This window comes from Roseomonas haemaphysalidis (genome assembly GCF_017355405.1).
GTDB lineage: Bacteria > Pseudomonadota > Alphaproteobacteria > Acetobacterales > Acetobacteraceae > Pseudoroseomonas > Pseudoroseomonas haemaphysalidis.
The window spans coordinates 168,820-226,490 of sequence record NZ_CP061178.1 but is presented as its reverse complement, the minus strand read 5'-3'; the positions used below and the strand labels follow the sequence as shown (position 1 = coordinate 226,490).

The 57,671-nt window shown below is 65.9% G+C and carries 45 protein-coding genes (2 of these 45 only partly in view); 15 read left to right on the top strand and 30 right to left on the bottom strand.

The window, feature by feature from the left end:
* Nucleotides 1-68, top strand: the 3' portion of a protein-coding gene (locus IAI59_RS18660) for a LysR family transcriptional regulator (RefSeq protein WP_207443874.1). It extends 865 nt beyond the left edge of the window; only the last 68 of its 933 coding nucleotides appear in the window; the start codon falls outside the window, past its left edge; the stop codon is at nucleotides 66-68.
* A 547-nt stretch (nucleotides 69-615) separates the two neighbouring features.
* Here IAI59_RS18660 and IAI59_RS18655 read toward each other — a convergent pair.
* The 3 genes from IAI59_RS18655 to IAI59_RS18645 form a co-directional block, all read right to left on the bottom strand.
* Nucleotides 616-1,704 (bottom strand): serine hydrolase domain-containing protein, encoded by a 1,089-nt coding sequence (locus IAI59_RS18655; RefSeq protein ID WP_207415885.1) that lies wholly within the window; start codon nucleotides 1,702-1,704, stop codon nucleotides 616-618.
* Nucleotides 1,705-1,929: 225 nt separating this feature from the next.
* Entirely contained in the window at nucleotides 1,930-2,970 is a 1,041-nt protein-coding gene (locus IAI59_RS18650) for a serine hydrolase domain-containing protein (RefSeq protein ID WP_207415884.1), read from the bottom strand.
* Nucleotides 2,971-3,003: 33 nt separating this feature from the next.
* Nucleotides 3,004-4,572, bottom strand: coding sequence for an ABC transporter substrate-binding protein (locus IAI59_RS18645; protein WP_207415883.1), 1,569 nt, complete (start codon nucleotides 4,570-4,572; stop codon nucleotides 3,004-3,006).
* A gap of 92 nt (nucleotides 4,573-4,664) precedes the next feature.
* Here IAI59_RS18645 and IAI59_RS18640 point away from each other — a divergent pair, with 92 nt between their 5' ends.
* A complete protein-coding gene (locus tag IAI59_RS18640) occupies nucleotides 4,665-5,633 on the top strand; it encodes a LysR family transcriptional regulator (RefSeq protein ID WP_207415882.1) in 969 nt (322 codons plus the stop codon).
* A 428-nt stretch (nucleotides 5,634-6,061) separates the two neighbouring features.
* Here IAI59_RS18640 and IAI59_RS18635 read toward each other — a convergent pair whose 3' ends face one another.
* From IAI59_RS18635 to IAI59_RS18620, 4 genes are all read right to left on the bottom strand, one after another.
* Complete coding sequence (locus IAI59_RS18635) at nucleotides 6,062-6,841, bottom strand: SDR family NAD(P)-dependent oxidoreductase (protein WP_207415881.1); 780 nt, start codon at nucleotides 6,839-6,841, stop codon at nucleotides 6,062-6,064.
* 12 nt (nucleotides 6,842-6,853) lie between these two features.
* The gene (locus IAI59_RS18630; RefSeq protein ID WP_207415880.1) at nucleotides 6,854-7,861 is read right to left on the bottom strand and encodes a substrate-binding domain-containing protein; all 1,008 of its coding nucleotides are present in this window, start codon (nucleotides 7,859-7,861) and stop codon (nucleotides 6,854-6,856) included.
* Nucleotides 7,858-9,417 carry an ABC transporter substrate-binding protein gene (locus IAI59_RS18625; RefSeq protein WP_207415879.1) on the bottom strand — a complete coding sequence of 520 codons (1,560 nt, stop codon included), beginning with the start codon at nucleotides 9,415-9,417 and terminating at the stop codon, nucleotides 7,858-7,860. Before IAI59_RS18625 ends, IAI59_RS18630 begins: the two co-directional genes overlap by 4 nt.
* Before the next feature lie 100 nt (nucleotides 9,418-9,517).
* Nucleotides 9,518-10,666 carry a 2-aminoethylphosphonate--pyruvate transaminase gene (locus IAI59_RS18620; RefSeq protein ID WP_207415878.1) on the bottom strand — a complete coding sequence of 383 codons (1,149 nt, stop codon included), beginning with the start codon at nucleotides 10,664-10,666 and terminating at the stop codon, nucleotides 9,518-9,520.
* A 307-nt stretch (nucleotides 10,667-10,973) separates the two neighbouring features.
* Here IAI59_RS18620 and IAI59_RS18615 point away from each other — a divergent pair, with 307 nt between their 5' ends.
* The 10 genes from IAI59_RS18615 to IAI59_RS18570 all read left to right on the top strand — a co-directional run bounded on the left by IAI59_RS18615 (nucleotide 10,974) and on the right by IAI59_RS18570 (nucleotide 21,300).
* Complete coding sequence (locus IAI59_RS18615) at nucleotides 10,974-12,521, top strand: ABC transporter substrate-binding protein (protein WP_237180490.1); 1,548 nt, start codon at nucleotides 10,974-10,976, stop codon at nucleotides 12,519-12,521.
* A gap of 10 nt (nucleotides 12,522-12,531) precedes the next feature.
* Nucleotides 12,532-13,470 carry an ABC transporter permease gene (locus IAI59_RS18610; protein WP_207415876.1) on the top strand — a complete coding sequence of 313 codons (939 nt, stop codon included), beginning with the start codon at nucleotides 12,532-12,534 and terminating at the stop codon, nucleotides 13,468-13,470.
* Nucleotides 13,467-14,339, top strand: a complete 873-nt coding sequence (locus tag IAI59_RS18605) for an ABC transporter permease (protein WP_207415875.1) — start codon at nucleotides 13,467-13,469, stop codon at nucleotides 14,337-14,339. Before IAI59_RS18610 ends, IAI59_RS18605 begins: the two co-directional genes overlap by 4 nt.
* A complete protein-coding gene (locus IAI59_RS18600) occupies nucleotides 14,318-15,319 on the top strand; it encodes an ABC transporter ATP-binding protein (RefSeq protein ID WP_207415874.1) in 1,002 nt (333 codons plus the stop codon). The genes IAI59_RS18605 and IAI59_RS18600 overlap by 22 nt, the downstream gene beginning before the upstream one ends.
* Nucleotides 15,316-16,293 (top strand): ABC transporter ATP-binding protein, encoded by a 978-nt coding sequence (locus IAI59_RS18595; RefSeq protein ID WP_207415873.1) that lies wholly within the window; start codon nucleotides 15,316-15,318, stop codon nucleotides 16,291-16,293. Before IAI59_RS18600 ends, IAI59_RS18595 begins: the two co-directional genes overlap by 4 nt.
* An 81-nt stretch (nucleotides 16,294-16,374) precedes the next feature.
* On the top strand, nucleotides 16,375-16,680 hold the full coding sequence (locus tag IAI59_RS18590; protein WP_207415872.1) for a hypothetical protein: 306 nt from the start codon (nucleotides 16,375-16,377) through the stop codon (nucleotides 16,678-16,680).
* 315 nt (nucleotides 16,681-16,995) lie between these two features.
* Nucleotides 16,996-18,333: an extracellular solute-binding protein gene (locus IAI59_RS18585; protein WP_207415871.1), complete on the top strand. Its 1,338-nt coding sequence runs from the start codon at nucleotides 16,996-16,998 to the stop codon at nucleotides 18,331-18,333.
* A 48-nt stretch (nucleotides 18,334-18,381) separates the two neighbouring features.
* Nucleotides 18,382-19,272: a carbohydrate ABC transporter permease gene (locus IAI59_RS18580; RefSeq protein WP_207415870.1), complete on the top strand. Its 891-nt coding sequence runs from the start codon at nucleotides 18,382-18,384 to the stop codon at nucleotides 19,270-19,272.
* 7 nt (nucleotides 19,273-19,279) lie between these two features.
* Nucleotides 19,280-20,194, top strand: a complete 915-nt coding sequence (locus IAI59_RS18575; RefSeq protein WP_207415869.1) for an ABC transporter permease subunit — start codon at nucleotides 19,280-19,282, stop codon at nucleotides 20,192-20,194.
* Between the two features lie 14 nt (nucleotides 20,195-20,208).
* Complete coding sequence (locus IAI59_RS18570; RefSeq protein WP_207415868.1) at nucleotides 20,209-21,300, top strand: ABC transporter ATP-binding protein; 1,092 nt, start codon at nucleotides 20,209-20,211, stop codon at nucleotides 21,298-21,300.
* Nucleotides 21,301-21,309: 9 nt separating this feature from the next.
* On the opposite strand, the gene IAI59_RS18565 is transcribed toward IAI59_RS18570, so the two are convergent.
* Both IAI59_RS18565 and IAI59_RS18560 read right to left on the bottom strand, forming a co-directional pair.
* A complete protein-coding gene (locus tag IAI59_RS18565; protein WP_237181240.1) occupies nucleotides 21,310-22,272 on the bottom strand; it encodes an endonuclease/exonuclease/phosphatase family protein in 963 nt (320 codons plus the stop codon).
* 102 nt (nucleotides 22,273-22,374) lie between these two features.
* Nucleotides 22,375-27,057: a DUF4214 domain-containing protein gene (locus IAI59_RS18560; protein WP_207415866.1), complete on the bottom strand. Its 4,683-nt coding sequence runs from the start codon at nucleotides 27,055-27,057 to the stop codon at nucleotides 22,375-22,377.
* A 102-nt stretch (nucleotides 27,058-27,159) separates the two neighbouring features.
* Here IAI59_RS18560 and IAI59_RS18555 point away from each other — a divergent pair, with 102 nt between their 5' ends.
* Together IAI59_RS18555 and IAI59_RS18550 are read left to right on the top strand one after the other, a co-directional pair.
* A complete protein-coding gene (locus IAI59_RS18555) occupies nucleotides 27,160-27,924 on the top strand; it encodes a UTRA domain-containing protein (RefSeq protein ID WP_207415865.1) in 765 nt (254 codons plus the stop codon).
* A gap of 348 nt (nucleotides 27,925-28,272) precedes the next feature.
* On the top strand, nucleotides 28,273-29,190 hold the full coding sequence (locus tag IAI59_RS18550; protein WP_207415864.1) for an IclR family transcriptional regulator: 918 nt from the start codon (nucleotides 28,273-28,275) through the stop codon (nucleotides 29,188-29,190).
* Nucleotides 29,191-29,422: 232 nt separating this feature from the next.
* On the opposite strand, the gene IAI59_RS18545 is transcribed toward IAI59_RS18550, so the two are convergent.
* From IAI59_RS18545 to IAI59_RS18490, 12 genes are all read right to left on the bottom strand, one after another.
* Nucleotides 29,423-30,580 carry a mandelate racemase/muconate lactonizing enzyme family protein gene (locus IAI59_RS18545; RefSeq protein WP_207415863.1) on the bottom strand — a complete coding sequence of 386 codons (1,158 nt, stop codon included), beginning with the start codon at nucleotides 30,578-30,580 and terminating at the stop codon, nucleotides 29,423-29,425.
* A 40-nt stretch (nucleotides 30,581-30,620) separates the two neighbouring features.
* Entirely contained in the window at nucleotides 30,621-31,448 is an 828-nt protein-coding gene (locus IAI59_RS18540; RefSeq protein WP_207415862.1) for a carbohydrate ABC transporter permease, read from the bottom strand.
* On the bottom strand, nucleotides 31,445-32,275 hold the full coding sequence (locus IAI59_RS18535; protein ID WP_207415861.1) for a carbohydrate ABC transporter permease: 831 nt from the start codon (nucleotides 32,273-32,275) through the stop codon (nucleotides 31,445-31,447). The genes IAI59_RS18540 and IAI59_RS18535 overlap by 4 nt, the downstream gene beginning before the upstream one ends.
* A gap of 56 nt (nucleotides 32,276-32,331) precedes the next feature.
* On the bottom strand, nucleotides 32,332-33,597 hold the full coding sequence (locus IAI59_RS18530) for an extracellular solute-binding protein (protein ID WP_207415860.1): 1,266 nt from the start codon (nucleotides 33,595-33,597) through the stop codon (nucleotides 32,332-32,334).
* Nucleotides 33,598-33,674: 77 nt separating this feature from the next.
* Complete coding sequence (locus tag IAI59_RS18525; protein WP_207415859.1) at nucleotides 33,675-34,400, bottom strand: RraA family protein; 726 nt, start codon at nucleotides 34,398-34,400, stop codon at nucleotides 33,675-33,677.
* 653 nt (nucleotides 34,401-35,053) lie between these two features.
* Nucleotides 35,054-36,649 carry an ABC transporter substrate-binding protein gene (locus IAI59_RS18520; protein ID WP_207415858.1) on the bottom strand — a complete coding sequence of 532 codons (1,596 nt, stop codon included), beginning with the start codon at nucleotides 36,647-36,649 and terminating at the stop codon, nucleotides 35,054-35,056.
* 51 nt (nucleotides 36,650-36,700) lie between these two features.
* Complete coding sequence (locus tag IAI59_RS18515; protein ID WP_207415857.1) at nucleotides 36,701-37,837, bottom strand: C45 family autoproteolytic acyltransferase/hydrolase; 1,137 nt, start codon at nucleotides 37,835-37,837, stop codon at nucleotides 36,701-36,703.
* 81 nt (nucleotides 37,838-37,918) lie between these two features.
* Nucleotides 37,919-38,839: a GntR family transcriptional regulator gene (locus IAI59_RS18510; RefSeq protein WP_207415856.1), complete on the bottom strand. Its 921-nt coding sequence runs from the start codon at nucleotides 38,837-38,839 to the stop codon at nucleotides 37,919-37,921.
* Between the two features lie 180 nt (nucleotides 38,840-39,019).
* Nucleotides 39,020-41,716, bottom strand: a complete 2,697-nt coding sequence (gene acnA, locus IAI59_RS18505; RefSeq protein WP_207415855.1) for an aconitate hydratase AcnA — start codon at nucleotides 41,714-41,716, stop codon at nucleotides 39,020-39,022.
* Nucleotides 41,709-42,473, bottom strand: coding sequence for an MBL fold metallo-hydrolase (locus tag IAI59_RS18500; RefSeq protein WP_207415854.1), 765 nt, complete (start codon nucleotides 42,471-42,473; stop codon nucleotides 41,709-41,711). The genes acnA and IAI59_RS18500 overlap by 8 nt, the downstream gene beginning before the upstream one ends.
* A gap of 67 nt (nucleotides 42,474-42,540) precedes the next feature.
* Entirely contained in the window at nucleotides 42,541-43,566 is a 1,026-nt protein-coding gene (locus tag IAI59_RS18495; protein ID WP_207415853.1) for an Ldh family oxidoreductase, read from the bottom strand.
* 37 nt (nucleotides 43,567-43,603) lie between these two features.
* Nucleotides 43,604-44,584, bottom strand: a complete 981-nt coding sequence (locus IAI59_RS18490; RefSeq protein WP_207415852.1) for a Bug family tripartite tricarboxylate transporter substrate binding protein — start codon at nucleotides 44,582-44,584, stop codon at nucleotides 43,604-43,606.
* Between the two features lie 147 nt (nucleotides 44,585-44,731).
* Here IAI59_RS18490 and IAI59_RS18485 point away from each other — a divergent pair, with 147 nt between their 5' ends.
* Nucleotides 44,732-45,661, top strand: coding sequence for a GntR family transcriptional regulator (locus IAI59_RS18485; RefSeq protein ID WP_207415851.1), 930 nt, complete (start codon nucleotides 44,732-44,734; stop codon nucleotides 45,659-45,661).
* Between the two features lie 311 nt (nucleotides 45,662-45,972).
* Here the strand turns inward: IAI59_RS18485 and IAI59_RS18480 are convergent, their stop codons facing one another.
* From IAI59_RS18480 to IAI59_RS18440, 9 genes are all read right to left on the bottom strand, one after another.
* Entirely contained in the window at nucleotides 45,973-46,959 is a 987-nt protein-coding gene (locus IAI59_RS18480; protein ID WP_207415850.1) for a Bug family tripartite tricarboxylate transporter substrate binding protein, read from the bottom strand.
* A 104-nt stretch (nucleotides 46,960-47,063) separates the two neighbouring features.
* Nucleotides 47,064-47,996 (bottom strand): dihydrodipicolinate synthase family protein, encoded by a 933-nt coding sequence (locus IAI59_RS18475; RefSeq protein WP_207415849.1) that lies wholly within the window; start codon nucleotides 47,994-47,996, stop codon nucleotides 47,064-47,066.
* Entirely contained in the window at nucleotides 47,993-49,195 is a 1,203-nt protein-coding gene (locus IAI59_RS18470) for a sialidase family protein (protein WP_207415848.1), read from the bottom strand. Before IAI59_RS18470 ends, IAI59_RS18475 begins: the two co-directional genes overlap by 4 nt.
* 14 nt (nucleotides 49,196-49,209) lie before the next feature.
* Nucleotides 49,210-50,340: an iron-containing alcohol dehydrogenase gene (locus IAI59_RS18465; protein WP_207415847.1), complete on the bottom strand. Its 1,131-nt coding sequence runs from the start codon at nucleotides 50,338-50,340 to the stop codon at nucleotides 49,210-49,212.
* 34 nt (nucleotides 50,341-50,374) lie between these two features.
* Entirely contained in the window at nucleotides 50,375-51,235 is an 861-nt protein-coding gene (locus tag IAI59_RS18460) for an IclR family transcriptional regulator (RefSeq protein WP_237180488.1), read from the bottom strand.
* A 123-nt stretch (nucleotides 51,236-51,358) separates the two neighbouring features.
* Entirely contained in the window at nucleotides 51,359-52,048 is a 690-nt protein-coding gene (locus IAI59_RS18455; protein ID WP_207415845.1) for an SDR family NAD(P)-dependent oxidoreductase, read from the bottom strand.
* A 422-nt stretch (nucleotides 52,049-52,470) separates the two neighbouring features.
* Nucleotides 52,471-53,076 (bottom strand): PEP-CTERM sorting domain-containing protein, encoded by a 606-nt coding sequence (locus IAI59_RS18450; RefSeq protein ID WP_207415844.1) that lies wholly within the window; start codon nucleotides 53,074-53,076, stop codon nucleotides 52,471-52,473.
* Nucleotides 53,077-53,502: 426 nt separating this feature from the next.
* Nucleotides 53,503-54,225 (bottom strand): sensor histidine kinase, encoded by a 723-nt coding sequence (locus IAI59_RS18445; protein ID WP_207415843.1) that lies wholly within the window; start codon nucleotides 54,223-54,225, stop codon nucleotides 53,503-53,505.
* A gap of 224 nt (nucleotides 54,226-54,449) precedes the next feature.
* Nucleotides 54,450-57,671, bottom strand: the 3' portion of a protein-coding gene (locus IAI59_RS18440) for a response regulator (protein WP_207415842.1). Its footprint extends 405 nt past the window's final position; only the last 3,222 of its 3,627 coding nucleotides appear in the window; its start codon lies off the right edge, out of view; its stop codon occupies nucleotides 54,450-54,452.

Genomic DNA, 57,671 nt, shown 5'->3' with positions numbered 1-57,671 from the left:
GCGCGTCATTACAGGAATTCTGCGACACCGCTACGGCGCGTGGTCTCGATTGCGAGATGCTGATTTGATCATTGCAGTAAATCGAGCAGATACTCATGGCAGGTTGGGAACATTGTATCAATTGAATATGCCCGGCGAGACATGGAGCTTTGGCAGGCAGAACCTTGGCTCTCATGACTGGCGTAGCAGGCATCGTTGCAACGATCCTTCACCACGTCAGTGATAGAGCGACAGATACCCTCCTTGAAATCCAAATCTGCCCTAGGTCGTAATGGCAGATCATCGGAGACGTTGACGTTCGGTTCGACGCGTTCTTCAGTGATTTCGCTAGTAATAGCGGTGTCCCCAGGCACAGCCTGTAATGCTGCGAACTTGCATCTGTCCCATAGTCGTCACTCGACGGTGGATTTAATGGTCAAGAGACGCCCTGGGGCTGGTGCAGGCGGGGTTCTTCATGATTACGCCGGCGCAGCTGTCGATGCGGGCGGTGCCGCATGCGGTGTTGATCCACCGCCGATTGATAAAGCCAGAGATGTTGCGCACCGTGGATGTGATCTTCCGCCGCGGCCACGTCAGTTTGACGCGACACAGCAGTTCCATGGTTAGCAAACCCGGTCACGGCGCCAACAGGGTATCCACCAGTTGCAGGAATTGCCGGGGCGATACAGCGCTTGGCGAGGTATTGTCCGTGCCCATGTTGCGGCCGACGGCGAAGGCGTCCGTCACGGCGCGGCGGTGCACGACCACAGTGTCGATGGCGGGCAGGCCGAGGATGAACTGGCCGTAGTTACCGTTGGCGAGAAAGGCGCCCTGCCAAGCCGGCTCTGCACGCTCCGGCACCCACCAGAGATAGCCATAGCCCAGGCCGCCATCCTTGAACGGGCCGCTCATCTCGGCGGAAGGGACGTGCAGCGAAGTGCTGTCACGCACCCATGCCGCGGGTATCAGCTGCCGCCCATTCCATTGACCACCACGTGTCATCAAGAGCCCGAGCCGCGCCATGTCCCTCCCCGATAGGAAAAAGTGGTAGGCGAGGTATGCCGACTGATCGGTGAAGCCGAGCATCCGCTGGCGCGTCGGGTCGTAGTCTTGCATCTGCAGCGGTTCGGCGAGGTCCTCCTCGAAGGCCTTGAACACGGTACGGCCAGCCAACCGCTCGTACACTGCGCCTGCGACGTTAAAGTCCCAGTTGTTGTAGAAGAAATAGGTGCCGGGTTGCTTCGAGCCCCGCGCGGGCGTGCTTGGGTCGCTGCCCGGGCTGCCGGCGGGGTGATAAACGCCCGACCGCGCGGTCAGCAAGTCCCGCACCCGTGCCGTGCGCTCCACCGGCAGCAGACCACCGACATCATTGATACCAATGTCGCCCACTGTGCGGTCCAGATCGATGGTACCGTCCATCACCGCACGACCATACAGCATGGACAGGATGCTTTTGCGCGCGGAGGCGAGGTAGCTAATCTCCGCCACCTCGCCCCACTGCCACACCACGCGGCCGCCCTGCACCACCATCATGGCGGTGCTGGGCAAGGCACTCAGTGCCTGTTCTACCTTCGCGAAGCCGGCAGCGGGCGGGACGGCGGGCCCGGTGGCCCAGGTGCCGCCGGGGAATGCCGTTTGGTCGGCAGCGGCTGAGCGTGCCGAAGCCAGTATGGATCCAGCGCAGCCAAGCAGCGCGCGGCGGGAAAGGGTGGCGTCAACCGTCATGGATCTTGATCTCGCGACGCAAAGCGGTCGCCGGATGCCGTCCGGCGGCGGAAGACAGACGCAGGCATAGCGGCTTGTGGCCTTTGCTTGGTGCGTCAGGCCAAGAGTTTGGACTTGACGGCCACCAGCGTCTACCGGGGGCACAGTCATAGCTACGCCCCATCGTTTTCCTTCACCTACTGGCACCTTGACACGGCACCGATCAGGCGGCGCAAGGTGGCTGTGTCAGCGCAAGGCCGCCACCACCATGCCGGCGATCTCCAGGAATTGCCCGGCGGAGACAGCGGGCTCCTCCGTCTTGTCGATCCCGGCATTGCGCGCCATTGCCTTGGCGTCGCTGACAGCGCGGCGATGGACGATCACCAGATCCACCGCTGGCAGGCAGAGCAGGAACTGGCCAAAATGTCCCGAGGCCTGGAACGCCCCGCGCCATTGCGGCGCCGGGTCGCGCGGCGTCCACCAGTAGTAACCGTAGCCATAGGGCCCGTCCCGGTACTTCCCCTGCATTTCCGTCGCATCGATCTGCGTCCGGGTACTTTCGTCGATCCATGCGGGCGGGATGAGCTGCCGCCCGCCCCAGTCGCCGCGCCGCAATGCCAGCAGGCCGATGCGTGCCATGTCCCGTGCCGATAGAAACATGTGATAGGCCAGAAAGCGTGACTTGTCCGGGTAGCCCAGCATGCGCTGCCGGCTCAGGTCAAAGTCCTGAAAGCCGAGTGGCACGGCAAGCTGGTCGCCCAGCGCATCATGCACGCTGGTGCCTGTCAGCTGTTCGAAGATCGCGCCTGCGACGTTGAAGTCCCAATTGTTGTAGTGGAAATACGCTCCGGGGCGCTGCGACCCACGCGCGGGCGTACCGGCGTCATCGCCGCCCGGGCTGCCGGCAGGATAGTACACGCCGGAGCTGCTTTTCAGCACGTCGCGGATGGTGGCCTGCCGCTCGGCCGATGTCAGGCCTTCGACATCATCGATGCCAAGCTGCTCCAGCGTCAACGACAGGTCGATGGTACCGTTCGCGACATGGGGGCCATACAGCATCGACAGGATGCTTTTGCGGGTGGATGCCAGGTAGCTTTGCTCCGACACGTCGCCATAGCTATGCACCACGCGCGCGCCCCTGCAGACCATCAGCGAGGTGGTGGGTAGCGCGTCCAGCCGCGCGTCGAGAGCCACAAGGCCCCCGGCGTCGAAGCCGGCCTCCATCGGGCTGGAGAAGCGGTCCCAGTCCGTCCCGGGAACCGGGGGGGCGGCGGCCGAAGCACTCATGGCAGTGATCCTGATAGGGGGGATAAGATGGCGCTAGCGGCCGGAGATCCGGACATCCTTGGCGAGCGTGCGCTCATCGACACGCGGCACATAGGACAAGCCCTTGCGCATCGCCCAGGTGTTGCTCTGGTGATAAAGCGGGATGATGGCGGCATCCGTCACCGCCAAGCGCGTTGCCTCCACCAGCAGCGCCTCACGCGCCGCATCGTCAAAGGTGGCAGTGGCCCGCGCCGTCAGGGCATCGAGTGCCGGATTGCTGTAGCCGCTGTCGTTCAGCGCGCCGGTGCCCTTGGCGGCGTCAACGGTGCCGAGTCCATTGACCAACATGGAGGTGGCATCGAACGTCGCGTTGCCGAGACCCAGCATGCCAACCGCGAAGTGTTCCCGCTGCGCGGAGTAGGCGCTCCACGGTAGCGACACGAGGCTGGTGCGCACGCCAATGCGCGTCCACATCTGCGCCACGGCCTGCCCCACCGCCGGCGCATTGGGGTAGCGGTCGGATGGCACGTGCAGCGTCAAACGGAAGCCATCCGGGTAGCCTGCCTGCCGGAGCAGCGCCCGCGCCTTGTCGGGCGCGGCCTCTGGCACCGGCATCGCCTTATCGTAGGAGAAGGTGCCGGCCGGCAGGAACTGCACGGTGGGTGTCGCGGTGCCCTCCATGATGCGCTCCGTCACAGCGGCGCGGTTGATAGCCAGCGACAGGGCCTGCCGTACCTCTCGCTTGGCCAAGGGATTTTCCCGCATCGGCGAGCCGTCAGCGGCCGTCACGAGGTTGTCGCCAGGTGCTGCCGCCGCATGAGCAGGTGCCAGATAGATCACCCGCAGCCCGGCGCCGCTGGCCACCGTTACGCCCGGGGCGGCCCGCAGGCGAGGCAGATCGGCCGCCGCGGGCATCTCGATCATGTCGACGTCACGTGACAGGATGGCGGCGGTCCGGCTCGCAGCGTTCGGCATCATGCGATAGGTGACCGTATCCCAAACGGGCCTGTCACCCCACCAGTTCGGGTTGCGCTCCAGCACCACGCGTTCCCCCGGGCTGAAGCGTCCGAGCCGGAAGGCGCCGGTGCCGATCGCGGCGGCGCCCGAATTGTAGTCGGCAGTGCCGGCAGCTTCCCCTGCGTGGCGCGATACAATGGCGACGTTGGCAAGGTCCCCCGGCAGGCCAGGCGACGGGGCGAGCGTCTCGATGCGCAGAATACCGGGGGCAATGGCGGTCACTTTGCCCACGTTGCGGAGAAACCCGCCGAAGCCGCCAGGGCTGTTGGGCACGTTGCGGGCGCGCTGCAAGCTGAAGGCAATATCGTCCGCCAGCAGCGGCGTGCCGTCGTGCCAGCGCACGCCGGAGCGCAGGTGGAATTCCCAGGCCGTTTCGCCAGCTGGAGCCCAGCTCTCGGCCAAGCCGGGCTGAAGCTGACCGGAAGCGCTACGCTCGACCAGCCGGTCGAAGATCTGCATGGCCAGGCTGTTGTTGGGCGAGGCGTTGTGGAAATGTGGGTCCACCGAGGTCACCGCCCCTGCCATGCCAATGGTCAGGCTTTCCGCCTGCAGCGCCGTGCTGAGCAGCAGGAAGCATGCGGCGGAAATGCTTGCGCGACAGATCATGGCAGGGTGCCTTCAGCGGGTCGGGTCTGGCGGAACAGTCAGTAGGTCATCCCGCCTGGACCTCCGTCAAATCGATGTTTAGCATTTGATTCATGCATGGCATGAATGACCCGCGGACAATCCGTCACCTCCTCCGGCTCGACCTCAATCTTCTGAAGGCGTTGGATGCCCTGTTCCAGGCCCGGCAGATCACCGAGGCGGGGCGCATAATCGGGTTGTCACAGCCAGCGATGAGCCATGCGTTGTCGCGCTTGCGGGTTGCCTTTGGCGACCCGCTGTTCGTGCGCGCCGCCGGAGGGCTGGTGCCCACGGCGCGCTGCGTTGCCTTGTCGGCCGCCGTGCAGCACGCCCTCAGCATCCTGCAGCAGGCTATCACCGCCGTAGAGCCATTCGATGCCACCTCGTCCCGGCGCCATTTCCGGATCGGCATGAATGACTTGGTTTCCACCACCATCCTTCCGCAGCTGGTCCGCCGGCTTCGCACCGCGGCGCCATATGTCAGCCTGGAAGCCATCCATCTGCCCCGGGCGACGGCGCCGGGACATATCGGACTGCCGGGATTGCTGGACGACGGCAAGATCGACCTGGCCCTTGGCCATATCGGCATCATGCCCCCGCGGTTGAGAGTGCAGCGGTTTGGGGAAGAAGCGCAGGTCTGCATCCTGGCTCAGGGCCATACGGCATTCCGGCGCGGCTTCGACCTGCAGACCTTCGCTGCGCTTGGCCACGTCAAGGTGTCGTCATTTGCCGATCGGAAAGGATGGATCGACGATGAATTGGAACTCCGGGGATTACGGCGCCACGTCGCCGTGGTGGTCCCGCACTTCACGGCGGCGGCGCTCATCGTGGCAAGTACGGACCTGATCGCGACGGTACCACACGGAACTGCGATGACGGCTTTGGTAGCCGGCAAACTGGACATACTCGAATGCCCGCTGCCCTGCCGTGCGCATCCCATCGAAGTGTGCTGGCAACAGACAAGGGATGACGACCCGGGGCTGGCCTGGCTGCGTCAAATGATTGGCGTGACCATTTCGGATCACCTTGTCCAGGCGGAGTGATCTAAAAAGCTTCCTGCCGAGCGGAGTATTGGCCGGTGCCTGCCTTCATTCGGCTGCTCGATAGAGATCAGAAATCGTTCGATTTATTATCGACAATGAATGGCTTCGGCACTTCTGTTCTAACAATTTATTATTCCGTTCCGGTGGCTGCGGGGGCGCCCTCATCTTCGAATATTCGCCAAATATTTAGGGCGCTTATTGTCTCTATAACGTTACGAAATCCCTGATGACTGATCCCGACACTCTCTTTGCCGAGAAATGCAAGGATGAAGTTCTACAGGCCAACACTCTAATAATTTGCACAGAAACTTCTTTAGTGTGTATGGATATATATATCTCGTCAACTAACAGCGCAGATTCTGCATCTATTAAAAGATGCTCACACCTGCCAGATACTCGAGGAAGGTCGTTGAGATTCCGTGTTTGCCTTAGCCGATCGATGGCCGCCGCTGCGCGCCATCGACGGCAAGATGCGCCCCGTTTACCCAACTGGCGCGACGCGACAAGGCGAAGGTAACCACATCGGCGATCTCCTCAGCGGTTCCCATGCGACCACCCGGGAACTCACGCTGAATGAAAGCCTCGATGACCTCGGGCTCCCGCTGCATCCGCCGGTCCCAGCCGCCGCCCTCATAGAGAACGGAGCCGGGACTGACCGTATTGATGCGGATCCGGTCAGGCGCCAGTTCCTCCGCCAGGGAGGCCGCGAGTTGAATCTCCGCAGCCTTGGCAGCCGCATACTGCGCCTTGCCGCCGGGCTTCCAGCCAGAGATGGACGCCACCACGACGATGCTGCCGCCGCCCCGCTGGCGCATATGTGGCACGACGGCGCGGATGGTATCAACAGCATGGAACAGGTTCAGCGCGAAGGTGCGCTGCCAGTCGTCATGCGTGCTCTCCTCCAGCCAGCCGCCGGCGCTGCCACCCACGTTGGCCACCAGCAGATCGACCCCACCCAGCGCCACCACCGCATCAGCCACGAAACCCGCGGCACCCTCGGCGGTCGCGACATCGGCTGGAAAGCCGAAGACGCGTTCGGGGCCGGCAGCCTCACGCAACTGTCGCTCCGTTTCCACCACCGGCTCCGGCGAACGGCTGCAGAAGGCAACCCGGGCACCTTCTGCCAACAGGCTCGCCGCGATCGCCCGCCCGATGCCTCGCGCACCACCAGTGACCAACGCACATTTATTGGTCAGTCCAAGATCCATAATCCAGTATCCTTAGGCTGGCGGAAGCGGCAGGGCCGCGCTCTCGAGATATTCCGCGAAGAGCACCTCCGGTGAAAGCCGCCGCGTCGTGATGCCGGCGCGCCAGGACTGTTCGGCGAATATATCGATAGGCTGCCGGTTGGGTTCGAAGCCATAAGGATGGAAATCCTCTCCCAGCAAAGCCTCGGTCCGCTCCAACTCGTCCTCGAGCCACGGGGTGGCATAGGGGAAATTGCGCTGCGCGGCGGTGAAGGCGTCGTTGCCGGCGATAAAGGCTTCGGTCAGTGCCCGCGCCACCCAGGGATGCACCTCCCACAGCGCGCGGCGGATCACCACCAGATGCTGGGTGGGGAACAAGCCTGTCTGCTTGAAATAGCGCTCCTCCTCGGCCCTCCAGTCGCGCACCAGCCGGATGATGGGTCCGCGCTCACGATGGTAGGCACGCGGGCGTGGCGGACTGAACACCGCGTCCAGCTCGCCCGCCAGCAACATGGCGGACAGCGAGCCTCCCTCCGGCGGGGTGGTGACGCCGGGTGGCAGCGCCTCCGGGCTCGCAGCGGGCATCGGGTCGTCGACTGGGCCGATGCACCAGTGGATGCCGGCGATATCCACGCCATGCGTGGCCAACAAGTGGCGGTACCAGACCGCTCCGCTATTGGCCCAGCCGTACATGCCGATCCGCTTACCAGCGAGGTCCGCGATGGCGGTGAATGGGCTGCCTGACACGGCGTAGAGATCGCGGATGGTGAAGCCGCGCAGTGGGAAGACCGGCAGCGCCACATGGCTACGGTCGCCCTGGTCGATGCGCATGACATGGCGGCAGAACGAGGACTCGCCCCCCTGCACCGACGGATCGTTCAATGCCCGTCGCAACATGGCATTGCGGTCTTCCCAGGAGCCTCGCCGGCCGAGCGTCAGCGTCAGGTCGATGCCCGGTGGCACCACCTCGCCCCGCGCCAGCGGCATCAGCCGGGCGTAATCGGCGAAGGTGAGTTTGACTGGCAGCCGCCCGGTCGTCATTCCGGCGACACCATGGCGGCCGAGACAAAGCCGTCCGACCGCGGCGTATACCGGTAGCCAATACGGCTGGCGAAGACGTTGTCCTGGTAGAACAGCGGCACTACGGCCTGGTCGGCCATGGCGATCTCGGCCACCCTTTGCAGCAATGCTTCACGCTTTCCGTCGTCGACCGTCCGCATTGCCTCGGTTAGCACACGATCAACCTCCGGGTTCGAGTAGCGGGCGCGGTTGGAGGAGCCCATGCCGGTTTCGCGGTTCACCGTGGCGAACTGCGCCCGCAAGGGAAAGGAGGCCTCACCGGTGGTCGAGCTGTTGCCCGCCAGAAACACGCTGTAGGCATAGTGCGGCGGGCCCGCCTGGGTGATGAAAACCGACCACGGGAAGGTTGCCACCTTGGCCTCGATACCCACGCGGATCAGCATCGGCGCGATGGCCTGCACCACCTTGGCGTCGTTCAGGTAGCGATTGTTCGGCCCGGCGATGGTCAGCGAGAAACCATCCGGGTAGCCGGCCTCGGCCAGCAGCTTGCGGGCGGCCTCCGGATCGTAGCGGTCAGGTCGCAGGCGTGGGCTGACGCCAAAGAAGCCATCGGCCAGCAACTGGCTGGCCGGTGCCGCCGCGCCTTCCATCAGGCGCTCCGTGAGCGTCTGCCGGTCGATGGCCAGCGACAGGGCGCGGCGCACCCGCACATCCTTGAACGGGTTGGCTGGCAGCGGCTGGCCGGCACGGTCGGTCACCATGGGCGTCTGGTCGCGGAAGCTGTCCATGTGCAGGAACAGCACGCTGTTGGAGCGAGTGCTGACCACGCGCATGGTGCCGTTCGCGGCCAGATGCTTGGCATCACCTGGGGGCACATTGTCGATCACCTGGACATCGCCGGAAAGCAGTGCCGCAATGCGCACGCCACTGGCCGGGATCATACGGATCGTCGCATTGTCCCAGGCCGGCGCCGGCCCCCAGTACGCCTCGTTCCGCCGAAGCTGCACACGGTCACCGGATGCATAAGACACAAAGCGGAACGGGCCGGTGCCGATAGTGGCGGTGCCATTGTTGAAGTCGGCGGTCGAGGCCTTTTCAAACCGGCGGGAGATGATGTCGATCGAAGAGAGGTCGACCGGCAGCAACGGCGCGGGTGCCGCGGTCTTCAGGCGCAGCGTCAGCGGGTCCACCACGACGATCTCCGTGATCGCGCGGGTATAGACCTCGTAGGAGCCGGGGCTGTTCGGCACCCAGGGCACCCGGCGCAGCGAGGCCGCCACATCCTCCGCCTCAAAAGCACTGCCATCGTGGAAGGTCACGCCTGGCCGCAGGTGGAATTCCCAGGTTGTCTCGTCCACCGCCGCCCACGACACGGCCAGGCCGGGCACCAAACGCTGTTGCGCATCTTGATCGATCAACCGATCGAAGACATTCATCGCGACGCTGAAGTTGGACGACAGGTTATGGTAGTGCGGATCGATCGCCGTCACTGCCGATGCCACAGCGATCGAAAGATCCTTTGCCATAACGGGCATCGCGAAACAGAGTGTCAGGACAACTGTGGTCCTTTGCAGCATCCCGGTCCATCGCTGACTACTCATCCACATGCGTCCCACACTCTTATGACTGAAAACTAGCAACATCCGGGCCAATGGCTGCCTGTGGGATCGGTGGATCTCATTGACGGTCGATCAGCGCCACCTCGTCACGGCCGAACTGTGTTACACCCATCGCCGCCAACGTCTCGGCCACTGCCTGCAGCGCCTCGCCGATGTCGTGTTCCGTTACGTCGCCCATGCAGCCGATGCGGAAGGTATCGGCCAATGCCAGCCGGCCGGGGAAGATGATGAAACCGCGCTGCTTCATGCCGTCGAACAGCGCCTGGAAACTGAATGCCGGGTGCGTCGGCTCGCGGAAGGTAGCGACGATGGGCGAGGCAAAGCGGTCCGGAACCACGGCGGTGAAGCCCATCTGCCGCATGCCATCGACGAGCCGTTGCCAATTGCCGCTATAGCGCGCCAACCGGGCATGGGCCCCACCCTCGGCCGCGTGCTCGCGGCAGGCCTGGGCAAAGGCCGCGACCACATGCGTGGGCGGCGTGAAGCGGAAGCCGCCGGTACGGTCCATGTGTTGGTTATGGTCCCACAGGTCCAGCGCCAGCGAGCGGCACTGGCCCTTGGCGTTCTCCAGCGCCTGCCGGTGCACCACCGCCCAGCCCACCCCCGGCACGCCCTGCATGCATTTGTTCGAGGAAAGCGTGACGGCCTGAAAACCCAGTCGCCGGGCATCCAGCGGAATGGCACCGAACGATGCCACCGCATCCACCAGGAGGCCTTTGCTGTAGGCCCGGCACAGTGCGGCGACCCCTTCAAGCGGGTTCAGCACGCCTGTGCTGGTTTCACAATGCACCAGCATGACGTGGGTGATACCGGGGTCGGCGCGGAGCATCTGCTCGAACAATTCCGCGGAAGGCGGCGTGAATGGCGGCGTCCGCACCACGCTGTGCTCCACCCGGAGATGCGTGCAGATTTCCACCAGCCGGTCACCGTAAACGCCGTTGCTGTGCAGCAGCAGCTTGCCACCGTCGGGAACCAATGAGGCGATGACACCCTCGTTGGCGTAGGTGGCGCTCCCAGGGAGTGGAATGGCGGTATAGGCCTCACCGCCGCCCACCAGTGAGACGAGGTATCGCCGCGCGAAGGAGAGATCTTCCTGGAACTCCACGTCCCCGGCCGGGCGATCGGTCATCATGGCCTCACGGGTGGTGCGCGATACGCTGACGGGGCCGGGTGTCAGAAGGAGCGGCTGGTTAGGATGACGCGGCATGCGGGGTCCTCCTTCGGAACAGCACCGTCATTCTGTCATCACGCCGATGCTTCATGGGAAGGCGCCTTCTTACTCCGAACCGTCTATCCACAAAAAAAGTCTAATAAATAGGCGAATATTGAGAGCGCCGCGGGCATTTGAATGAAAAGCGTTCAATATCGGTGCGCCAGAGCAAAGATTGCCTTGTTTCAATGCGGTTATGATTGACGCCTTGCCGCCGCTCCACAAAGCTTGCCCCCATCTCCTGCTCAAGGGCGAATGATCCATGAAGCGGCGTGACCTTCTCCTTGCATCAAGCCTACTGGCGATGCCCGGCGTGCTCACCAAACCGGCCCGGGCCGCCAGGCGCGGCGGCACCCTGGTGTTCGCCCGCTATGCTGACAGCCTGGTGCTGGACCCGACGCAGACGGCGCAGAATGCCGACATCTGGATCTCGCTCAACCTCTACGACACGCTGCTGCAGCCGACCCCGGACGGCAAAGCCCTGCAGCCCGGCCTCGCCGCCAGCCACAGCATCTCCGACGACGGCAAGGCCATCACCTTCACGCTGCGCGAGGGACTGAAGTTCGCCGACGGCTCGCCACTCGCGGTGTCCGACGTGAAGTGGTCGCTGGACCGCGCACGCAGCAAGGAGCAGGGCGGCGAGTTCGCCTTCCTGCTGGCCGCCGTGACGGCGGTGGAAACGCCTTCGGCCGATACCGTAGTGGTCCGCACCGCCCTGCCCGACCCTTCGATCCTGCAGGCACTGGCCACCTTCAACGCCGGCATCATGTCCGAGAAGCTGGTCATGGCGGCGCCGGGCGCGACGCTGGCCGAGAAATGGGCAAGCTTCGCCGAGAAGCCGATCGGCTCCGGCCCCTTCTTCGTGGATAGCTGGCGCCGCAACAGCGAGATGGTGCTGAAGCGCAACCCGCACTACTGGCGCAAGGATGCCGCCGGCGAATCCCTGCCCTACCTCGACACGATCCGCTGCCTGATCATCCCCGACGACGCGACGCGGGTGCTGAAGCTGCGCGCCGGCGAAGTGGACATGACCGAGTTCCTGCCCTACGCCCGCGTCGCCGAGTTGCGCAACGCGCCGGGCATCGACATGCAATTGTTCCCGGCGGCGCAGGTGCAGTACTTTACGCTGAACAACCGGCCGACGCTGAAGGACGGCAGCAAGAACCCGCTCTCCGACGTCCGCGTGCGCCAGGCGCTGAACTACGCCACCAACAAGGAGGCGTTGATCCAGATCGTCACGCACGGCGTCGGCACGCCGGCGCGCTCCTATATGCCGATGGCGACGCCGATGGCCTATGGCCCTGCGCCGCTCTACCCCTATAATCTCGGGCGCGCCAAGCAGCTGCTGGCCGAGGCTGGCTATGCCGGCGGCTTCGAGGTCACCTGCATGGCGCTCGCCGGCAGCGCCGATGACGCGGCCAAGCTGACCGTGTTGCAGCAGATGTGGTCGCAGGTGGGCGTACGGCTGAAGATCGAGCAGCTCGAGAACGCCACGCGGCTGGCCCGCTTCAACGCCGCCGATTTCCAGATGCGCACCTCGCTCTGGACCAATGACCTGAACGACCCGAAGCAGGTCACCTCCATCATGGCCTATTACCCAACCCGCCAGGCCAACCGCACTGGCTGGAACGACCCCGCCGTCAACACGCTGTTCGAGCAGAGCGAGAAGGAGATGGACCCGGCCAAGCGTGCCGCGATGTTCGAAGAGATCCAGAAGCGCTTCACCGAGGCCGCGCCCTTCATCTTCGGCATCGACGTTCCCTACCCGGTGGCGCTGCGCAAGCAGGTGCGTGGCTTCATCCAGATCCCCCTCGGCAACAACATCTTCGCGGAAACCTCGGTCGAGGCGTGAGCGCGGGGCCATGACCCTGTTCGCCATCCTCGGCCGCCGGCTGCTGCAGATCCTGGTCACCGTTGTGGTCGTGGCGGTGCTGGTGTTCTTCCTGATGCGTCTGCTGCCGGGCGACCCGGCGATGGTGCTGGCCGGCGAGCGCGCCTCGGACGAGGCCCTGGCCCGGGCCCGGCTGGCCATGCGGCTGGACGACCCGCTGCTGCTGCAGTTCTGGGAATTCCTTCGGCGGACGCTGACCCTGCAGTTCGGCCAGTCCGTCACCATGCGGGTTTCCGTCACCGCGCTGATCGCCGAGCGGCTGCCGGTGACGCTGATGCTGACCGGCATGGCCTGCCTGCTGGCGCTGCTCATGGCGGTGCCGCTGGCCTTCGTCGCGGCGCTGCGCAAGGGCGGCTGGGCGGATGCCGCCATCCGCCTCTTCGCGCAGCTCAGCGTCTCGATGCCAGTGTTCTACATTGGCCTCGTGCTGCTCATCACGCTGGGCGCCGGGCTGCGCTGGTTTCCCGTGGGCGGCATCGGCACCGGCTTCGTGGAGAACCTGTACTACCTGTTCCTGCCGGCGCTGACGCTGGCGCTCAGCCTCGCCGCCATCCTGCTGCGCAACCTGCGCGACGCGCTGATCGAGGTGCTGCACGCCGAGTACATCGAGTTCGCCACGGCCAAGGGGCTACCGGCTCGGCTGGTGCTGCGCCGGCACGTGCTGCGCAACGCCTGGGTCTCCACCGTCACGCTGCTGGGGCTGCATATCGGCACGCTGGTGGGCGGTGCCGTCATCACCGAGACGGTCTTTGCCATCCCCGGCATCGGCCGGTTGATGATCGACAGCATCTTCGCCCGCGACTACGCGGTGGTTCAGGGGCTGACCATGGTGCTGGCCGTCATGGTTTCGGTGGTGTTCCTGGCTCTGGACACTGTGCAAGCCATGCTCGACCCCCGGGTGGCGGGATGAGCGCGGAAACCACCACGCAGGTCGCATCGGCCACGCCCGCCGCGCTGGCCGCGCCCCGGCCACGCCCCCGGCTGCCGGGCAGCCTGCTGGCCGGCGGTGCCATCATCGCCCTGCTGCTGCTTTGCGGCATCGCGCCGGCCCTGGTCGCGCCCTACGACCCGCTGGCCTTCGACTACACGGCCATCCTGCAGCCGCCCGGCTGGGCGCATCCCTTCGGCACCGACAATTTCGGCCGCGACATCCTTTCGCGCACCATCTGGGCTGCGCAGGTCGATCTGCAGATCGCCATCTTCTCCACGCTGTTTCCGGCGGTGTTCGGCACGCTGGCAGGCTGCCTGCTGGGTTATGCCGGCGGCTGGCCGGACCTGCTGTTCCGCCGGCTGGTCGACATCATTGTCACCATCCCCTTCGTCGTGCTGGTCATCGCCATCGTCGCCGTGCTGGGGCCGGGGCTGATCAACATGTACATCGCCATCAGCGCCGTCGGCTGGATCGTCTATGCCCGGCTGATGCGCGGCGAGATCGTCGCGCAGAAGCGGCGCGACTACGCCGCCGCCGGCCGGGTCATGGGCTATGGCCGCGCCCGCATCATCTTCCGCCACCTGCTGCCCAATGCCATCTCACCGATCCTGGTGTACTGGATGACGGATATGTCGCTGGCCATCCTGCTAGGCTCCAGCCTCGGCTATCTCGGGCTCGGCGCGCAGCCGCCCACCGCCGAATGGGGCGTGCTGATCGCCGACGGCAAGAACTTCATGACCACGGCTTGGTGGATGTCGATCTTTCCCGGTTTCGCCATCGTCCTAGCCGGCATGGGCTTCTCCCTGTTGGGCGACGGCATGGCGCAATGGCTGCGGCGGCGCGCGTGACGGCGCCGCTGCTGTCGCTTTCGGGCCTCACGGTGCGCATCGGCGCCGCCACGCCGGTGGCCGGCATCGACCTGCGGGTCGACGCCGGGGAGGTGCTCGGCATTGTTGGCGAATCTGGCTCGGGCAAGAGCCTGTCGCTACGCGCCATCCTGCGCTTGCTGCCAGCCGCCGCCGAGGTCTCCGGCCAGGTGTCGTGGCAAGGCCGTGATCTGCTGGCGATGCCGCAGGAGCAGCTCCGCCGCATTCGCGGGCGGGAGATCGCGATGATCTTCCAGGAGCCGATGACGGCGCTCAACCCGGTGCTGCCGATCGGGCTGCAGATCACCGAGAGCCTCCGTGTGCATCTCGACCTGCGCGGCGCGGCCGCGCGCCGGCGGGCGGTGGAGCTGATGGAGCAGGTCGGCATCCCTGACAGCCGCCGTCGGCTCGACAACTATCCGCATGAGTTCTCGGGCGGCATGCGCCAGCGCGTGATGATCGCCATCGCGCTCGCCGCCGGGCCGAAGCTGCTGCTGGCGGACGAGCCCACCACGGCGCTCGACGTCACCATCCAGGACCAGATCCTGCGCCTGCTGCTGCGGCTGAAGGACGAGCTGGGCATGGCGCTGGTGCTGGTGACGCACGACCTCGGCGTCGTGGCCGGCACCTGCGACCGGGTGGCGGTGCTGTATGCCGGGCAGGTGATGGAAAGCGGCCCTACCGCATCGCTGTTCACCCGCCCCGCGCATGCCTATACGCTCGGCCTGCTGCGCTCATTGCCCGATGCGGCGCGGGCGCGGCAGCGGCTGGAGGGCATTCCCGGCCTGCCGCCGGACCCCCTGGCCCTGCCGCCCGGCTGCCGCTTCTCGCCGCGCTGCGCCTTCGTGCAACCGGCCTGCCGCGTGGCGCCGCCGCCGCTGCTGGCCGTGGGCGCCGGGCACGCCTCCGCCTGCCTGCGCGCCGAGGTGGTGCGGCAGCAGACCCTGGAGCACGCCGCGTGAGCACGCTGCTGCGGGTCGATGACCTGGAGCGCGGCTTCGCCGGGCGGCGTGGCGTCATCGACGCCTTGCGCGGCGCGCCGCGGCCGGTGCTGCGCGCGCTGGCCGGCGTCACCCTCAGCCTGCAGCGCGGCGAGACGCTGGCGGTGGTGGGTGAATCCGGCTGCGGCAAATCCACCCTAGCCCGTGCCCTGGTGCGGCTGGTCGAGCTCGATGGCGGGCAGATCGACTTCGACGGACAGGACGTCCGCCGCCTGTCCGGCACGGCGCTGCGTCAGTACAACCGCCGCGTGCAGATGGTGTTCCAGGACCCCTATGGCTCGCTCAACCCGCGCATGACGGTGGGCGAGACCTTGGCGGAAGCGCTGCGCGTGCATCGCATGGTGCCCCCGGCGCGCATCGCGGCGCGGGTCGCTGAGCTGCTGGCCCTGGTGCAGCTGCCGGCCAACGCGGCCGGCCGTGCGCCGCATGCCTTCTCGGGCGGCCAGCGCCAGCGCATCGCCATCGCCCGCGCGCTGGCGCTGGAACCGGAGCTGCTGATCGCCGACGAGATCGTCTCGGCGCTCGATGTGTCGGTGCAGGCGCAGATCCTCAACCTGCTGCTGGAGATGCAGCAGAGGCTTGGCCTGTCCATCCTGTTCGTCTCGCATGACCTGCGCGTGGTGCGCCACCTCGCGCATCAGGTGGCGGTGATGTATCTGGGCCGGGTGGTCGAGATGGGCGCGGCCGAAACGATCTTCACGGCCCCCCGGCACCCCTATACCCGCGCGCTGCTGCAGGCGGCGCCGAAGCTCACCGCCGGCGCGCTGCGCGATGCGCCGCCCGCGCTGTCTGGCGAGCTGCCGAGCCCGCTGCGTGTGCCCGCCGGCTGTCCTTTCCATACCCGCTGCCCGGCGGTGATGGAGCGCTGCCGCAGCGTCGTACCACAGTTGCGGGTGGAGGCTGGGCACCACAGCGTGGTCTGCCACTTGGCCTGACCAGCGGGGCAGGACGACTGTCACCACGATGGATCCGTTTATCGTCTAGCCACCCAATGCCCGCCTGCCTATTTTCCCGGCATGTCCCGCACACCCTCTGCTGACCTGGCCCCCCTCATCAAGCTGCTACAAGCGGGTGTTCCACCCGAACGCGCTGCCGCCGAAACATCGCGCGTCCTGGCGATCTGGACGGCCGAGCTCAAGGATCACGATGAGCAGATGCAGGAGCGACTGTCCGGCTTGGCCGAACAGATCGCCATGGGGATCGAGGAGATGCACGAGGGCATTGCCGAGGCGAGCGACAAGGGGAAGCCCACGTTGCGGCGAATCCTAGCGACGCATGAGGCGGTGTTGGCTGAGGTCAAGAAGGCGCAGGGGGCGGGATAGGCCTCCTGCTTTCCTGCCGGAGCAGCCCCCGCGTGCGCGAACTATGTCGGCCTCCATACAATCATTCCGCGAAAGATCGCGGCTGGCCAGCAAGTCCTAGCTGATGCCAAAGACTGCCACTTAGCACCTGACGCCGGAAGGTGGGTGTTGTTCACGTGGTCTGCCGTTGAAAGGGCGGTCTCCCCCCTGTTCATGCCCAGCAGGAGGGCATCGGTCATGCACTGATCGGGTAGTCATAAACATGTCATCGAGACCCCCTCGATCTGTAGCAGTGAGCGACTAATCGGCCGACCGAAAGCTCTTCGAGAGGTCGACATGTTTCGTAGAACCGCCATCGCGGCCGGCATTGCGCTGAGCCTCGGCGCCACGGCCGGTCAGGCCCAGGCCCAGCGCCAGAACTTCACGTTCTGGTACGGCCTGACGGGCCAGCTGAGCGAGGCGGTACAATCCGTCTGCCAGCGTTTCAACGATGCGCAACAAGAATTCTCGGTCACCTGCACCAGCCAGGGCGACTACGCCAAGGCGTTGCAGAACACCATCGCCGCTTTCCGCGCCAATGAGCAGCCGACGGTGGTACAGGTCTACGATGCCGGCACCGCCGACATGATGCTGGCCAACGTGCACCTTCCGGCGCGCGAGCTGATGGCGCAGCAGAATCGCGCGGTGAACTGGAGCAACTACCTGTCGCCCATCGCCGCCTACTACGCGACGTCGAAGGGCGAGATGCTGTCCTTTCCCTTCAACTCCTCGACGGCGGTGATGTACTGGAACCGCGGTGCCTTCAAGGCGGTGGGCTTCGAACAGCCGCCCGAGACATGGGAAGGCGTCGAACGCGCGCTGCGTGCCCTGAAGGCACAAGGCCACGCCTGCCCCATGGCGATCGACTTTGACAGCTGGCCACAGCTTGAGCAGTTCTCCGCCATCCATAACGTCCCCGTCGCCACGCGCGACAACGGTTACGGCGGGCTGGATGCCGAGTATATCTTCAACCAGGGCATCGTGAAGCGGCACTACAACAACCTGTACAATTGGTACAAGGAAGGGCTGATTCAGCTCCGCACGGCGCAGGGCGGGCGGGATGTCGTCACATCCTTCGCGGCGGGCGACTGCGCGGTAGGCTTCGCCTCGATCGCGAACCACCAGACGGTGCGCCGCACCGCTGCCGCCGGCCTCGACTGGACCCCCGCGCTGCTGCCGGTCTACGAAGGCACGACGCGCACCAACTCCCGCGTCGGCGGCGCCTCGCTCTGGACACTGAAGGGCCGCCCGGCCGGAGAGTACCGCGCCGCAGCCGCGTTCTTTGCCTTCCTGGCGACGCCGGAATCAGAGACCTACTGGTCCACCGTCACTGGCTATATCCCCGTGACGCAGGCGGGCTTCGACGCCATGAAGAACGACGGCTTCTTCCTGCGTCCGGAGAACGTGGGCCGCGAGGTCGCGATGCAAAGCCTGCTGCTGACCGAGCCGACCGAGAACTCCCGTGGCCTGCGCCTCGGCAACATGACGCAGTTCCGCGCAGCCTATGCCAATGAGATGCAGGCGGCCTTCGCCGGCAGCAAGACCATGGACCAGGCGCTGGAGGCGATCCAGACCGAGGGCAACCGCCTGCTGCGCCGCTTCGAGCAGACCTACCGCGGCAAGCAGCTGCCCTGAACGCCAGCGGGCGCCGCCGCTCCCGGGCGGCGGCGCCGGAGCCATATCATGAGCCATTCCCGACGCGCGTTGTTCCGCAGCCCCTGGCTGCCATGGGCCCTGGTGGCGCCGCAGCTCCTCATCATCTTCGTGTTCTTTTACTGGCCGACCGGTGAGGCGTTGTACTGGGCCTTCACGCTGGAGCAGCCCTGGGGCGGCGGCAACGACTGGGTCGGGCTGCAAAACTTCGCGGCCGTGTTCACGGACCCCAACTACTGGCATTCCGTCCGCATCAGCGTGGTCTACGCCGTGGCCACCACCATCCTCGCCATCGGCATCTCGCTGCTGTTGGCCATGTTCGTGGACCGTGAGCTGACCTATACTCGCGGCTACCGTCTTGCGCTGATCTGGCCCTATGCCATCGCGGCGCCGGCGGTGGGCATCGTCTTCCGCTTCGTGTTCGACCCGCGCTCAGGCGTCTTCGCGGTGTTGAACCAGGCGTCTCCGGGGCTCTGGAACCCTGTGTTGAACGGCAACCACGCCATGGTCATGCTGGTGCTGGCCGGTGCCTGGCAGCTCGTCTCCTACAACTTCGTTTTCCTGCTGGCGGGACTGCAGTCCATCCCGCGCGGACTGGTCGAGGCGGCGGCGATGGATGGCGCCGGGCCGCTGCGCCGGATGCGCGACCTGCAGGCGCCGCTGCTGGCGCCGACGCTGTTCTTTCTGGTCATCATCAACCTGACCGATAGCTTCACCCACAGCTTCGCGCTGGTGGACGTGATGACGGCGGGCGGCCCGGCGCGCTCGACCGACCTGATGGTCTACAAGATCTACGCCGATGGCTTCAAAGGTCTCGATTATTCCGGCGCCGCTGCGCAGAGCATCGTGCTGATGCTCCTGGTCGTGGCGCTTACCTTCATCCAGTTCCGCTTTGTCGAGCGGCGCCTGCATTACAAGTGAGGCCGATTTGGTCGAACGCCGCCCCCTGCTGGATCTGATGTCCCACCTGCTGCTGCTCGGCGGCGCGCTGTGCCTGCTGGCGCCCATCTGGCTGGCCTTCACGGCGGCCAGCCAGGACCTGGCTGGCGTCAACAGCGGCGGCCTCAACTGGCTGCCCGGGCCGCATCTGTGGGAGAATCTGCAGGCGGCCTGGACACGGGGTCAGCTCGGCAGCCGTTTTGTCACCAGCGCCATCGTGGCGCTCGGCGTCATGGCGGGCAAGATCCTGGTGGCGGCGCTGGCAGCCTACGCCGTGGTGTTCTTCCAGTGGCGCGCCAAGATGCTGGTATTCTGGCTGATCTTCGTGACGCTGATGCTGCCGCTCGAGGTCCGCATCGTGCCCACCTACGCGGTGGCTGCCAATGCGCTGCGCCCCTTCCAGGCGATCCTGGACGCGACCGGTACCACCGGGCTGGTAGAAAACCTTTCCGGCATCCGCATCGCGCTGGAGTGGCGCATGCTGAACTCCTATGCCGGCTTGATCCTGCCCCTGGTCGCCACGGCTACCGGCACCTTCCTCTACCGCCAGTTCTTCATGACCATCCCGGAGGAGCTGGTGGAGGCCGCGCGCATGGACGGCGCCGGGCCGTTGCGCTTCCTGCGTGACATCCTGCTGCCGTTGTCGCGCACCAACATGGCGGCGCTCGCCACCATCATGTTCGTCTACGCCTGGAACCAGTACCTATGGCCGCTGCTGGTGACCACCGATCCCAACCGCAGCACCGTGATGGTGCAGCTGTCCCGCATGGTGCCGCGTGGTGACAGCGTACCGGACTGGAACGTCGTCATGGCCGCCACGCTGATCGTCATGCTGCCGCCGCTGTTGGTGGTGGTGGTGATGCAGCGCTGGTTCGTTCGCGGCCTCGTCGCAACCGAGAAGTGAGCAGGACCGCCCGCATGTCCGCCATCACCCTGACCCATGTCAGCAAGACCTACCCCGGCGCCGCCGCGCCCTCCGTCGACGGCGTTTCGCTGGATCTGCCAGAAGGTGCCTTTGTGGTCGTGCTCGGCCCCTCTGGCTGCGGCAAGTCCACCATGCTGCGGATGATCGCGGGGCTGGAAGGCATCAGCGCCGGGGAGGTCCGCATCGCCGGCCGCCGCGTCAACGAACTGGAGCCCAAGGACCGCGGCTGCGCCATGGTGTTCCAGAACTACGCGCTTTACCCCCATATGTCGGTGGCCGAGAATATCGGCTATCCTTTGAAGGTCGCGGGCATGGGCCGGGCACAGCGCATGGCCAAAGTGGCCGAGGTCGCCTCCGCCCTGGCGCTGGAGGCGTTGCTGGACCGCCGGCCCGGCCAGCTCTCGGGCGGACAGCGGCAACGCGTCGCGATCGGCCGCGCCATGGTGCGCCACCCCGAGGTCTTCCTGTTCGACGAGCCGCTGTCCAATCTCGATGCCACGCTGCGGGTGCAGATGCGGATCGAGCTGCGGCGGCTGCACGAGCGCCTGCGCGCCACCTCCGTGCTGGTGACCCACGACCAGATCGAGGCGATGACGCTGGCCGACCTGCTGGTGGTGATGTCGGGCGGCCGGGTGGAGCAGGTGGGCGCGCCGCGCGAGGTCTACGACCGCCCGCGCACGCGCTTCGTGGCGGGGTTCCTCGGCTCGCCGGCCATGAATCTCTGGAGCGGCACCATCACCGCAGACGGGCGGGGCGTGCGGGTGGCGCCGGGCGCCGTCGTGCCGCTGCCCGGCATCCTGCCCGCCGGCCACCCGGTGACGCTGGGCATCCGCCCGGAGCATGTCACGGAAGGCCCGCTGGCCGCCGACTGCGAGCTGATCGAGGATATCGGCACCAGCCGGCTGGTGCACGCGCGGTGGCAAGGCACGCCGGTCCTGCTGCACCTGCCGCCTGAGCATCCGCTCCGGCGCGGCGACCGATTGGGCCTGGCCCTGCCCGCCGGGCGGCTGCATGTCTTCGACAGCCGCAGCGGCGACCGGCTGGAGCCGCACGCGGTGCAGGCGGTGCTGGAAACCACCGCCTGAAGCCTTGCCTCAGAAGCTGACGGTGATGCCGATCAGCTCGTGGTCGCTCAACACCGTGCCGGCCTCGTCCAGTGCCGGCGTCATGCGCGCCTCGCTGACACGGCAACCGCGCGTGCAGAACCAGTCGAGCTGCCGTGGGCCGCAGCCCGTGCTCCAATGGCTCGGGCGGGTGCTGGCGCCGGACACGTGCCAGTCGTAGCCCTGACGGCGCGCGGTTTCGAACAGCAGCTCACGCGGGTCGTCCGCAGCACCCGCGGTCACATGCGTGTTCAGGTCACCGCCCACCACCACCGGCAGGCCCTCCGCGAGGCCGTCCAGCGCCCGCAGCAGCGCAGCCATTTGCCGGTCGCGGCCCGCGAAGTCGGTATCGCTTTCCAGGTGGACGCTGCAGCCGACGAATTCCACCGCTTGGTGGCGGAAAATGGCAGCCACGGCCATGCGGGCGCCGATGCGCTTCTGCCCGCCGCGCGGCGTCACAAACCAGTCGGCTTCCGGGTCCAGCCGGATCACCACGGGGTCGCGGAACGGCAAGGCGCTGACAAAGCCGTTGCCGTGAAAGCCCAGAGTGTTGCCTGGCGGATTGCCGGCAAAGGAGATGGGCGCGGGCATGGCGGCCAGTTCCAAAAACTCCACGGCAAAGGCGTAGCCCTGGTCCAGGGCGTCTGCCAGCAACCGGGTGGTGTGGCGCTGGCCCGTGCGGTGGCAGCCCTGATCCATCTCGGTCAGCAGCGTCAGGGCCGCGGCTTCCCGCCGCAGCAGCGCGGCGCTGGCATCCGGGAACAGGCAGCGCTCGACATTCCACGCGGCGATCCGCAACGGGCCGGCCGGGGGTAGGGCGGCGGCGGTGCCTGCCACCTCGACCTCCCCGAAGGCCGGCAGGGTGGACAAGGCAGCCGCATGCACCTGCGGCGTGGCGGGGGCCTGCAACCAGGCGTCCCGGTTTCCCGCCGGGACGGGGGTCAAGGTCGGCACGATCATGGGGGGCGGCACGGATGGCATGAGGGTTTTCCCAAGGGCGGGCGACCCGTTTAACGCCGTTTTCTGACCGGCGTGTGACAGGCCGCCCCTTCCCTGTCAGGCGAACAGGAAGCCGTCTGTCGCCAGTTGCTGCAACGCTGCTTCCCCTTCCGGCGCCTCGGCAAAGGCGATCGCCACCTCGCGCCGGTCAAGCTCGCTACCGGCCAGGCGGGACACCCAGAAATCGACCTCGGGTGCGGTGGGGGTGCGGTCGAAGGCATCGCCGTAGAGGCGGGTCACGAAGTTCGCATCCTCCGGTCCCGCCATGGTGGCACGGGCCGTGAACTCGGCCGAGGCGGCGATGCCGGACAGCACGCCACTCAGCGGCTGGCCGGCCCCCAACTGCGCGTCCCAAAAAGCCAGCCCGTCCCGATCGACGTCGCGGCCCAGCAGCACCTGATATGCCCGTGACACTTCCAGCATGTCGCGGTCCGCCACGACCAGGGGCCCGTCGCCGCCGAACGTCACGGCCTCGCGTGAGGCGGCGATGCCGTGCAGCACGTCCGACCGTTCCCATCCCTCGCTCCAGAAGCCGGTTTCGGCGGCATTGGCTTCGCGGCCCAGCAGGGTGCGGTACAGTTCCTGCACGAAGGCGGCGTTGCCGGCCTCCGGACGCGCGGCGGCCTCTGCGGAAGCGAGAATGCCCGATGCCACCGTGGCCAGGGTGGCACCTTCGCCCAGCAGGTCGTCCCAGAAAGCGAGGCCGGCGGCATCCGAGCCCCGCCCCAGCGCCCCCTGGTACAAGCGGTCGATCAGGTGGGCCGTGCTGTCGCCGGACAGCTCATAGCGGCCATCGAGAAAGCGCACGGTTTCCACGTCCTGAACCAAGTCAATGCCTTCCGCACCGGCCACCTGCAGCAACCCGGCACCGGAGCGGATGTCGTGTTCCGCCCGCAGCCCGGCATATTGCACCACGTCCTGCCCGGCGCCGCCGAGGAAGTGGTCGTTGCCCGCCGTGCCGGCCAGCAGCCCGCCCCCGGGCCCCGCCGCGACCGGCGTGGCGGCGGCCGGTACCGCCTCCAGCCGGATCACGGTGACATCGTCGAAGGAGACACCCTGGCTGCCCCAGGAATACAGGCCAATGGTACCGCCGGGCGGCAGGCCCGTTTCCGCGGGGGCGGCGAACACCGCCTCGCCGTCCAGCCAGGCCTGCACGCGGCCGTCCTGCACGTCCAGACGCAGGCGCATGTCGGCGCCCACCTCGTAGAGGTTTAGGGTGCGGGCCACCAGATCCTCACGACCGTCCTGCATGCGCAGCACCTGGATCAGGCCCGTGTCACGGTCCATCTCCAGCTTCAGGTAGTTGGCGGCATCCTTGTAGTGGAACAGCAGGCCAATGCCCTGGGTGTCCTCCGTGCGCAGCGTGGCTTCCACCGAATAGTCCTGCCAGCCCTGCGCGGCGTCGTCGTCATACAGCGCGTAAGTGCCCTTTCGCAGGCCGTACACAACGTCACCCAACGGGCTCCAGCCCGCGTTCCAGGGGTCCGCGTTGCTGGCATTGCCGTTGGAGGTGAGCTGCCGGCTGTGGATGTCGCCGTCCTGCCGGATGCGGCCATCGGCCACGGACCAGGCGGAGACACCGCCCAGGTCGCCCTCGTCCACCACGGTCCAGCGGCCCATGCCGGCGGAAAAGTCATCATGCGCCAGCACCCGCTCGCGACCCACCACCTCCACCGCCACGCTGTCGGATGCGGTCGCGCCCGCCGCGTCGGTGGCCGTCAGCGTGATGGAATGGCGGCCGGTCGTTATGCTGGCCCCGGCCACGGCGCCCTCCGCCGCGCCCTTGCCGTCCCAGCTCCAGCGAAAGCCCGTGATCGCCTCGGGACCGAAGGAAGCCGTGCCGTTCAGCGTCACCTCGGCGCGGCCGTCGCCGTCAAGATCCAGCAGCCGCAGGTCGCTGCCGGCATGGGCGGTCAGCGCCGCGGCAGTGACCTGCACGTCGTCGAAACTAGCGCCTTTCTGACGGTCCGACAGCAGGCCCACGGTGCCGGTGGCAAGCGGGTTCGCATCCACCACCGGGCCACCGAAGACGTCATGCCCGTCCAGCAGCACGCGGATCTCGTTGCCGGTGACGGCAACCCGCAGCGCCATGTCAGCATCCAGCCGGTAGCCCTGCGGCACCTCCGCCAGCACCGTCTCCATGCCGTCCTGCACCTTGACCAGGCTGCGCGCGTCGCCCGCCGCGTCCAGCGTCAGGCGGTAATGGTTGGACGGGTCCTGCCAGCGGAACACCACGCCGAAGCTGTCGGTGTCCAGCGAGCGCAGCGTGGCGTCCAGAACATAATCCTGCCAGCCGTCCGAACCCTCGCCCTGCCACACCAGGAGGTTGTCCTCGGCATTGGAGCGGTCCAGCAGGCGGCCTTCCAGGCCCGCCTCGCCCGCGTCGCCGGAATGCACGGTGCCGACCACCTTCATCAGCGGCGCCTGGGCGGGCTGCACAGCCCCGAGCGTGCCGGCGCCGATCTCCGCCCGCAGCTCACCGCCATCGAAGCCGAACTGCGTGGCGCCGGGCAGCGGCGCCGCGGCATCCAGGATGCCGCCGGCGCGCGCGGCACCGAAGCCCGCCAGGGTCGCCTCCGGCAGCGCGCCGCCGGCGAAGACCACGTGCCCGACCACGCCGCCCGAGGTCGCCTGGGCGGGCTCGGCGAACAGCAGCAGTCCCTTGTCCGCGTCCACCGCGAAGCGCGCGGCATCGGCCACCACCTGCTCTCCAACCTTGGCACCGTCGATGAACTTGCGGATCAGCACGCCGCCCCCATCCGCCGGCTCGATGGTCAATCCGATACGGTGCCAGGCGCCATAGGTCAGGCTGCCCTGGTAGTTGCCAGAGATGCCGATGCCGGCGGTGCCGTCGTTGTTGTTGCGCAGATAGATCTCGGCGTCGCCGCTGTTGCCGGTGGCTGTCTGGAAGATGGAAGTCCAGGCCTCGCCGTCCTCCACCAGCAGGTCCATCACCAGGGTGTAGCTGGTGATGCGGCCATCGGTGGTCTGCGCCGGGACGCCGGGGTCAAGCTGCAGCCACTGGTTGGCAGCGAACTTCGGAAAGGCCAGCAACGCGGCCTCGCCCCCCGGCAGCGGCGCGACGCCAAGCGCCTCCGCCGTGCCGAAGCGCAGGCCGCCCTCGCCCGCCGGCACGACCCAGCCCGCCGGGTCGCCATCATTGAAATTCTCGCTCAGCAGGGTGGCCGGGGTGGAGATGGTGACGTTCAGCGCGTCGCGGGTGGTCAGCCCAGCCTGGTTGGTGATCTCCAGCGTCAGCCGGTGCTCGCCGCCCGCCAGCCGCAGTTCCGGCGTCAGCCCGGTGGCCAGGATCTCGCCCGCCGCGTCCCGCCACAGGATGCTGTGGGCGCTGCCGGCCACCAGCACCGAGGCGCTGGCATCGAGGCGCACCACCGCTTCCTCACCCGCCGTCGACACGAACAGGTCGTCGCCCGCGCGGGCCAGGGAAAATCCGGCGGGGGTGGACAGGTCGACCCCAGAGAACTCTTCCTGGTGGCCAATGTAGGGGCCGGTCAGCCCGTCGCGACCGAACACCTCCCGCCCGCGAAAGCCGTCCAGGTAGTCGTTCAGTTCCACAAAGTAGGTCTCGGTGGACACGGTGTCGTTGTCCGGGTCCACCACCACCAGGCGGATGGCGCCGTTGCCGCCGGCACGCCCCAGCGCCGGGTCGCCATTGCCCGTGACCTCGCGCGCGATGCCGTTCTGGTAGTTGACGAACATCTGGTGCACCGGCTGCCCACCGGCGCCGGTGCTGACCTGCGTCTGCGCGCCATCGCCGAAGTTATGGCCCGAGAAGGTGAAGGCGACGTTGGGGTATTTGCCGGCCAGTTCCGTCCAGATGCGGTCGCCATCCGCCGCGCCACGGATGTCATTGCCGACGCCGTAGGAGGTGCCGCCGTTCTCGCCCGTCAAACGCTCCGTCAGTGGACCGGTGCGGCCGTCGAGCGCCATGTAGCCGTGGGTGGTGATGATGACGCGATGGTCCAGATGCGCCTCGATCACCTCGCCGCCCCAGCGGAGCACATCGTCGCGCGGGCCAAATTCCAGCGTCAGCACCAGCCAGGGCGTGCCATCCGGCGCCGTGAAGGTGTGGTAGTTGTTCTGGTAGCTTGCCGGCTCACGGTCGTAGACGCCGCCGAAGCTGTCGTCCCGCGCCGCGGCATCGGCTGGCGAAAAGAATTCGCTCAGCCGGTCCTGGCTGCGGTCATTGGCAGAGCCGCCCGGGGCCAGGTCGTGGTTGCCGGGCCCGAGCGCGTAAGGGATCACGCCATCCAGCTTGCTCAACGCCGCCTTGGCCACATCCCATTCACGGGAAAGGTTGTTGTAGGTGACGTCTCCCACGTGGGTGACGAACTGAATGTTGTGGCTGTCCTTGTTGTCCAAGAGCCACTGGGTCATGCGCCCGAAGGTGGCGTTCAGGGAGGCATTCAGTGTGTAGTCCTGGGTGTCCGGCACCACCGCGATGGTATAAGCGTTCTCGCCCGCCACACGGACGCGGAAGCTATCGGTGACTTCCGCGCCCAGGGCGTCGGTCGCCACCACCCGCACATCGCTGTGACCCAGGGCCGCGAAGTCCAGCAGCAGCGTTCCGCCGGAAATGCTGGCCGCCGCCACCTCCCCCTTCGAGGTTTCAACCCGGTAGCTCATGCCCGTGCCGAACTGCGCATCAAGGTCAATTGCGCGTGCCTCGGCACCGCGCCGGACAAGCATGTCCTGGAAGGAATTCGGGAAAATGGCCATGAACTGCGCTCCGCTGACGATCCCTTCCCCGGATGACGGGGAGTTGCGGACCGGGTTAGACTAGTCCAGCGGATGATGTGACGGCAGGATGGCGAAAGTTTCATGACCATGCGTGAGGCCCCGACCGAGGCGAAGGTGCCTGGCGGACGGATGGGAACGATCCATCAGGCGCTTGTGCTCTGGCTGGACAAAGGCGGCGCCCCACCGGGTGGGCGCCTGCCGTCGGAACGACTGCTTTGCGCGCAGTACGACACGCATCGCGTGACGATGCATGAGGTGCTTCTGCGACTGGAAGCAGAAGGACTGATCTTTCGCGAAGGGCGGCGTGGCTGGTTCGTCTCGCCCCCGCGCTTCCGCTACGATCCGCTTAGCCGTGGGCACTTCGAGCGCAGCGTCCGCGACCAGGGGCGCCGGCCCCATACCTGTTTGCTGGACACCGCGCTGGTGTCGCCACCCGTTCTTGTCCGGCAGATGATGGGCTCGCCGGAAAACAAGCCGTTGCTGTGCATCCGCCGGTTGCGCAGCATCGATGACCGACCGGTGCTCTATGTCGAGCATTATCTCGACGGTGAAACACTTCCAGGACTGCTACAGCACGACTTGTCGGCGTCCCTGACCGAATTATACCGCGACGCCTATGGGCTGACCTACGGCTCGCTGCGCTTCAACATCCTCCCGGCGCCCCTGCCGCCCGAGGCCGCGAAGCCGCTGCGTGCGGCCCCCGGCAGCCCGGCACTGCTTGTGGCCCGCGTCAACCATGTCGCCGATGGGTCGAGCCGAGACTGCGACCTTGAATACTGGCGACATGATGCCGTGCTTATCGAGGTTAATTCCGGGGGGGATGCCTGTGCTACGAGATCATGTTGAAGAGCTTGGCGGCGCTTGGACCAGCTTTGCCGCCCTACTCGCCGATGGAGGAGCGGCAGACTCGCTGTGGACCATAAGGTCTCTGCTTGCAGCGCAGTACCACTTACCCCGGCAGTGGCGCGCCAAACAACAGTCAAACCGCGCCGGAAAAACCTCCTCATTGTCTCCGCTCAATGCTCTGTACTCCGCTGCAGGTAGGATTGGTCCTTGCTCAACCACAGCTCCTCGGCGCTGATACCGACCTTTCGCCCCGTCGCAGCACTGCTTCGCAAGCTCAGCAAGACGGCTGCTAGCTACCGGACCAGACTGGCTCACGGGAGTAGCCAAACAGTGTTTGGATTATGCAGGATGGGGTACGATGCGCGCCATGCCGATCCCGCTCTTCGCATCTTGCATTACCTTGCCGAGAAGAGCTTCTCTTCAGTCACTTACGATATCAATGTTCGGGGACCCATGTCGGACGCGCGAGAAACGGACGAAGGCCTGAAAAACGGTGTCCCCATCATCGACAGGATGATGGACATCCTTGATCTGCTGCAGCATCGCCAAGGCGGCGCCTCCATCAAGGATATCGCAACTTCGCTCGCACTGCCGCGGTCCACAGTATACCGGGTCCTGAACACGCTGGAACACCATGGGATGGTCCGGCGCAGCAGCGGCGCGGCCTATTTGTTGGGGCCCAGACTGCTGGCGTTAGCGGCCCAGGTTGTGGAGGGTGGCCATTATGATTTCGCAGAGATTGGTCGCCCGCACCTAGAGCGCCTGACAGACGCCACGAACGAAGCCAGCAAGATTTCGATCCATGGCGATAATGGCATCCTGGTCGTTGCCACCGCGCATGCCGCGCATGAATACGGTTTGTCGATCAATCCTGGCCGCCTTCTACCCTATCACGCTGGTGCTGCAGGAAAGCTCCTTATGGCTTATCTTGAGCCCAAGCGGATTGATCAGATATTGCAGCGCCCGCTACATGCCTACACGCCACAGACACCGGTCGATCCGGCAGTACTTCGCACGGAGCTAGCTACGATCCGGCACCAGGGCTGGTCCAGCGATATCAGCGAGTATTCCGGACTGGTGCGTGCCTTCGCCGCACCAATTCGGGACCCCAACGGGCATGTCGTTGCTGCCATCAGCGTCCCCTTCCTCGGCGACAAGAGCGAGGAAGCAATGGAGCGCATCCGCCAAGCCGTGGTCCGCACCGCTGCTACAATTTCGACATCGCTGGCACAGAATGCACGGCTCGGTCGACCACCGGCAGGTTGAGTGCGGCAACAGCGAATAAGTCGACGATGAGATGCATAGTCCGGCTTCCGAAAGTCTGGCAGCACTGGCAGCACAGTGCGATGAAGCCGACGCATCGTCGCATCTACCATGCTAGCTTATCTTGAATATGAGAGGGAGAGGCTTGTGCTCGGCCGCTTATTCAAGCGCGTGCTAGCCCCTGTTCACATATCATTAAGCCGACAGATCGGATTTGCTCGGCGCTATCGCTTCGTTATTCGCCGAACCCATCCAAGAAATTACCGTGCAAGTAGTCCATATTCATCTCGACACCGAGACCTGGCGCATCAGATAGTTTGAGGCGGCCGCCTGAGTTGTCGAGCGGCGCCTGGATCATCACGTCATAGTAGCTGAGATCATGATGAGAGGTTTCCAACTTATAGAAGTTCGGCACCGTCATCATCACTTGCGCGCCGGCCACCACATTGATCGGGCCTCCTGCATCGTGTGGCGAGATGGGCACGTAGTACGCCTCGGCCATCGTGGCCACTTTTTTCATCTCGGAGATGCCACCGGTCCAGGTCACGTCTGGCATGATGTAGTCAGCCAGTTCCTTCTCCAACACTGGAACGAAGTCCCACCGCGTGTGCAGTCGTTCGCCGACAGCGATATGTGTGTTGATACGCTCCCGCACCTGATGGAGGGCGTGGTAGCTCTCGACCGGTACCGGCTCCTCGAACCAGTCGATGTCACCGGCGTCTTCCAGTGCGCGGCAAAGGCGTACTGCTGTCGGCACATTGAAGCGGCCATGCGCGTCGATCAGTATCTCGATGTCCGGCCCGGCCGCCTCGCGCACCCAGGCGGTCAGCTCACAGGCTGTCCGCTCGCCGGCACGGGTCATCTCGCCATGAAGGTAGCCGTCCCGCCGTCGTGCGGGGCCCTCGTAATGTGGGAAGGGGTCGAACTTCAAAGCGGTATGACCAGATTCGACAATGCCGCGGATCTCCTCGAACACCGCCTCGCGGCTCGTAAACTTGCTTTGGTCCGGGTGGGTATAGAGCTCGATGTCGTCGCGCACCTTGCCGCCGAGCAGCTTGTAGATGGGCAGACCGAGCACCTTGCCGCGGATGTCCCATAACGCGATGTCGATGGCGCTGATGCAATGCGTCGGCGCGCCGCGGCTCCCCATATAGGTGAAGGCACGGAACACCTTGTGCCAGATCTTCTCGATCTGCTCAGGATCATCGCCGACCAGCAAATCATTCAGCTGGCGCAGGATGGCACCGACCGCGCGGTTGGCCATGCGGGTGGTCGTTGTAATCTCACCCCAACCGGTCACGCCCTCGTCGGTCCGGACTTCAACGAACAGGAACTCTCCCCAGGGCGTACCACGTGTCCGGACGATCCATGGGATGATGCGGGCGATCTTCATGACGACAGCGCTCCAGGACGTGGTGGAACAGGCATGCGGCTCACCCCTTGACCGCGCCGGCGAGCAGCCCGCCGACGAACAGCCGTTGCAGGGCGAAGAACACGAAGGCGACGGGAAGCGTCATGATCACGGATGCCGCCATGATCGCTCCCCAGTCCGTATCGGTGGAGGTGGTGAACTCGGCGACGCCGATCGGCAGCGTCTTCACGCTGGGGTCGGATGCGAAGCTGAGGGCGAAGATGAATTCGTTCCAAGTGGCCACGAAGGCGTAAAGCACGATCACCACTACGCCAGGCAACGACAGCGGTAGCATGATGCGCAAAAGCACCGTCAGGCGCGACGCGCCATCGATCACCGCCGCCTCCTCCAGCTCCGCCGGGATGGAGCGGAAATAGCCAGTCAGCATCCAGATGCTGAGCGGCAAGGTCAGGATCAGATAGGCGAGGATGAGCCCCACATAGGAGTTCAGCAGGCGGAGATAGCCGAACATCACATAGAGCGGAATGATCAGCGCCGCGGTGGGCAACAGGTGGCAGATCAGGATGAAGCTCTGCAGCAGCCCGTTGCCTTTGAAGCGAAACCGCGCCAACCCGTAGGCGGCAGGGATAGCGAAGACCAATCCTATGGCGGTGGAACCAAGCGAGACGATGGTGCTGTTTAGAAAGTAGCGCGGGATGTTGGACTGGTAGAGGACGTTGACGTAGTTCGCCAGGGTAGCGTGCTGCGGCAGCAGATGCAGCGGTAGGCTGTAGAGTTCTTCCAATGTTTTGAAGGAGGACACCACCACCCACAGGAATGGCAGCACGGTCACGGCCACTAGCACCGCTACGGGAATGTAGACCCAGCCGTTTCTCTTGCTTCCGGTCATGCGTCTGCCCTGGCTTGCTTCGCCGTCCAGCGAACGTAGATAGCGATGACGGTCGATACGACGATGAAGAACATGATCGATAGAGCGCTTGCCTGATTGAAGCGCGAGTACTCGAACGCTTCCTTGAAGATCTGGATTGAGGTCAGCAGCGAACGATTGGCTGGCCCGCCTCGCGTCATGGCGTAGACGATGGTGATGGAATTGAAGCCGTTGACCAGCAGCAGCAAAGTGATCGCCGTGATCGTGCTGCGGAGCGCCGGCAGCATGATGTGGCGCACTTCGTCCCAGAATGCCGCGCCATCGACCTGCGCGGCCTCGTAGAGCGAGGTCGGGATGGCCTGAAGCCCCGCCAGAACCATGATGGCCACGAAGGGAAACACCTTCCACACATGCACCGCGACCAGCGCAGGCATCACGGTGGCTGATTGAGTCAGCCAGCCTACCGGTTCATGCAACAGGCCGGTCATCAGCAGCAATTGGTTGATGACGCCAAAATCCGTGTGATACATCCAAGCCCAGGCGGTGGCCGCGACGATGTCTGGGATCACCCAGGGGATCAACATCATCGACCGTACGGCGCCGAGGCCGCGGAAACGCTGGTTCAGCAGAATTCCGGCTGCGATGCCGAGGATCAATTCGAATAGGATGGACAGCAGCACGTAGTACAAGGTGTTGTTCGCGGCACGTGCCGTCGTGCCCGATTCAACCACTTCCTGGTAATTCATCAGCCCGACATAGGCACCGGACGGGTCGGTGACGCTCAGCAACACCGTTTCGATGATAGGATACACCACGAAGGCCGCCAGGATCAGAATGGCTGGCAGCACGAACCATGGCCCTTGTCGTCCAGACATTGCGCCCCCCCTGCTCGTGCCCCCTCCGTTCAGGCCAGGATCCGGTTGATCTCGGCGGCGGCAGCATCCATGGCGGCCTGCGGCGTCCGGTCACCAATCAGCACCTCCTGCAGCCTTTGGTAGAAGACGTCTGTCATCCGCACCCAGGCGGGAATTGGCGGCTGCGCGCGGGCCAGCGCAAGCTGGTCGGCGAAGGGCTTCAGTACGGGACGGCTGAAGCGCGGCAGGTCCAGTGCTGCTGTCAGGGCCGGGAAAGTCTTGGTGTAGGCACCGATATGCTCGCGTGTGGCCAGAAAGCGTAACAGCCTCTCAGCACCTGCCTTGTTGCGGCCGTCACTCGGCGCGATGAAGGCCCAGCCGCCGAGCAATGCCGTACTTTGGCGGTCTTCCGGATGCGGCGTCACCATTACGCCGACATCAAGGTTTGGGTTGGCGCTCAGCACGTCAAAATCTGTTGGCGTAGCTTGGTACATCGCGATGGCTCCAGCTTGGAAGAGCCGGCGGAGTTCCAGCGCACCATTCTCCAGCGTCGATGGTGGCGACACCTTCAGCGTGCGGTAGAAATCCGCGTAGAAGCGGACGCCCTCGACGGACTCGCGGCTGTTCAGGACAGCCCGTTTCAGCTCGGCGTCCAGAATGTCGCCCCCGTTCATCCACACATAGGGCAGTGCCCGATAGATGACGTTGCTCTGCCCGCCAGGTCCGCCGCCGGCGATGCCGTAGCCATACCGCATCGCGCCGTCCGGCCCGCGCCGCGTCAGTCTACGCGTCGTCTCCACCAACTCCGGCCAGGTTTGCGGCGGCTTGTCCGGATCCAGTCCGGCATCACGGAAAGACTGGCGGTTATAGATGATCGACAGCGCTTCGGCCTGATAAGGAATACCAAGCACCCTATCGCCGGACGAGGCGGCCCGGATCGCAGCTGGCAGGAAGGCCTCCGTGCCCAGGCCAATCTCGCCCAGGAGCGGGCGGAGGTCATTGAGCTTGTTGGTGCCGGCATAGGACGGAATCCAGGAGGTCTGTACTTCCATCACATCAGGCGGGCTGCCGGAGCGCAGCGCGATCAGCACCTTGTTTTCCAAATCGGCATAGGGTGCGAATTGAAGCCGGATCTTGAGATCAGCATTCTGCTGCTCGAACTCCGCAGCGAACTGCGTCGCGATCGGCTTGGAGGGATCGGTGACCAGCCAGGTGATCTCGCCGGCCTCAGCAGCATGCAGGAACTCTGGCACGACCGCAGCTGCCACCGCCCCCGCGAGCAAGGCACGACGCCGGTATCCCTTTGTGCTATCCATGCGCGTATCCTCCCCTTGGTGCTTTGGTCCTTATGGCGGACCTTCAGCTTGATCTTGACCGGGTACGGTTCGCAGGCTCAGCCCGGCGGTTGTCGTGCGACCCATGCCTGGTATTGCGCCAGCCGCTCGGCATCAGGCGGATAGTAACCACGCACGCCGTGGCCGTCCGCGACCATCTGCCGGGACCAGCTATCCTGTCTTTCTTTAGCGATACAGTGCTCAGCAGCCTCAATCGCCAGATGAGCCGGCACGATGACTGCACCATCGTCGTCGCCAACCACGAAATCACCCGGGAAAATTGCCACGCCGCCACAGCCCACCAGTTCCTGTACGCCAGCCGGCATGATCGCGACCGGACCGGGCGGCGCGGCTGGGCCGGTGCAGAATATCGGCAGGCCCATGGTCTTCAGGTCGCCGACGTCACGCATTCCGCCGTCGGCTAGCACGCCTGCGGCCTTCGCCTGGATCAGCCGGGTCATCAGCACATCGCCGAGGCCGCCCACATGCGCGCAACTCTGCATGTCCATCACGAGCACATCGCCTTCACCAATCTCTTCCATGGCCCGGAGCAGCAGGCTGTCGGGATGGCCGAGATCCGTCGCAACGTTTAGGTCCTCGCGCTGAGGCACATAGCGAATGGTATAGGCACGCCCGACCATGCGGCATGTGTTGCCGTCCAGCGGCCGTACGTTCGACACGGATCGGCTGCGCATCCCATGCTTTTTGTACATGAAGCCTGTCAATGCCGCGGCAGAAACTTGGCTGAGCATCGCTATCGCTTTGGCGGCGTCTATCGCGTTCATGAACTCAGGCTCCCTTCCGTAGTCGCGTGACCATCGACCCATAGGCCAGCACCGAAACAGCAGCGTAGGAGAGCGGCCATCGCACTAAGGCGAAGCCTCGTGACGTCTCTTTCTTGTCTCTCCAGGGCCGCAATCGTATTGTTCAAATAAGAACTTCAGCAGTTCTTATTTAGCTTCGCTCGTTGGTTGGCTTCTGTCAACGGATCTCTGGCCGAAGTGCTGGGGTGCCAAATCCCGCCAAAACCTTATGTCCATGGATGAGTCGCCCCACGGAGCGTGAGCCCGTAGGACGTTCTTGCCGCCACACACTGGTTGAAGGGGCGAGACCGGCCTTGTCTGCCTCGTAATTAATTCGGCAGCCACGTCCGATGTTATTTGACTGGTCGGCACGAATGGCTGAGCAGAACCGAAATTGATACTGTTCAGCTTACTGAATCGTCGTGCAGCACCGTTTTCTCATGCGGAAGTGTAGAAATTGTCCAGTTACGATCCGAGTACTATACTTATTGGCATCGCCCAGGCCGGATCAGCAGTTTCTCAGGCCAAGCGGCAGAGCCCCCAGTGTCAGGGTCTGGAGCAGTATGCTGAACAATATTTCAGCCGTGAGGGATCGCAGCTCCAAGCCTTTGCAGCGCAGAGCAGCAAGATAGCCGTTAACGCGATGATTTGACTGCCATGGCATTGGTGCGCTCGTGGCCGCTGGCCTCATAGGACAGCCCCTTGCGGGTCACCCAGAAGTTGCTGAGTTGGTACAGCGGGATGATAGCGACATCGGTCATCGCGACCTCAATTGCCTGCTGCAGCGTCTTTTCGCGAGCCTCGTCATCCAGCGTCGCCATGGCCTTGGTGGTCAGAGCATCCAGGCGCGGGTTGGAGTATCCCCCGCGGTTGTAGGCGCCTGCACCCGTTTCCTTGTCTGGCGTGCTGAGGACATTCACCAACGCGTAGCCCGCTTCACCCGAATTGCTTCCCCAACCAAGCAGATTGACCGCGAACTCATGCCGTGCCGCCCGGGCGGCGTGGCTGGCGTTCGGGATCGCTTCCACCGTCGTGGGTACGCCCACGCGGGTCCACATCTGCGCGATGGCCTGCGCCGTGATCGCATCCGTCGGCCGGAGGTCATTGGGGACATGGAGCGTCAGTCGAAATCCTTGAGGAAAGCCTGCCTCAGCGAGCAACCGTCGCGCCAGATCGGGATCGAAGGCCGGCACCGCGACGGCCGGGTTGTACGACCAGGCGTCGGGCGGCAACCATTGCCCGGTCGGGCTGGCGGTCTGCTGCATGACGCGCTCGGCCAGCGCGTCCCGGCTGATGGCCACCGAGAGAGCCCGCCGGACCCGCTGGTCCCGCAGGGGGTTGGCGGGCAGGGGCTGGCCGGCGGCATCCGTGACAAAAGGCGAGGGCTCGGCGCTGCTTTGCTCCAGGGACAGGTAGATCGTCCGCATGCCCTGGTGGGAGAAGACGCTGAAGCGGGAATCCTGCCGCAGGCGCGGCAGGTCGTTCGGGGATGGTACGTCGATCACGTCGACGGAGCCGGACAGCAGTGCGGCGCTGCGCCCGCCGGCGTTCGGCAGAAACTTCAGCACCACCCGCCGCCAGTCGGGCTTCGGGCCCCACCAGTCGTCGTTGCGCTCCAACTCGATGCCCTGGCCATGCGTGAAGCTCAGCAGCTTATAAGGCCCGGTGCCGATGGCAGCCTTGCCGGAATTGTAGTCCTCCGTCGTGGCATCCGCGCCGGCGCGGTGGGAGATGATGGCCAGATTGGACAGGTCGTTCGGCAGGTTGGGCGAGGCGCCGCGAGTGTGGATGCGCAGCGTCTCGGGATCGACAACCTCCACGCGGGCGATCTGGCGCACCACGCCGCCGAACCCGCCGGGGCTGTTTGGCACGCTGCGGGCGCGTTCCACCGTGAAGCGGACGTCCTCACCCGAAAAGGTATTGCCGTTGCTGAAGCGGACTCCGGGCCGCAGCTTGAACTCCCACACTTCCTCCGACACCGGCTTCCAGCTTAGGGCCAGGGCCGGCGCCAGACGGTTCTCCTGCGTCTGGTCGATCAGCCGGTCGAAGATGTGGAGCGACAGGATCTTGGACGGGGTAGCGTTGTAGAAATGCGGGTCCACCGTCGGGATCGGCGCCGCCAGCCCGATCGTCAGGCTCGGGGCGGCGTCAGCCTTCGCAGGCGCAGCGACCAGCACGCCGGCAGCGGTGCCCCAGAGCGCCCGGCGGGTCAGCCGCAGGGTCGGCGTCATGCTGAATCCTTTCTTGCTGGGACGTTTCCCGGCCCTTGGCCTGTTGTTCCGTTATTCCGCCGCCGCCCGGGTCGCCGCGGCATCCTGCGGCAGGGTGTAGCGCGTAAAGCGTGCGCCCTCGGCTGGCAGCGGAGCCACCTCCATGAGGCCGGCGGCCGGCTGCATCACGACGGTCGCGACAGTGGCCGACAGGTTGTCGTCCGTGTTGCGGCGGACCGGGCGACACACCGAGAACGGCGTCTGGAAATCGTCGGCCAACGCCGCCTTGACGTGATCCACAGTAACGGAGCCCAGATGCGGCAGTAGCAGATCCCGCACCCGCAGGTCGCGGTACAGCGTGTCGGCATGCATCGCCATGCCAGCATCCTTCAACTTGGACAGCGCGACGGGGCTGACAAAGTGATTGGCATGCACCAACAGGCCGCCTTCCGGATGCACCTGGAAGGTTTCGTCCGGGGCGCACTCGAAGTCGATGCAGATACCGCCGGCCTGGCTGATCATCATGTTGTTCGATGCCGACTTGGGCGTCGAATAGACGGCCTTCATGGCATGGGCCACATGGGTCTGCTGCAGCACCTTGCGGCGGATCAGCGCCAGCGGCACGCCGACGTCGCGGTAGTCGCGGTCGGATTGCAGATAGTTGGCGGTGATGGCGATGCCGGCCGAATTCATCCCGGATCGTGCCAAGCCGCCGGCCTCGGTGAAGGTCATGATGTCCGGCCCGTCATCCCGCCGGATGCGCAGCACCACGGCGGTCTCGACGCATTCGGCCTTCCAGTCCCAGTTCTGCGCATGAACCAGCGCGCCGCCGGCTGCCGCCCCGGGCATGATGGCAACGGCGGTGCAGCCCTCTGACACGGCGGCAAGCCGTGCGCGCAGTGCCGGCTTCTCGGCGAGCTTCAGGATCTCCGTGCGTGCATTCAGCAGGACGATATCCTCGAAGGACGCACCTGAACCCTCCGCGATGCCCCGCATCTCAGGCACGTACCCATCGTCGAAGCCCTCGATGATTGGCAGGTAAAGCCGCACAAGCTCGCCCACCTGCGCCCCATCCAGCCCCAACCGCCGCAGCTGGGCGCCGTAATGGGCGATGCCCGTGTGAATACGCTCCCGAGCCTGTTGCCCGTATTGCCTGCCGCGTTTCATCGGCGGACCGGAGACCTCGATCAAGGGAAAGGCGTTGGGCATGGGGCGGCTCCAGGCGTGGATCAGGATGAGCCAAGTGATGCACTTTCCTGGACAAAGTGCAACTCTGTTCAGAGCAGCGAATCAGGGACCCAGGACGAGTGGCTGGTCGATCAAGGTGGCTGCTTGCTGGATATGCGCCGTCATTGCCGCTGCCGCGGCCTCCCGGTCGCCGCGCTTGAGGGCCTGCAGGATATCAAGGTGGGCTGACACGGATTGGCGGACCTGTGCGGCGCCGCGGGACCAGCCATAGCCGGAGAAACGGCGCAGGCGGTTCTGTTGCTGGACCGCCTGGCCCAGGAAGCGGTTGCCGGAGGCGTCGGCGAGCCCTTGGTGAAAGGCCGCGTTGAGTTCAAAGAAACCGATGGCATCGAACTCCTCCCACCGGCAGGCTCCGACTTCCCTGTGCTGGGCCTCCATCTGCGACACCCAGGCCTGGTCGAGGCGGAAGCCGGCTTCCCGCAGGGCTGCGGGCTCGACGATCAGGCGGAACTGATGCGATGCCCGTCGCTCCTCGGCTGAGTTGTAACCAGACTGGAAGCGCCAACCATGGCCGCGATTACGCCCGACGGCGCCGAGCTCCAGCAATTGGCGCAGCGCCTGTTGCAGGATAGCCGTCCGCACGCTGTAGCGTTGCAGTAGATCGCGTTCTGACACTTCGTCCGGCAGCGTCCCTATGCGCCTGTCTCGGGCGAGGCGGATCATCAGGTCAGCGACTTCTTCCGCTGGAGATGGCCCCGGGGCACCGAGCCTGGCGGCGTCCAGCCCCGGATCCACCAACCGTACCGCCCTACCCTCCGTCCGCACGACGCCCAGATTGGCGAGCAAAGCGATGGCCCCGTTCACCGGCGTGCGCGATACCCCCAGCTCCCGCGATAGCAACAGTCGCGACAGCTTCTCCCCCGGCTTCACGCTTTCCGCTTGCAGGCGGAGCAGGATGTCACGCGCGAGGCTGCGATGCAGCTCCGTGGTACCGTTGGCGTCGTGCGGGAACTCTTGAGGCATCGTGAGGCGGCTGTCCGGGTTCGGTCACTACCCTCAAACATACCGCTCGTACGCCGCCTTGTCCCTCCTGATCAGCCGAAGTGCCGTCGTGGCCCGGCAGGTGTGGTCGTCGGGCATGGACGATACCCGCAATTTCCGACAGCCGCCGCATCGCTATTCCAGCCTGGGTGAATACCCGTGTCAGTTTCTACCGAAGCTCGTACCAGACCATCGTGGTTCACCTTTCTCCACCACGCCGGGCGCTCCATCCTTCAAGGCGCGGCGTAGAATGGTCGGGATGATACCCCCGGCACGGATCAGGTTCACTTCGCGCGTCGTATCCAGCAGAGCCATAGCGGTGCCATGGCGCGCGTCGCCATCCTTTCGGTGAAGGATGATCGGCACGGCCGCACGGGGTGTCAGCACGGCGGAGGACAGAAGGACTTCGATCCGGTCTCCGGCTTCCAGTCCCATGGTGTCGAAGCGCCAGCCCTCCGGCAGGCGCAGCGGCAGCACGCCCATGCCAACGAGATTGGAGCGATGGATCCGCTCGAAGCTGTTCGCCAGCACCGCCCGCACGCCTAGCAGCTGGGCACCCTTCGCCGCCCAGTCACGTGAGGATCCGGTGCCATACCGCTCTCCCGCAATGATGACCACCGGGAGCCTGCCTTCGGCGTAGCGCGCTGCCGCCTGCCATACCGGCATCACTTCTCCCGTCGGCGCGAAAACCGACTGGCCGGCTGCGCGGCTGGGCAACAGGTGGTTCACGGCGGCCTTGTTGGTGAACAACCCTCGCAGCATCACTTCCCAGTTGCCGCGCCGGGAGGCGTAGACATTCAGATCGGCCGGGTTCTCGCCGTGTTCGACCAGCCAGGCAGCGGCGTCGCTGCGTGCCGGAATGGCACCGGCGGGGGAGATATGGTCGGTGGTGATGTCGTCGCCCAGGACCAGCAGCGGGTGGGCCACCAGCGATGCCTCCGCCGCCTCCGCCGGCCCGAAGTTCACGAAGGGCGGCGGGCGCAGATAGGTCGAGGCGCGATCCCAGGGAAACCGTGCCAAGCCGGGTGCCTGCAAGGTTGCCCAATCGGCGGAGCGATCGGCCTCCGCCGCCGATGCGGCGATATCGCCCGGCTCGCTCGCGGCCGCCGTCAAGGCATCGATCTCGCCGGCCGTCGGCCAAAGGTCGGCAAGGCGGACGGGACGCCCGTCCACCGCCTCGCCCAATACGTCGCGGCTGATGTCCAGCGCCGCGCGGCCGGCGATGGCGTAGGCGACGACCATGGGTGGGGAGGCCAGCAGCGCGGCATCGATCTGCGCGTGCACGCGGCCGGGGAAGTTCCGGTTGCCGGACAGCACGGCCACGGGGCGCAGGCCGTCCCGCTGCACCGCCTCCGCCACGGCGGGCAGCAATGGGCCGGAATTGCCGATGCAGGTGGCGCAGCCATAGCCGGCGATACCGAAGCCCAGCGTTTCCAGCTCCTGCAGCAGCCCGACCCGCCGCAGCCGGCGTTCCGCGCTGGGTGAGCCCGGGGTCAGGGAGGTCTTGACCCAGCCGGGCACACCCAGGCCCAGCGCCAGCGCCCTTCGCGCCACCAGCCCGGCGGCAACCAGCAGGCCAAGGTCGGTGGTGTTGGTGCAGGAGGTGATGGCGGCGATCGCCACGGCATCCGGCGGCAGCCCGGCCACCTCGCCGGCGGCGGGATCGATCCCCGCCGCACGCAGCGCCGCCGGCACGCCCGCCGGTGCCAGCCGGTCCTGCGGCCGGTGCGGACCGGCGAGCGAGGGGCCGATGCCGGCAAGGTCCAGAGCCAGCACGCGCGTGTAGCGCGGCGCCTGCGACGGCTCGTGCCACAGCCCCTGCGCCCGCGCGTACCCTTCCACCAGCGCCACCTGCGCCGCGTCTCGCCCGGTGTCCCGCAGATAGCGCAGGGTCATGTCGTCGATCGGAAAGACGCCGGTGGTCGCCCCATATTCCGGGGCCATGTTGGCGACGACCGCGCGCTGCCCGGCGGTCAGCCGCCCGACGCCCGGCCCGAAGAATTCCACGAACTCGCCGGACACGCCGGCGGCGCGCAGCATCTGCGTCACGGCCAGGGCCAGGTCGGTCGCCAGGCTGCCTTCCGGCAAGGCGCCTTCCAGCCGCACGCCGATCACCTCCGGTACGCGCAGCGAGACGGGTACGTCGAACATCACGCCCTCCGCCTCGATGCCGCCCACGCCCCAGCCCAGCACGCCGATGCCGTTGACCATCGGCGTATGGCTGTCGGTGCCGACCAGCGTGTCAGGCACCGCCCAGGCCTCGCCGTCGCGCCATTCGGTCGCGACCACGCTGGCCAGCCGCTCCAGGTTGATGGTGTGCATGATGCCGGTGCCGGGGGGAAACACCTGGAAGCCACTCACCATGCCGGCGGCCCATTTCATGAAGCGATAGCGCTCGGCATTGCGCGCCATCTCATTCGCCATGTTGATCCGCACGGCATCCGGCCGGGCGGCAACATCGACGGGCAGCGAATGATCGGTGGAGGTAGCGACGGGCACCGCAGGGTTGAGCCGCGCCGGGTCGCCGCCCGCCTGCGCCAGCACATCCCGCATGGCCGCGATATCGACCAGCGCCGGCCCGCAGGTGGTGTCGTGCATCAGGATGCGGCCAGGCGCGAAGGGAATCTCCGCCTCCGACACCCCGGTATCCAGGAAGTCGAGCAGCGCCAGCCGGCCGGCCGCGCGCACCGCCGCCTCCGGCTGACGCATGACGTTCTCCAGCAGAACGCGGTGGCACCAGGGCATCCGCGCCAGCACCGCCGGCCCACCCGCCACGGCCGGCAGGTCGATGCAGCGCCGGCGGCCGAAGATGCCCTCCAGCCAGCGTGTCGGCACTAGCGCAGCCGCGTCATCAGCCATGCCGCGCCGCTCCGGTCAGGTCGAAACGCGTGATGTTCCCGAACTCCTCGGTGAGTTGGGCCTCGATGGCGCAGGCCCGCTCGCCCAGCGGCACCATCCGGCCCGCATCGTCCAGCGCCAGGGGCAGGTCGTGGCCCGGCATCAGCACGGTACCCGGCACCTCGCGCCACAGCGCGTTCAGCCGGGCGATGGAGGCGGCGTGGGCGGCGGCATCGAGCGTCATGTCGGCACGCCCGCTGGCCAGCTCGGCGCGATTCTTGGCAACATCAGCCGAGAAGATGCAGCGCCGCGTGCCTTTCAGCACGAAGACCAGGTGATGCAGCGTGTGCCCTGGCGCGGTGAAGTAGTGGACGCCCGGCAGGTCCGTCCCGCCATCCCGCAGGCGCCGCAGGCGCGGGTGGCGGGCCAGCTCGCGCACGGTGAATTCGGGGTAGAGCGGGTCGCCGTCCGGCAGGGCCAGCGCCATCTCCAGCTCGGCGGCACCGACATGCGGGGTGGCGTTGGGGAACATCGGCCAGTTCAGGCAGTGGTCGTAGTGCAGGTGGGTCAGCAGCAGGTCGGTCACCGCCTCGGGCGCCACGCCGGCCTCCTGGAGCTGCGCCAGCAGGCGGCGGCGCGCGCCGAAGCCGCCGGTATCCAGCAGCGCGATCCGCCCGCCCGGCCCCCGCGCCAGGGCGACCGTGCTCCAGCCCAGGCCGCCATGGTACTTGGATTTGCCAGGATAGCCCTGCAGCAGAACCTCGACCGTCCACGACATCGCGCCGCCCTCCCTCGTAGTGGTGGCGCCGGCGCCCCGGGCGGGGGCCGGCGCGGTGTCGCTTCGCTCAGCCGGCGGGGGCCTGCATCGCCTCCAGGTCCGCCGTCGCGACCGTGACGCCCTCGCGGCGCGCTTTGGCGTAGAGCGCCATCTCGCGGTCGCCGGGGGCCATCACCGGCCGGGCGGGGTCGGCGGCGGGCGTGCTGCGCAGGATGGCGCCGAAATCCGCTATGCGCTCGCGCATCCACTCGGCCGAGTGCAGCTTGGTCGTGTCGATCAGGATGAAGACGTGGCCGAGGTTCTGCGCTGCCTCGGGGTTCTTGTCCCAGGCCTGCACGTGGGTCAGGTAGGCGGCGCCCGACAGCAGGCCCGCGAGCAGGTCCACCATCACCGCCAGGCCGTAGCCCTTGTGGCCACCCATCGGGAGCAGGAAGCCCTCCAGGCCCTTCCTGGCGTCCGTGGTCGGGTTGCCGTCGGCATCCGCCGCCCAGCCCTCCGGCAGCGGCTCCCCTTGCTGCAGCAGCTTGCGCATCTTGGCCCGCGCGGCCACCGACAGCGCGATATCCAGCAGGATGGGGTCGCCGCCCGGGTTTGGCATGCCGATGCCCATCGGGTTGTTGCCGACGCGCGTGTCCTTGCCGCCCCAGGGCGCGATGGTGGTGGTCGCGTTGCTGGCGATGATGCTGGCGAAGCCCTGCCCGGCGGCCAGGAAGCTGTAGGGCAGGATCGGGCCGAAATGGTTGCTGCCGCTGGCGAAGGCGGCGCCGATGCCGACCTCCCGCGCCGACTGCATCGCCGCCTCCAGCGCCTTCATGCCGACCAGGGGACCGATGCCGTTGCGCCCGTCGACCATTGACAGGCCCGGCGCCATCCGGGCCACCTGCACCTCCGCCCGCGCGTCGATGCCGCCGACCCGCACGCGCCCCAGGTACTGCGCCACGCGGCTGATGCCATGTGTGCGGACGCCGAACATGTCCGCCAGCACCAGCACCCTCGCCGTCTGGGCCGCGTCCTCCTCCCGCATGCCGCCGCCGTGCAGGGCGCGGGTGGCGAGGTCCAGCAATTCGCTTTCGGGCAGTTTGGTCTCGGTCATGCTCGCCTTCTGTTTCTGTTCGGAATGGACCGCATGCTCAGCCTTCTGGCGTGATCCGGGCATCGCGGATGATGGTGGCGAACTTCCCAGTTTCCTCGCGCACGAAGGCGCGGAAGGCCTCGGGCGCCAGGCGGCGCGGGATGATGCCCTGCTCCGCCAGCTTCGCCACCAGGGCGGGGTCCGCCAGCGCCGCATCGGCCGCCCCGGCCAGCCGATCCATTGCCGCGGCCGGCATGCCGCTGGGGGCGAAGAGGCCGAACCAGTTGATCAGCTCATAATTCTCCATCCCCGGCGCATCGCGCAGCGGCGCCACGTCGGGCAGCTGCGGCATCCGCTCGCGGGAGGTGACGGCGACCGCGCGAATCTTGCCGCTCTCGATCAGCGGCAGCGCCGCGCCAAGGCTGCTGAAGCTCATGGTCACGCGGCCGCTGGCCACGTCCGTCACGGCCGGCGCCGAGCCGCGATACGGCACGTGCAGCACGTCCGTGCCGGCCATGTGGTTCATCAGCTCACCCGCCAGGTGCTGCGGATTGCCGATGCCGGAAGAGGAAAAGGATAGCCCGCCCTTCCTGGCCCGGGCATAGGCGATGAGGTCGGCGGGCGTGCGGATGGGCAGCGAGGACGGCACCACGACCACGCAGGGGACGGTGCCGCAAAGCGCGACCGGCGCCAGCTCCTTCGAGGCGTCGTAGGTGATGCGGTCGCTGTAGAGCGAAGGGTTGACCGCGACCTCGCCGGCGGCGGCGAAGAGGATCGTGTAGCCATCGGGCGGCGCCTTGGCGACGGCCTGCGCACCGATCATCGCGCTCGCGCCCGGGCGGTTCTCGACGATCACCGGCTGGCCCAGCCGGGCCCGCATGGCCTCGGCCATCAGCCGCGCCACGATATCCACGCCGCCGCCCGGCGGATAGCCGACAATGGCGCGGAGCGGCCGGTCCGGATACTGGCCCTGGGCCCGGGCCTGGGTTCCGGCACAGGCCAGGGCCGCACCGATCATCAGGTGGCGACGTGACATCATGATGCGCGTTTCCTCGGTTTCTGTTTTGCCGGAAATTGCATGTTGTAGTTCTGAAATGCAATCCTGATTCGCTCGCCCGCCGCCTCGCGTTGCGGAGCGGCCGCGATCTGCTCTACCGGGGCAGCGAGACAGGGAACCATCCGCCGCATGGCCGAGACACCGACCAGCACCGTTTCGCAGATCGTCCAGGCCCTGGCCGAGGATGTCGGCGCGGGGGTTCTGCCGGCCGGCGCGCATCTGTCGGCGCAGCGCCTCGCCGACCGCTTCGGCGTGTCGCGCTTTCCTGTCGGGCAGGCACTGCGGGTGCTGGCGGATCACGGCGTGGTCACGCCAGCGCCGCGGCGGGGCTTCTTCGTCGCGCGGGAAGGGCGGCAGCCTGCCGTCACCCTCGCGGGGCACCGCAGGCCGGAGGGGTTGGCGGCCGTCTATTTCGCGATCGCCGAGGACCGCGTGGCGGGCCGCCTGCCCGACACGATGTCCGAGGCGGCGCTGCGCGAGCGGTACCGCGTGACCCGCGGCCAGCTCGCCCAGCTCTTGGACCGCATTGCGGCGGAAGGCTGGGCGGAGCGCCGCGCCGGCTACGGCTGGCGCTTTTCCTCCGTGCTCACGACGCCGGACGCTCTGGAGCAGACCTATCGGTTACGCATGGCCATCGAGCCTGCCAGCTTGCTGGAGCCCGGCTATCGGCTTGACGCCGCCGTGGCGGCACAGTGCCGGGCGGTGGAGGAGAACATGCTGTCCGGCGCCATCGAGACCGCTTCCACGGACGCGCTTTACGAGCGGGGAGTGCGCTATCACGAGGCTATCGTCGGTGCCTCCGGTAATCCGTTCATGCTTGAAGCGCTGCAGCGGGTGAATCGCGTGCGTCGTCTGCTGGTCTACCGGTCATTGACCGATCGCCAGCGCTTCTACCGTCAGGCCCAGGACCATCTTGCGATCCTTGATCTGCTGCAAGCCGGGCGACAGCAAGAGGCCTCGATCGCGATGCGGGACCATCTCGCTGAAGTGGTAAAGCAATTGTCCACCGTGCGCCCGCTGCTGGAGGCGAAACCAAGAGGTATCAGGCATCGGGAATGAACATGAAACGATCGGTGGAAGAACGACCTGGGCCGCTTGCCGCCTCCGGCGCCTCGCCGGCAAGTGCTGACAGTGGCTCCTCCGCTGTCAGCCGTGCGGCTTGAACAAAGGCATGAGAGGCGTGGTCGCGTCCCGCGGGGGGAGGTTGACCACGCGACGCACCGTGCCTTTCAGGTAGCCAACGGAGGCCAGCTCCAACAATTTGAACACATTGACCGCAGAGGTGCCGGGACGTGGCACAGCATCCGCCCAGCCCCGCTCCCGCGCTTTCGCGCAGGCCGCAGCGGACCCGCGGCCTTTGTCAGTCAGAGCTATTCAGGCTGGTAGTTCACGCTGCGCAACAGCTCTGTCGCACGCTTAACCTCGCTGGCGATGAATCGGCGGCTGTCCTCAATGCTTTCGGCAACCGGCTCCAACACCTGCTTGGTCATCCGATCGACGATAGCGGGGTCACGCATGGTCTCCTGCATCAGCGCGTTGACTTGCTGGCAGATCGCGGCAGACGTGTTCTTCGGGGCCCAGACACCGTACCAGGACTGGACCTCAAACCCTGGCAGTCCCCCCTCCGCCATGGTGGGAACGTCGGAAGCAAGCTGAGATCGTTCCGCCGTCGCGATGCCCACAGCATTGACCTTGCCGTCGCCGCCACGCGCCGGCAGCAGCGCGAAACAGGGGTCGATCAACAACTGCACGCTGCCGCCCATCAGATCGGTCAGGGCGGGCTGCGTGCCGCGATAGGTTACCATGTCCAGCTCAAGCCCTGTACGGCGCAGGAACTCGATCGTCGCCAGGTGCCCGGCCGAGCCCAGCGAGGAGATGGCGATGGGCCAGTCGCGCGGCTTCTTCTTGGCGGCGGCGATAATCTCGGGCAGCGTCTTTTCTGGCCGCGAGCCGTTGGACACCATGACCAACGGCGCCTTGGCGGTGCGCGCCATCACCTCCAGGTCGCGCTGCGGGTCGAAGGTGGCACCCTTCAGCACCAGCGGCATCACCGCCGTGTTGAAGGCCGAAGCCAGAAGCGTGTATCCGTCCGGCGGCGCCTGCAATACCGCGTTGGTGCCGAGCAGCCCGGCGCCGCCGGTGCGGTTCTCCACCACCGCCACGGCGCCGAGTTTTTCCGTGAGTTTCTGCGCCAACAGGCGGCCGAGTGTGTCGTTGGCGGCACCGGGCGGCCAGGGCACGATCACGCGGATCTGCTTATCCTTAGGCCAGGCGGCCTGCGCCCGTGCCTTGGCGGTGCCGAGAAGGCTGCCGCCCGTCGCGGCGATGGTGATCGCCAGAAGATCGCGCCTGTTCATGGAACTGTTTCCCAGTGCTGCCGGCATCCTTCTGCCGGTCGTTGTTGTTCGCCTGCCCCGGAGCCCGGGGGTTACCGTAGTGATGTCCTGGCCGCCGCGTGGTCTCAATCCACCAGCATCGCCGTCACTTCCGCGGCCGTCAGCGGCAGCAGCGGCGGGCGCAGTCGCATCCAGCCCTGGTTGCCGGTGCGCTCGGCCGTCATGGCCTTGAGCGATGCCATCTGTGGGAAGCGCGACGCTTGGTTGCGCTTGGCGATCACGCGCGCCTGAGCGGCATCCACCTCCGCCGCCATCGCCGGGTCATTGCTGTGACGGTGGATGAAGGCGAGGTCGCGCGCCACGAGGTTGGAGGTTGCGGTGATGCAGCCCGCGCCGCCCGCGCGGCTGAGTGGCAGCAGCACCGGGTCAGCGCCCGCGAGCACCGAGAAGCCAGGAAAGCGCTCGATCATGGCGAGCATGTTGTTGATGTCTCCGGCAGAGTCCTTGATGCCCACCACCGTGTCCGGATAGCGCGTGAGCAGGCGATCAATCACGGCGTGGCTGATCGGCACGGCCGACATCTGCGGAATGTGGTACAGCACCACACGCAGCTTGGCGTCGCCCACGCGCTCGATCACCTCAGCATAGCTGGCGAAGACACCGTCGTCGGACGGCGCCTTGTAGTAGAACGGCGGCAGCATCACGACGGTGCTGGCGCCGACCGATAGCGCATGGCGGGTCAGCGCCACGGTGTCCGTCAGCGCGGCCACGCCGGTACCCGGCAACAGCCGCTCCGGCGCCACGCCAGCGGCGACGGTGGCTTCCAACAGGCCCTGACGCTCGGCGACCGAGAACGAGTTGGCCTCGCCCGTGGTGCCCAAGAGCGCGATGCCGTCACAGCCCTCGTCCAGCAACCACTGGGCATGTGCGGCGAAGGTGGCGTGGTCAGGCATCAGCTCGGCGTCGAGCGGCGTCAGGGCGGCGCAGAACACGCCGGTGGGGCCACGGAAGCGCGCGCGGGCCCCCTGGGCGGGTGCGGTCGCGGCGGTGGTGCTCATGCCTGCTGTTCCTTGGCCCAGGTCTCGTCCACGCGGACGTATTTGATGGCTTGGCGGTACACGGTGTAGGCGATGTGCAGGGCGCCATCCGGCCCCTGCACCACGGTCGGGTAGGAGAACTCGCGGTTCAGCCCTTCGCGCGAGTTGTTGGTCATGCAGTAGCCGTCGCCGGTTTCCAGGTTGCGACGGTGCGGCCAAGTGCGGCCGCCGTCCTCGGAAATGGCCAGTGTCATGGGCGCGCGCGGCACGCCCCAGAAGGTGCTGCGGCGCGTGGTGTCGATCGGCGCCACCACCTTGCCGTCGTCCTCATCCTCCTCCAGGTCGTCGTAGAGCGACAGGCGGCGCTCCGTGGCATCCGCCGCGCTGCTGTCGTTCAGCACCATGGCAAGGTGGCCGTTGGCCAGGCGAGCGACCTGGATGGAGGAATTGTTGTTGGGCAGCTCGGTTGGCTCCGGCGCGCTCCAGCTCCGTCCGTTGTCGGTGGAGCGGGATACGTAGACGTTGTCCGCCCAGCGGCTGCGATAGAAAGCAGCCAGGTTGCCGTCACGCAGGTCCACGATGCTCATATGCACGCAGCCCCGGCTGTCCGGTACCGCGACCTCAGTCCAGCTCCGGCCCTGGTCGGAAGAGATCATCACCGCGCTGGTGTCGTCGTCGCCCACCCATTTCTTGCCGGGCGTGCTGTGGCAGATCCACACCGGCAGCAGCCAGTCGCCGGTGTCCAGCACTACCACTGGCTGACGCATGAAGGTGCCGCCGCCGGGGCGTGGGCCGAACAGGGTTTCGATCGGGCCCCAGCTCTTGCCGTTGTCGGCGGACACGCGCTTGCGGACGATCGCGGTGTCCTGGTTGCCGGAAATCTGTGCAGTCCAGATCAGCCACAGCTCGCCATTCGGTGCCGGGAACAGCAGGGGGTTCTGCTCGGAGCGGGTGGGGTCGTCGGACAGCCGTACCGGCGCGCTCCAGCGGTCGCCCTCCAAGCGGGAGAAATACGCCGAGATATCCGGCACGCCTTCCTGCGTGCCGCCGAACCAGACCAGCCCCATGGAGCCGTCCGGCAGGGGCATCAGATTGGCGGCATGGCTTTGCACCGTGGCCGGCGGCACGAAGCATTCCACGCGCGCGGCGTCGCCGGCCGCGGGACGCACCAAGCCGGCCTCGCCCAAATCAAGCCTGCCGGCGCTATCGGTTCGGATCATCCGTCCGCCCTTTCTCAGGCCGCCGCGCGGTACATCGTCAGGATCTGGGCCTGGCTGAGGTCGCGCGGGTTGTTGTCCAGCAGGCGGCGGATGGCATGCGCCTCCTGCGCCATGGTCTCGAAGTCGCTGTCCGGCACGCCGAGCTTGGACAAGCGCATCTCGATGCCGAGGTCCGCGCAGAAACCGAAGGTGGCGTCGCGCACCGTGCGCTCGTCGGCCGAGGCGGGCAGGCCCAGTGCCTGCAGCACCAGCTCGGTCTTCTCGGCCACCACAGGCGCGTTGAAGGCCAGCGTGTGCGGGAACACCAGCGCACAGGCATGGCCGTGCGGGATGTGGTGGCGGGTGCCCAGCGGATAGGCCACCGCATGGCCCGCCGTGGTGTTCACCGGCCCCAGGCAGAAGCCGCCATACATGGAGGCGAGCGCGAGGCCCGCGCGTGCCTCGCTGTCCGCGCCGTCGCGCACCGCGCGCTTCAGGAAGCGGCCGACCAAGCGGATGCCCTCCAATGCGTAAAGGTCGATCAGCGGGTGCGCCTTGCGGCTGGTGAAGGCTTCCACGCAATGCGCCATGGCATCGACGCCAGTGGCCGCCGTGACAGCGGGGGGCACGGTCAGCGTCAGGTCGGGGTCGACGACGGCGATGTCGGCCAGCATGTGGCGGCTTTGCACCGCCGCCTTGTTCTGCGTGGCGGGGTCCGTCACCAGGGCGCGGGTGCCGCCCTCGCTGCCGGTGCCGGAGGTGGTGGGCACCTGGAACAGCGCGACGCGGCGGCCATGCACCTTCTCAGGCCCCACCACCTCCATGAAACTTTGCCCGCTGCCGGGCAGCACCGCCACCAGCTTGGCGAGGTCCATGGCGCTGCCGCCGCCGAAGCCCACCACGAGGTCGGGCTTCACCTGCCCGGCCAGCGCCAGCACCTTTTCCAGGTTGGGCAGGTCGGGCTCGGGCTTCACCTCGCCGAACACCACCACCTCGCCCGGCAAATCGAGCAGGTCGACGCGCGCGGCGTTGAAGGCGTCCGCGACCACAAGAGTGCGGTTCAGCCCGCGCGCCCGAGCCCAGCGGCCCGTGGCAGATACCAGCCCGCTGCCGAACTCGATGATGGCAGGGCGGGCAATCTCGATGGGTGTGGTGAGGTTATTCATGATCTCGATCAGGCTGTGATGAGGGGGGCGGGCATCAGGCGGTGGCCCCGCGATGGCGCGCGGCGATGGCGCTGCGCGACAAGCGCAGCGCCTGGCCCAGTTCGCCGGCCGCCGCCTGCAGGCGGGGCAGGCCCTGCGCCACGAAACTGTCCAGCGGCCAGCGGCTCGCATCACCGGTCAGGCTCAGCCCTGCATAGGGCCGGCCTTCCGCATCGAAGACCGGCACCGCGACGGTGCGCAGGCCATAGGCGTTCTCACCATCTGAGACAGCGAAGCCCTGCTCGCGTACCTCTCGCAGCCGCGCCAGCAGGGCGCCGAGGTCGGTCAGCGTCCGCTCGGACAGCTTCACGCGCTCGCGCTGAGCAAGCTGGGCTTCCTGTTCCTCGGGCGGCAGGAAAGCCAGGATCGCGTGGCCCAGCGCGGTGGCATAGGCCCCGACGCGCGTGCCGGGTGGCCGCGCGACGCCGTGCCGCTCCAGGCCGGCCTGGACGCGGGCCAGATAGATGACATCGCCGTTCTCCGCCGTGCCGAAGGATGCGGCATCGCCCAGTTCCGGCACCAGCTCGCGCAGCAAGGCTGCAGCGTGGTCGGGCAGGCCGTGGGCGGATAGCGCGGCGAAGCCCAACTCCATGCATTGCAGAGACAGGCGGAAGCGCCGTGTGCCAGGCACGCCTCGCAGATACCCCAGCGCTTCCAGGGTGTGGATCAGGCGAAAAGCGGTGCCGCGGTCGGTGCCGGCGCGGGCGGCGATCTCGGCTAGGGTCAGCTCCGGCAGGGAGGCATCAAAGGCGCGCAGCACCGCGAAGACCTTGGCGGCCGACTGCACAGTGTTCTTGGGGTTGTCCGCCCCCGCGCGCAGACGGGGCGCGGGTTCGATGTCCGCTACGCCTTGCAAGCCCTCACTCCCTATGTTCGGATTGCGAACTTTTGTTTTCTTGATGGATACAGTCATCGAGGCGCCCTTCCTTGTCAAGATTGGATGCGAACTGAAGCGCGGAGCCGTGGAGCGCAGGCGGCCCTACAAGGAGCTGCCGCCGCAGATCACGATGTTCTGGCCAGTGATGGCGGCGGCCCCAGCGGACAGCAGGAATGCGACCGTCGCCGCCACCTCCTCTGGCCGGATCAACCGGCCGATCGGCGGCAGCTTGGGCGCCACGTTGGCGCGTGCAGGGTCGCGGAGCATGGGCGTATCGGTCGCGGCCGGGGACACAAGGTTCACGGTGATGCCACGCGGCGCTAGCTCGGCCGCCCAGGAGCGGGTCAGGCCGGTGAGGGCCGCCTTGGTCGCGGCATACTGGCTCCGCCCGGCGGCGCCCGCCGCGGTGCGACTGCCCAAGATCACGATGCGGCCGCCGCTGGGCATTCTTGAAAGCAGCCGATCCGCCAGGACTGTGGGGGCCTGCACATGGAGCTGCCACATGCGAGCACCGGCCTCGATATCCAGCTCGCCCAGCGGGTTTGTACTCATCAGCCCAGCCGCGTGCACGAAGCAGTCCGCCCGCAGGCCCTCCGCCGCGGCGCGGATAGCGCTGTCGGAGGACAGGTCGACGCTGCGGTGAGCGAAGTTCGGATGATCGATGACCGATGCGCGGCGGCTTAGCCCGGTGACATGCCAACCCTCCTGGAGCAGGCGGATGGCGATGGCCTCGCCAATGCCGGAACTGGCGCCGGTCACCACGGCGCGGCGCAGATCAGGTACAGGATTCATTGATGGATTCTCCAGATCATCGCCGGGCGTAGGGCGGCGGCGCGAGCCATGCGTCGAAAGGCAGATGGCTATCGGACTTTCCAATAGTTCGCAATGCGAACATAAGTTTGGAAAGTGACCGCCGTGCTGCCACCGGTCGACATGCTAGGAATCAACTGTCAATGAGAGGCTCGTCGCTGCCTCTTGGTGGCCATTTCAGGGGCGTGGCGCGAAGCCGGGTGAAAGCAACGACGAAGCCACTTCTCGTTTTTCAAACAAGAGTATTACTAAAGGGAACCTTTTTCAGCAATCTGATCTTGTTCCTTCGTGACAATTCTCACGGGTCACTGATATTAGACTTCAATAACAATTTCGGTTGTGGCGACGCTGCCCGGCGAGATGCTCGCCGGGCAGTTATATGTCTGATCCTAATCGGCCGTAAGTCAAACAGTCTTGCGACGACGGGCCATAGCCAGGCCAGCCACGCCCACACCGAAGAGCGCCATCGAAGCAGGCTCGGGTACCGCAGTCGGCGGGTTGATCGGGCCCGTAAAAGCCGAGCCTGCGACGATCGACTGCCCGGCCACCGTCTCATACGCATAGGAAAGCAAAGTAGTGCCGTTGAAGCGGACGAAGCCGTAATGGGTACCGTCGGCGACAGTGAAGGCCAAGCCAACGAAGGTATCATTCAATGAGAAACGAATGTTTGCCGGGGTAGCGTAGGATACGAAGAGATCGCCGCCGCCGTAGACCACGGTACCCCGATCTGCAAACTCGGATGTCGGCTGCGGCGGGTCAAAGAAAGGTGCGCCGAACGACTTCACCGCGGCAGTGCCGGTTGTAGAAACGTCAACCGGGTTGAACAGGTCGCCGTTGGTGCCGAACAGCGTATAGCTTGCGTTCGGCGCAAAGCTGAAGGACGTGCTGCCACCCTGGAAACTGATGTTGACGCTGTTACCAATGATGGCGGCGTTGGCCGGCATCGCATCGGCGAAGCATAGGGCCAGTGCGGATAGGGAGAGGGTATGGAGTAAGCCAAGGCGCTTCATGGAGATCGTTCCTGCTTCTCGGTTTGGGAGGCAAATCCATGCCTCCACATCTCCTTCAGCAAGTGTCGCGCCAAGCTTTATCCCGCTGAGAAATAAGCCAAAAATAATATCGATGTATTTCTTAGTAAACTATGTCGACATATCACTCAGGTATCAATGTATCTCTTTAGCATATTCAATAAATTGTCAATTGGAATCGCACCAAGTATAATCACAACTTGTTTTCGGCTTGTTAGGAGAAAACCATCCTGCAAATGCATCTGCTTTGACGTCGACGCCGTAATTAAAATCCGCCGATGAGAACGATGCTCTCCTTCTCGTCAGCTATGGCCGATATCGCACAAGCAGTAGGTAGCCCGGCATGCGCTATTCAGCCGAACGACCAAATTGAAGAAAGCGTAGCTTTCGCTAGTGAGCCGGTCCGGGCTATGCATGAAGGCCGTTACGCGCCGAGGCGTCATCGACCTGACCCTGCTGGGGAAACCGGATGGTGAAGCGCGCCCCCGGCGGGGCGCCATCGATCTCCAACCGCCCGCCAATGGCATCCGTGAGTTGATGGACGAGCTCAAGACCCAGGCTGTTGGTTGATCGCAGCATTGCGAGATCCGAAATTCCGGGACCGGTGTCGGAAACAAGCAAGCGAACCGTATTATGACATCCCGGCGTCAGCACGACCCGTATATCGCAGCTTCCTAACGGCGTGGCGCCGTATTTCGCTGCGTTGGTAACGAGTTCCGTGACAATCATACCAAGGCGAAGCAAACAATCCGATTGGAGCGGCATGAGGGCCGCTTCGACCACCACCGCTTGCGAGCCGGACAAGCCTAAAGAGCACGACAGACTTGCGCAGAGGTCGCGTAAGTATTCGCCTGCATCAACCTTGCCGTCGGCACCATGCTGCAGACGCTCATGGAGCTGTGCTACCGCGCGTACACGATGACTAGCCTGGGCCAAAATCCCATGTACATTGGGAGCGCTGCAGCTCCGCTGTGCCTGCAATTGCAGCATGGCGGCAATAAGCTGCAGGTTGTTCTTGATCCGGTGATGGGCCTCATGGATGAGTACCGAGCTCGGATCAAATTGCATGCTGCCTTTCGCGCGGCTGCGCATTGTCGTCTTCAAATGCGGCACGTTCACCGGTTTCGACATGGCATTCACCTCCGCACCGTTTCCGAACTTACCGCGGACCTCAACCACCGGGTGACCGGCGCACCGTGAGACGCTATGCGTTCAGGCACAATCGCCCTGACTTTTCATTCGCGTTACACCGGGCACGTCAGCAAATTCCGCCGCCCTGAGCAGGCTAATGCTTGACCTGCGGAGCAGCTAGACCGAGACGATCCCTAGGGATATCTGCGTATCCGTCGTGCGGGTCAGGGCGGTGCATCGGACCGCGAACCGGTCAGACCGGCTGCGGCGGCCAAGAGCACCGCTTCCGAAAGCGAACGCACGCCAAGCTGTTCCATGACATGCGCTCGATGAATTTCCACCGTGCGCGGGCTGATACCGAGCCGGCGTGCAATCTCCTTGTTGGTCTCGCCACCGACGATCCCTTCCAGCACTTCGCGTTCCCGCCGCGACATTCCGGCGATGCGGCTGCGGGCAGTGTCCGACTTGCGTCCAGCCTCCTGCACGTCGCGCACCTTGGCGAGCGCGGCCGCAACCGCGGCAAGAAGCCTTTCTGGATTGAGCGGTCCTTCCAGCCAGTCCGCCGCACCCGCCTTCAGCGCCAGGACGGCGGTCCGGACATCGCCGTCGCCCCCGCCCACGACGATGACCGGTAGTTCGATGCCGCGCGCCTTCAACTCGCGCGGGACGACCAAGGATTCATCGCCGCATCCGCCAAGTTCCAGAACCGCGCAACCGTGCAGAAGCATCGGCGCCACCTCAAGAAATTCGTTTGTGGTGGAGAAGGTCTTCACATCGTAGCCGGCACCCTGCAGCAGTGCCGCGAGCCGGAGGCGGGCTCCCTCCCCGCCATCGACGACATAAACCCATGACCCCTCGACGCGTGTGACATCGACCGCTATGCCCCCGATGCGATGGACGCGTCCAAGCTCATCACGGATCGGAAAAGCCGTGTCCCGGACCCAGCGAACGGCACCGTCCGGACGCAGCACGCGGTATTCCTGTACCACCGCCTCACCCTTCTGGACGTGAAGCAGCGTGTCGAGCACGGCGGCACGATCATCGGGGTGAATGCTCTCGGCCCAGCACGCCAAATCACTCGAAGCCCTATCGCGCGGAACACCCCAGATCCGTTCAAACGCCAAACTTCGATATTCGATCTTCATCGCATCCGTGTTGACGATCCAAAGCAAGTCAGCCGAATGATCAGCAAACTGCCGGAAACGCTCCTCGCTCGCCCGCAAGCGCTCCTCAACCTGCTTCCGCGCGGTGACATCGAGTGCGGCACCAGTGAAATCGACCGGAATGCCATTCTTGAAAGACGTCTGCCCATGGGTGGACACCCAACGTTCAACACCATCCTCGATGCCATTGACCCGGTACTCGACGTGATACACGCCGTCGCCAGCGGGGTCGGTGCAAGCGGCAATGGCTGCTTCGACCCGCGGCCGGTCCTCGGGGTGTATGGCCCGCAGGAAGATGTCCATCTGAACCGGTGCGCCGGGCGGCAGGCCCCACATCGCGCGCAACTGGTCGTCCCATTCTAGAGCTCCGGTGCGCGGGTCCCAGCGATAGGAACCGAGACCCACAAGATCAACCGCTGCCTGGAGCCGCGCGTCACTCCGCCTGATCAAGTCGCCTGCATCGCGTCGCAAACGAGCGAGAGCGGCGATGGCCTCGACCCGAGCCAGCAGTTCACGCGCCGAGAATGGCTTCTCCAGGTAATCGTCGGCGCCACTCCGCATCCCTGCTACCCGCGCATCCTCCCCCGCGCGGGCCGACAGCAGAATGGCCGGCACCGTTGCCAGTTGTCGCTCCTGCCGCAGCGCCGCCACGAGCGAGAGGCCGTCACGTCCAGGCATCATGACATCAGCCAGCAGGAGATCTGGAGGCGCCAACCTTGCTGACGCCAATGCGGCGTTGCCGTCAGCTACTGCATGCACGCTCCATCCCGCAGAGGTCAGAACTCTGGTGAGGTAGTGCCGCATATCGGCATTGTCGTCCGCGACAAGAATTCGCGAAGCTGAAATCGGCTCATGGCTGTCTGGTACGGTGCCTGCACGATGCGTATCGTCCGGCAGCCAGCGACGCATCTCTTCGAGAAATGACCCAATGCCTGTCGCCGTTGAAGACATCGACCGGGGCCCGCCAATCCGATCGGCAGGGAGATGCGCGGTGCCGAAGGGGATGGAGACGGTAAAAACACTCCCTTCGCCCTCCCGGCTCTCGGCGAGAATCGAGCCGCCATGCAAGCGAATCAATTCATGGATCAACGCAAGACCGATGCCACTACCCTCGTGCGAGCGGCTGCGTTGCCCTTCAACGCGGTGGAAGCGCTCGAACAGATGGGGCAACTCATGGTGGGGAATACCAACACCACTGTCCGATACCCGAAGCTCGATCCCAGCCGATGCGGCGGACAACTGGACTGCGATGGAACCCTCGAATATGAACTTGAAGGCATTCGAGATCAGATTAAGGACAATCTTCTCCCACATGTCCCGGTCCACATAGACAGGCTCCGGCAGCGGCGGGCAATCGATTTCCAACACCAAGCCGGCGCTGTCACATGCCGACTGGAAACTGGATGCTAGTTCCGCGGTCAGCTTCGGAAGGTCGGTCGGTTCATAACTGGCATCGGCGCGGCCGGCCTCTATACGGGAGAAATCGAGCAGCGAGTTCACCAGCCGTAGCAGCCGGTTGCTGTTGCGTTCGGCAATGTCGACCAGGGCCCGGGCATCGGGAGGCAGTGCATCGACCGGCTTTGCCAAAAGCTCCCTCAGAGGGCCCAGGATCAGCGTCAGCGGCGTCCTGAACTCATGGCTGACGTTTGAGAAGAACGCTGTCTTCGCGCGATCAAGCGCGGCCAACGTTTCGGCGCGGCGGCGCTCCTCGTCGAAGGCGCGGGCGGCCGCGACGGCACCGGCGACATGCTCGGCGAGCAATTCGAGAAAACTTCGATAGTCGGCATCCAGGATCTGGCGTGGACTTATGCCGATCACAAGAAAGCCAATCATCTGCTGCCGGGTTGGTGCGGCCAGCGGCAGGACCACCGCCGTACGTACTGGGTCCGGCCACAGAGGCGCAGCCATGTTGCCTGCGAACCGATGAAATTCGGATATGACAACGGGGCGGCCATCCAGCGCCGCCTCGGCTATCGGCCAGGCAGCCGGTGCGACCGACGTCATTGGGTGGTGTAGTGGGAAGAAAGCTGCGTCCGGCGGCGATGGCGTTGCGGCGGCACGACGTGCTGTCTCGCCGTCTCCGTCTGACACGTAGAGTGCCGCGAAAGCGATGTCGTATGGATTCTCCTGTAGCACACCGATCACGTCTCGGCAGACATCGTCGACTTCCCGCTGGTACGATGCCTTCACGCCAAGCCGATGCAAGGTCGAAAGCCTGCGCGCGCCAATCACCCGCCGCGTCGTTTCGGTGCAAACGCAAAATACACCTTCCACGTTATCCCG

What these genes read in the sequence shown, in the direction of transcription:
- IAI59_RS18515 (WP_207415857.1), bottom strand. Translation starts at nt 37,837, where the DNA reads ATGCCCAACGCCTTTCCCTTGATCGAGGTCTCCGGTCCGCCGATGAAA.
- IAI59_RS18540 (WP_207415862.1), bottom strand. Translation starts at nt 31,448, where the DNA reads ATGACCGGAAGCAAGAGAAACGGCTGGGTCTACATTCCCGTAGCGGTG.
- acnA (WP_207415855.1), bottom strand. Translation starts at nt 41,716, where the DNA reads ATGGCTGATGACGCGGCTGCGCTAGTGCCGACACGCTGGCTGGAGGGC.
- IAI59_RS18650 (WP_207415884.1), bottom strand. Translation starts at nt 2,970, where the DNA reads ATGAGTGCTTCGGCCGCCGCCCCCCCGGTTCCCGGGACGGACTGGGAC.
- IAI59_RS18570 (WP_207415868.1), top strand. Translation starts at nt 20,209, where the DNA reads ATGTCCGCCATCACCCTGACCCATGTCAGCAAGACCTACCCCGGCGCC.
- IAI59_RS18590 (WP_207415872.1), top strand. Translation starts at nt 16,375, where the DNA reads ATGTCCCGCACACCCTCTGCTGACCTGGCCCCCCTCATCAAGCTGCTA.
- IAI59_RS18455 (WP_207415845.1), bottom strand. Translation starts at nt 52,048, where the DNA reads ATGAATCCTGTACCTGATCTGCGCCGCGCCGTGGTGACCGGCGCCAGT.
- IAI59_RS18610 (WP_207415876.1), top strand. Translation starts at nt 12,532, where the DNA reads ATGACCCTGTTCGCCATCCTCGGCCGCCGGCTGCTGCAGATCCTGGTC.
- IAI59_RS18500 (WP_207415854.1), bottom strand. Translation starts at nt 42,473, where the DNA reads ATGTCGTGGACGGTCGAGGTTCTGCTGCAGGGCTATCCTGGCAAATCC.
- IAI59_RS18530 (WP_207415860.1), bottom strand. Translation starts at nt 33,597, where the DNA reads ATGGATAGCACAAAGGGATACCGGCGTCGTGCCTTGCTCGCGGGGGCG.
- IAI59_RS18625 (WP_207415879.1), bottom strand. Translation starts at nt 9,417, where the DNA reads ATGCTGCAAAGGACCACAGTTGTCCTGACACTCTGTTTCGCGATGCCC.
- IAI59_RS18475 (WP_207415849.1), bottom strand. Translation starts at nt 47,996, where the DNA reads ATGAGCACCACCGCCGCGACCGCACCCGCCCAGGGGGCCCGCGCGCGC.
- IAI59_RS18620 (WP_207415878.1), bottom strand. Translation starts at nt 10,666, where the DNA reads ATGCCGCGTCATCCTAACCAGCCGCTCCTTCTGACACCCGGCCCCGTC.
- IAI59_RS18465 (WP_207415847.1), bottom strand. Translation starts at nt 50,340, where the DNA reads ATGAATAACCTCACCACACCCATCGAGATTGCCCGCCCTGCCATCATC.
- IAI59_RS18635 (WP_207415881.1), bottom strand. Translation starts at nt 6,841, where the DNA reads ATGGATCTTGGACTGACCAATAAATGTGCGTTGGTCACTGGTGGTGCG.
- IAI59_RS18495 (WP_207415853.1), bottom strand. Translation starts at nt 43,566, where the DNA reads ATGACCGAGACCAAACTGCCCGAAAGCGAATTGCTGGACCTCGCCACC.
- IAI59_RS18525 (WP_207415859.1), bottom strand. Translation starts at nt 34,400, where the DNA reads ATGAACGCGATAGACGCCGCCAAAGCGATAGCGATGCTCAGCCAAGTT.
- IAI59_RS18605 (WP_207415875.1), top strand. Translation starts at nt 13,467, where the DNA reads ATGAGCGCGGAAACCACCACGCAGGTCGCATCGGCCACGCCCGCCGCG.
- IAI59_RS18585 (WP_207415871.1), top strand. Translation starts at nt 16,996, where the DNA reads ATGTTTCGTAGAACCGCCATCGCGGCCGGCATTGCGCTGAGCCTCGGC.
- IAI59_RS18480 (WP_207415850.1), bottom strand. Translation starts at nt 46,959, where the DNA reads ATGAACAGGCGCGATCTTCTGGCGATCACCATCGCCGCGACGGGCGGC.
- IAI59_RS18560 (WP_207415866.1), bottom strand. Translation starts at nt 27,057, where the DNA reads ATGGCCATTTTCCCGAATTCCTTCCAGGACATGCTTGTCCGGCGCGGT.
- IAI59_RS18600 (WP_207415874.1), top strand. Translation starts at nt 14,318, where the DNA reads ATGGCTGCGGCGGCGCGCGTGACGGCGCCGCTGCTGTCGCTTTCGGGC.
- IAI59_RS18445 (WP_207415843.1), bottom strand. Translation starts at nt 54,225, where the DNA reads ATGTCGAAACCGGTGAACGTGCCGCATTTGAAGACGACAATGCGCAGC.
- IAI59_RS18645 (WP_207415883.1), bottom strand. Translation starts at nt 4,572, where the DNA reads ATGATCTGTCGCGCAAGCATTTCCGCCGCATGCTTCCTGCTGCTCAGC.
- IAI59_RS18510 (WP_207415856.1), bottom strand. Translation starts at nt 38,839, where the DNA reads ATGCCTCAAGAGTTCCCGCACGACGCCAACGGTACCACGGAGCTGCAT.
- IAI59_RS18555 (WP_207415865.1), top strand. Translation starts at nt 27,160, where the DNA reads ATGACCATGCGTGAGGCCCCGACCGAGGCGAAGGTGCCTGGCGGACGG.
- IAI59_RS18655 (WP_207415885.1), bottom strand. Translation starts at nt 1,704, where the DNA reads ATGACGGTTGACGCCACCCTTTCCCGCCGCGCGCTGCTTGGCTGCGCT.
- IAI59_RS18640 (WP_207415882.1), top strand. Translation starts at nt 4,665, where the DNA reads ATGCATGGCATGAATGACCCGCGGACAATCCGTCACCTCCTCCGGCTC.
- IAI59_RS18490 (WP_207415852.1), bottom strand. Translation starts at nt 44,584, where the DNA reads ATGATGTCACGTCGCCACCTGATGATCGGTGCGGCCCTGGCCTGTGCC.
- IAI59_RS18615 (WP_237180490.1), top strand. Translation starts at nt 10,974, where the DNA reads ATGCCCGGCGTGCTCACCAAACCGGCCCGGGCCGCCAGGCGCGGCGGC.
- IAI59_RS18550 (WP_207415864.1), top strand. Translation starts at nt 28,273, where the DNA reads ATGGGGTACGATGCGCGCCATGCCGATCCCGCTCTTCGCATCTTGCAT.
- IAI59_RS18545 (WP_207415863.1), bottom strand. Translation starts at nt 30,580, where the DNA reads ATGAAGATCGCCCGCATCATCCCATGGATCGTCCGGACACGTGGTACG.
- IAI59_RS18630 (WP_207415880.1), bottom strand. Translation starts at nt 7,861, where the DNA reads ATGACGACCGGGCGGCTGCCAGTCAAACTCACCTTCGCCGATTACGCC.
- IAI59_RS18580 (WP_207415870.1), top strand. Translation starts at nt 18,382, where the DNA reads ATGAGCCATTCCCGACGCGCGTTGTTCCGCAGCCCCTGGCTGCCATGG.
- IAI59_RS18470 (WP_207415848.1), bottom strand. Translation starts at nt 49,195, where the DNA reads ATGATCCGAACCGATAGCGCCGGCAGGCTTGATTTGGGCGAGGCCGGC.
- IAI59_RS18450 (WP_207415844.1), bottom strand. Translation starts at nt 53,076, where the DNA reads ATGAAGCGCCTTGGCTTACTCCATACCCTCTCCCTATCCGCACTGGCC.
- IAI59_RS18520 (WP_207415858.1), bottom strand. Translation starts at nt 36,649, where the DNA reads ATGACGCCGACCCTGCGGCTGACCCGCCGGGCGCTCTGGGGCACCGCT.
- IAI59_RS18485 (WP_207415851.1), top strand. Translation starts at nt 44,732, where the DNA reads ATGGCCGAGACACCGACCAGCACCGTTTCGCAGATCGTCCAGGCCCTG.